We start from the raw sequence: 55,626 nt of genomic DNA, 5'->3' as shown, positions 1-55,626 counted from the left end.
ATGTGGCGAAGAGGGCCGGCGTGTCGCTGAGCACCGTGTCCTATGTGATCAGCGGACGCCGTCCCATCTCCGAGCCGACGAAACGCCGCGTGCTGCGAGCCATGAAGGAACTCCGGTTCACCCCCAACGCGGTTGCGCGCGGCCTGGCCGGCGCACGTCTCGGCATCATCGCGCTGCATTACCCGTACAGCGCGCAAGGGGTGTCGTCGACGGAGAACGAGTACGTGTCCTCCGCGGCCGAACGAGCGCGTGACAAGGGCTTTCATCTCCTCCTCTGGACCCAGGGCGCCGACGACCTCGATGGGTTGCGCAGCCTGGTCGATCAGGGCCTCGTCGACGGCGTGATCCTCATGGAGGTGACGCCGGAGGACGCCCGGATCGCGGCGTTGAAGGAATCGGGCAGGCCGTTCGTTCTAGTGGGCCAGCCGAACGATGCCGAGGGAGTGGCCTTCGTCGACAACGACTACGAAGAGCAGGCGCGGCAAGCGATCGCCTACCTGAAGGAACTCGGGCACACCCGCGCGGTGTTCCTGTGCCAGGACGTCGGCGAGGGCGACCGCGGTTTCGCGCCCAGCCTTCACATGCGCCGCGAGCTGGGTCGTGCCGCGCGACATCAGGGGATCGCTTTGGGGATTCGCTCGGTGCCCCCGACGCCCCGTGGCGGACGAGAGGCCCTCGTCGACCTCCTCGGCCAGCACCCCCGGCCGACGGCGGTGTTGGCCTTCAATGAGGTCGCCGTGGCCGGGCTGGCGAACAGTGCCGCGTCGATGGGGGTGACGGTGCCGAACGACCTGACGATCGTCGCGCTCAGCATGGGCGCCGTGCACGCCGAAGTGATGATGCCCCCATGACGACGATCTCGCCATCGCCCGCCGACTTGATGTGCCGGGCGACTGACGCCCTGGTCGCGCAGATCGAGAGTGGTAGTCGCGACTGTCTCCAGGAGGTGGTCGCGCCCGTTCTGACCGTGCGGGAAAGCTCAGCTCCTCGCCTGCACCTCGGCTAGCCGGTGCTGGAACTCCACCGTCTGCGGGTGGAGATCGCGATAGATGGCATAGAGCTCGTCGTAGATCCGCGTGGCTTCAGGATCGGGTTCGACAGTGTGCACCGCGGATGTCCGTCGAGTTCATCGAAGCGTTTCGATGAGTTTTCGGATAGACTGCGCTGCGTCGCGCAAGCGCTTCGACGATACCTTTGCGTTGCTTCCTGCAAACGCTCCCATTCGAGTGCTACTTTGAGCGAAACGGGTTCTGACTGGCAGCGACGCCCGGTCGGCCCGGAGAACGATCCGCGTCGTGTTTCACACATGAACAGGAGCAGAGCGTGAGTGCAACGAGTGCCGCGCCGGGTGGCGCGAGAGTAGTCATCCAGAAATTCGGAACCTTCCTCTCCGGCATGATCATGCCGAACATCCCCGCGCTGATCGCGTGGGGCCTGCTGACGGCCTTCTTCATCCCTGTGGGTTGGGTGCCGAATGAAGCGCTTTCCACGATGGTCGGACCCACCATCCACTACCTCTTGCCGCTGATCATCGCCAATACCGGCGGTCGCATGGTCTACGACTTCCGCGGTGGCGTCGTCGGCACCGTCGCCACAATGGGCGCCATCATCGGCTCCGATCATCTGATCGCGCAGTTCAACGCCGCCCTCCCTGAAGGGGCGTCGCAGCTCGGTCAGATCCACATGTTCATCGGTGCCATGATCATGGGCCCGCTGGGCGCATGGGTGATGAAGAAGCTCGACTCCCTCTGGGCGGGCAAGGTGCGCGCCGGCTTCGAGATGCTGGTCGACATGTTCTCCGCCGGCATCACGGCCTTCCTGCTGATGATCTTCGGCTTCACGGTCATCGCCCGTCTGGTCAACGCCCTCATGGACGTGCTCGGCTCGGCGGTGGGCTGGCTGATCGAGACGGGCCTGCTTCCGCTGGCGAGCGTCCTCATCGAGCCCGCCAAGGTGTTCTTCTTAAACAATGCCATCAACCACGGCGTGCTCACGCCGCTCGGCACCGCCCAGTCCGATGCGACGGGTCAGTCGATCCTCTACCTGCTCGAGGCCAATCCCGGCCCTGGCCTCGGCCTGTTGCTGGCCTTCACCTTCTTCGGCCTGGGTGCGGCGAAGGCCTCGGCTCCGGGCGCGGCCATCATCCACTTCTTCGGCGGCATCCACGAGATCTACTTCCCGTATGTGCTGATGAAGCCGGCACTGCTGCTCGCCGTGATCGGCGGCGGGGCGACCGGCGTGGCCACCAACATGATCTTCGGCTCCGGTCTGCGTGCCCCTGCCGCGCCGGGCTCCTTCATCGCGGTGATGATCCAGACCGCGCAAGGTTCCTACTTCGGTGTGATCCTGTCGGTGGTCCTTTCCGCGACGGTCAGCTTCCTGATCGCGGCCTTCATCCTGCGGCTCTCCCGTAAGCGCGACCTGGCGAAGGGCGATGCCGGCGACCTGTCGGCGGCGATCGCCAAGACCCAGGAGAACAAGGGCAAGAAGTCCGACGCGCTGTCCGCCTTGGGTGGCGCCGGCGGTGCCACCGCTGTCACGGGGCCGATCACCTCGATCGTGTTCGCCTGCGACGCGGGCATGGGTTCCAGCGCCATGGGCGCCAGCGTGCTGCGCAAGAAGGTCAAGGAAGCCGGCTTCGACAACGTCACCGTCGTGAACAAGGCCGTGCGCAATCTCCAGGACAACATCGACGTGCTGGTGACCCAGCGCGAGCTCGCCGATCGTGCCGTCCAGCTGGCACCGAGTGCGGTGCTGGTCACGGTCGACAACTTCATGGGCTCCCCGCGTTACGACGAGGTCGTCGAGATGGTGAAGGCGTCGCACGCTGGTGGGGCGGCCCCGGCCAGCCCGGCACCTGCTCCGGCAGCCCCTGCAGCAGCGCCGGTGGAGGAGCCCGCGGCTCCCGCTGATGAGGTATTGGCCCCCGCGTCGGTGGTGCTGTCCGGCAGCGCGACCGACCCCGCATCGGCGATCTCCGAGGCCGGCAACCTGCTGGTCGCGGCGGGCGGCGTCGATTCGTCGTACGTCGACGCGATGCATGAGCGCGAGAAGCTGGTGTCCACCTACATGGGCAACTTCCTCGCCATCCCGCACGGCACCAACGAGGCCAAGGACTCGGTGCACCGGTCGGCCATGTCGTTCGTGCGCTACCCGGAGGGCATCGACTGGAACGGCAAGCCGGTGAAGTTCGTGGTCGGCATCGCCGGCGCCAACAACACCCACATGGACATCCTGCAGAAGGTGGCGATCACCTTCAGCAACATGGCCCAGGTGAAGAAGCTGGAAGAGGCAAGTTCGGTCCAGGAGATCATCGACATCCTCGGGGAGGTCTGACACGTGCATGCCGTTCACTTCGGCGCCGGCAACATCGGACGGGGCTTCGTCGGCCTGCTGCTGGCGGAGGCGGGCTACCAGCTCACCTTCGCCGACGTGGCGGATCAGCTGATCGCACAGCTGAAGGCCGCCGACTCCTACCAGGTCCACGAGGTGGGCGACGAGCTGCGCACCCATGAGGTGCGCGGCTTCGCCGCCATCAACTCGGCCAAGGAGCCGGAGGCGCTCACCGCCGCGCTGGCGTCCGCAGACGTGATCACCACCGCGGTGGGGGTCTCGATCCTGAAATTCGTGGCACCGGCCATCGCGGCCGGCATCGCGGCCCGCCCGGCCGGCGCGCCCAAGGTGGCGGTGATGGCGTGTGAGAACGCCATCGGCGGCACCGACATCCTGCAGGCCGAGATCCGCGCCCGTTACGAGGGCGACGACCTCGACGAACGCGCCATCTTCGCCAACACGGCGGTGGACCGCATCGTTCCCGCGCAGGATCCGGGCCTCGACGTCACGGTGGAGAACTACTACGAGTGGGCGATCGAGACGGGGCCCTTCGGGGACAACCGCCCCGACATTCCCGGGGCCACCTGGGTGCCCGACCTTGCTCCCTACATCGAGCGCAAGCTGTTCACCGTCAACACTGGGCACGCCACCACGGCGTACTTCGGCTACGCGGCCGGGATCAGCAAGATCTCCGACGCCCTCGCCGCCGGTGACACCGCCGACAGGGTGGCGGCGGTGCTGGGGGAGACCCGGTCGCTGCTGGTGGCCAAGTACGGGTTCGACGAAGCGGAGCTTGAGGCCTACGCGGCCAAGATCATGCGCCGCTTCGCCAACCCCTACCTGCCCGACACGGTGGAGCGGGTCGGTCGCTCGCCGCTGCGCAAGCTGTCGCGCAACGACCGCTTCGTCGGCCCGGCCGCACAGCTCGCCGAGCGCGGGTTGTCCGCCGATGCCCTGCTGGCGGCGATGGGGGCGGTGCTGCGTTTCGACGTTGCCGAAGACCCCGAAGCCGTCGAGCTGCAGCGCCTGCTGCAGGACGAGGCCGCTGAGGTCGTCGTCGGCGCCGTCACCGGCCTCGATCCCGACCATCCGCTCTACGCGGGCGTCCTGGAACAGGTGAAGGCCGCCAAGGGATAGCCTTCCAGCCCGCTCTACTCGGGAGAGTGAGACAAATCGACCGTAACTGCCTCTTATTGGTAGAGCTGTACCAATAAGAGGCAGTTACGGTCGTTTTATCTCATTTCGCTCAGTAGCGGTTCCAAGGGGCGGCTCAGCCAGCGGCGACCTCATCGAGCAGGGAGTCGAGTTCGGGGGCTCCGAGGAGTGTCCCGACCTCCCGGACCTCCTTTTCGGTGGGCCGCTCGTCGCCTGAGATCGCATCGACGTGGAGGGTGATGGCTGCGTCGTCGTCCCGGACGAGGTACCAGTCGTGCTGACCCTGCTTGTCGCCCAAGCCTGCGGCATACCCGACAGACGCTTCCTCGGAGCCGTCCTCCTGCTCGATGCCGATTCGTTCCTCGGGCAGCACAGCCTCGCCCGGCGCGAACACCTGCACCTTTCCGGTGGCCTTGCCGTCGGCCATCGAGAACGTCACCGTCGCCGCGCAGCCGGTGGTGTCGCCCTCATCGGCCGGAGACACCGTGGCGTCGGGCAGTAGCTTCTCGAGGATCGCCGTCAGTTCCTGAGCGGGGCACGGGGCATCGGTGGACTGTTTCTCGTCGGCGGGAGACTCCGCAGGAACCTGGGGCGTCTGGGTGGCGGCGGGCATCACGGGCGGTGCGTCGGGGCGATTGAGCGAGATCAGCGAGAACGTCGAGACGCCGAGGGCGCCGACGATGGCGAGCGCGGCGAGGCCGCTGGCGGCCCGTCGCACGGTGTTGGTTCGGCGTCCCTTGGTGATTCCGCGACGAACGATCTCGCGGGTCTGGGAGTCGGTCAGTTCGGTGAGCTGCGTGTGGGGCATGGGAGTCCTTCAGGTGAGTGCGGCCAGCGGGGCCAGCAACGGGTTGACGCGGAGCCGCGCCAAGGCGCGGGACGAGGTGGTGCGCACCCACCCCTCGGATCGGTCGAGAAGCGCGGCCACGGAGGCGACGGGGCGGTCGTCGAGGTACCGGGCGACCACCACCGCGCGTTCGAGTGGCTTGAGCGTGGCGAGGGCCCTCGCCAGGTCGTGCCGTGTCTCGACGTCGATCGTCGCGCCGTCGAAGGTCTCCGGGATGAGATCGGTCGCGATCTCCCCGGACGACCTCAGTCGACGGCGGGAGACGAAGAGATGAAACAGGGTGCGCAGCGCGTAGCCGTCCGGGCTCAGGTCGCGATCGACCCGCGCCCAGTGCACGTACATCTTCGCGATGGTGTCCTGCACGAGGTCTTCGGCCAAGTGCCAATCACCGACGAGCAGTCGGGCCTGCCGAAACAGCTTCGGCGTGGCCCGGAGGGCCCAGGCCTCGAACTCGGCGGTATCGCGCATGTGTGTCACCCTTCGTCACCCATGAATACGCGCTCGTGGCGCGCTCGCGTTACAGGCGACGACGAAAACGCCCACCGCCGGTGTGGCGGTGGGCGTTCGTCGGATCTCTGTCAGGCCAGGCGAGCGGCGATCCGGTCGCCGGTCTCGACGGTGCCGAACTTACTCGCGCCGCGCTCGGCGATGTCGGCGGAGACGGCGTCATCGATCTTCTTCGCCAGTTCCGGCTTGCCCAGGTGATCGAGCAGCAACGCCATCGATGAGATGGCGGCGGTGGGATCGGCGATGCCCTTTCCGGCGATGTCGGGGGCCGAGCCGTGCACGGGCTCGAACATCGACGGGTACTCGCCGCTGGGGTTGATGTTGGCCGACGCTGCCAGGCCGATGCCGCCGGTGACGGCAGCGGCGAGATCGGTGACGATGTCGCCGAACAGGTTGTCGGTGACGATCACGTCGAACTGGCTGGGATCCACCACCAGGGCGATCATGGCCGCGTCGATGTGCAGGTAACGCTGCTCTACGTCGGGGAACTCCTCGCCGATCTGCTGGAACGCGCGGTTCCACAGCGATCCGGCGTTGACCAGCACGTTGTGCTTGTGCAGCAGCGTGAGCTTGCCCCGGCGGGCGCGGGCCCGCTGGTAGGCGTCGCGCACGACGCGCTCCACGCCGAAGTAGGTGTTGACGGAGACCTCGGTGGCCAGCTCCTGCGAGGTGCCGACGCGCACCGCACCGCCGTTGCCGCAGTACAAGCCCTCGGTGCCTTCGCGCACGACGACGAAGTCGACATTCTTGCCCTCGACGACGCTCGGCGCCAGCGGGGTGGGCACGCCCGGGTACAGCTTGGAGGGGCGAAGGTTGACGGCGTGATCGAAGGCGAAGCGCAGCTTCAACAGCAGGCCGCGCTCGAGCAGACCACTGGGGATGGCCTTCGAGCCGGGGGCAGCGCCCACCGCGCCCAGCACGATCGCGTCGACGCCCTTCAGCTCCTCCAACACGGAATCGGGCAGCACCTCCCCGGTGCGCTGCCAGCGCTCGGCGCCCAGGTCGTAGTCGACGAAGGAGAAGGCGTTCTCGCCCGCCACGGCCTTGAGGGACTTGATGGCTTCGGCGGTCACCTCGGGACCGATGCCGTCGCCGCCGATCACTGCGATTGTCTGTGCGCTCATGGTTTCAAACCCTACTGGCCTTCGCCGCACGGACGACGACCGTGTCCGTGGGGGCGTCCACCCTGTGAGATTAGGGCGCCCTAACCTGCTTGAAACCCGCACCCTAGTCTTCGTGCCAGATTTGCCAATGAAGCCAGCCGAGTTCCACGTCTTCGATACCAGCCTGCGCGACGGCGCGCAGCAGGAGGGCATTCGCCTGTCCGTCATCGACAAGCTCAAGATCGCCGGCTACCTGGACGAATTGGGCATCGGCTTCATCGAGGGCGGCTGGCCGGGTGCCAACCCCGCCGACACCGAGTTCTTCCAGCGCGCCAAGGAACTGTCGCTGAAGCGCTCGAAGCTGGTGGCCTTCGGTGCCACCCGTAAGGCCGGCGGAGTCGCCGCCGAGGATGCGCTGACCCGCGCCCTCGTCGACGCCGACACCGACTACGTGTGCATTGTTGCCAAGAGCCACGACGAGCACGTGACCCGCGCGCTGCGCACGACGCTCGAGGAGAACCTTGAGATGGTGCGCGACACCGTCGAGTACCTGCGGTCCGAGGGCAAGCACGTCTTCGTCGACTGCGAGCACTTCTTCGACGGCTACCGCGCCAACCCCGACTACGCCATCCAGGTGGTGCGCACCGCTCATGAGGCCGGCGCCGAGGTGGTCGTGCTCTGCGACACCAATGGCGGCATGCTGCCCAGCTGGATGGGCGACGTGGTCCGAGCGGCCGCCGCCACGGGCGCCAACCTCGGCATCCACTGCCACAACGACACCGCCTGCGCCGTGGCCAACACCATGGCCGCCGTCGAAGCGGGAGTGATGCACGTTCAGGGCACCTTCAACGGCTACGGCGAGCGCACCGGAAACGCCGACCTGTCCGCCGTCATCCCCAACCTCGAGATCAAGTACGGCTGGAAGGTGCTGCCCGAGGGCAAGCTCACCGAGCTCACCCACATCGCGCATGCCATCGCTCTGGTGGCGCACCAGCCCCTGCTGGGCCGCCAGCCCTACGTCGGGGCGTCGAGCTTCGCGCACAAGGCGGGGCTGCACGCCTCCGCGATCAAGGTGGACGAGAACCTCTACCAGCACATCGATCCCTCGCTCGTGGGCAACGACATGCGCATGCTGATCTCCGACATGGCCGGTCGCGCCAACATCCAGATCAAGGGCGAGCAGCTGGGCTTCGATCTCACCGACCGCGAGCTGGCCGCCAAGATCACCAACACGCTGAAGGAGAAGGAGGCCGAGGGCTACTCCTACGAGTCGGCCGACGCTAGCTTCGAGATGCTGTTGCGCGACCAGCTGGGCGTCTTGGAGCTGCCCTTCGAGGTGCAGTCGTGGCGCGTGTTCACCGAGGAGCAGGCCGGCGTCAACATCTCCGAGGCCACCGTGAAGCTGCTGGCCAAGGGAGCGCGTCAGATCGTCGTGGGCGAGGGCAACGGCCCCGTCAACGCTCTCGACGCGGCCCTGCGCGCGGCTCTCGTGCCGGCCTTCCCGGAGGTGGCTGAGTTCGAGCTGACCGACTACCGGGTCCGCATTCTCGACGAGGGCCACGGCACCGACGCGTCGGTGCGCACCCTCATCGACACCGCGTACAACGGCTACTCCTGGACCACCGTCGGCGTGGGCACCAACGTCATCGAGGCCTCGTGGGAGGCCCTCAGCGACGCGCTCGCCTACGGCATCATGAGCTACCTGACGCACTGAGCAGGCGACGCATGGGCCAGCCCGACTAGGCTGGCCCTCATGCGCATTGCACGTTTCGCGAAGGCCGGCCAGGATCCGGCCTACGGCATCATCGAACTGGCCGTCGACGGCGGCGACCACCCGGACACCATCGCCACGCTGACCTCCGACCCGCTCGCGGGCGTGAAGGTCAACTACACCGGCGAGCGGCTGCCGCTGGAGGAAGTGCGCCTGCTGGCGCCCGTGATCCCGCGCAGCAAGGTGGTGGGCGTCGGCCGCAACTACGCGGAGCACGCCGCCGAGCTGGGCAACGCGGTGCCCGAGGCGCCGCTGCTGTTCCTCAAGCCCAACACCTCGGTGATCGGCCCCGGCGACGCGATCGTGCGCCCGGCCGGCTGCGAGGAGCTGCACTTCGAGGGAGAACTGGCCGTGGTGATCGGCCGGATCTGCAAGGAGGTGCCCGTCGAGCGGGCTTCCGAGGTGATCTTCGGCTACACCGCCGCCAACGACGTGACCGCTCGTGACTGGCAGAAGAGCGACGGTCAGTGGGCGCGCGCCAAGGGCTCGGACACCTTCTGCCCGATCGGCCCGTGGATCAACACGCACTGGAGCATCGAGGAGGCCGAGCACCTCGGCATCGAGACCCGCGTGAACGACGAGGTCCGCCAGTCGGGCCAGACGTCGCAGATGGTGCGCGGCATCGCCGAGCTGGTGAGCTACGTCTCCGGCTTCACGACGCTGCTTCCCGGCGACCTGATCCTCACCGGAACCCCGGCGGGTGTCGGAGCGATGGCCGACGGCGACACCGTCGAGGTCTCGATCGACGGCCTGGGCACGCTGAGCAACCGCGTGGTGGGGGAGTGAGCCTCTCCCTCGTCCACCTGGGCGGGGCCAAGGTGCCGCGGTCCGGCGTCGAATATCCGCTGGTGATGCGCGACGACGATCTGCCGTCGCTGCGCGCAGTGACCGGAATCATGCTGGCGTTGGTCGGCTACGCCCTGATCGTTCCGCTGGTCGCTCAGGGGGTCATCCGGATCGGGTACCTGTTCCGCGGCGGGGAGTTCGATGTCTACCGGAGCGCCGCGCGGGGGTACGAGTATCCCGAGGGACTGCTCGCCTCTCATCTGGCCTTGGCGACGCTGATCCCGATCGCGCTCCTGCTCGCGCGCTACATCAACGGCTATCAGCCGCGCTGGGTCGCGTCGGTGCAGCCCGGATTGCGGGGACGGTACCTCCTGATCAGCGCCCTCGTCGCCCTCGTGGTGCTGAATGCCGTGCTGTGGCTCGGACTCATAGTCCGGGACGAGGTGCCTGCCTTCCATAGCGGGCAGGACGGGTGGGGCTGGTTCCTCCTCGCAATCGTGGTCGGTGCGCCGCTGCAAGCGGCGGCGGAAGAGGTGTTCTTCCGGGGCTATTTGCTGCAGGCGCTGGGAGCGGCGTCGGGTAACAAGTGGGTCGCCCTGGTCGCGTCCTCGCTGCTGTTCGCCCTCTTCCATGGCGTGCAGAATCCGGCGTTGTTCGCCCACCGGCTGGCCTTCGGGCTGGTGGCCGGGGGACTCGTGCTCGCGGTGGGCGGCCTGGAGGCGGGGATCGCCGCCCACGTGGTCAACAATCTCGGCGCCTATGGCTACGCCATGTTCACCGGATCCATCGCCGATCTGCGCGTTGTCAGCGAGATCACCTGGGAGAAGGCCGGCTGGGACATCGCCGGCTTCGCGCTGTTCGCCGGGGCTGCCTGGTGGGTCGGACGACGGCTGAGAGTGGCCACGGCGACCCCCTGACCGGTCGATTTGCGGCCTCTGAAATTCCTGGTGTAGAGTTTCTTCTCGTGCTCGGGTGACCGAGTGCTAGGGGTATGGGGTAATTGGCAGCCCGACTGATTCTGGTTCAGTTAGTCTTGGTTCGAGTCCAGGTACCCCTGCGGAGATCCTCTCTCCAATGCTAGGGCCCCGTTGTGTAGCGGCCTAGCACGCCGCCCTCTCAAGGCGGTAGCGCGGGTTCGAATCCCGTCGGGGCTACAACGGCAAGCGGCTCGGTCAGATCTGACCGAGCCGCTTCGCTTTTACCCAACCGTGAGTCGCCGGCTGAGCGCGTCCGTTCGACCTGTTACTGTATGCCCACGGAATCGTTCGATTCCGCACAGGATTGTTACTCACCGAGTGAGGCAAGACCTGGGGCTGATCTGTTGCCCCGTCCGGTCCTGCCGCTGTGGTTTCGGGCCTGGGGCGCGTGTTCCGCCTCAGGCTTTTTGCGTCCCCCGGGGAGAACCAGGTCGAGGAGGATCTTGCATGGCGGTCGATTTTGACCAGCTTGCCGACACCATCGTGAACAAGGTCGGTGGTGCCGGGAACATCAAGCGGGCACAGCATTGTGCGACGCGGTTGCGCTTGGAACTGCGTGAGGACGCGAAGGCCGATACCGACGGGATCAAGGCGCTGGACGGCGTCGTCACCGTCGTTCAGGCCGGTGGCCAGTACCAGGTGGTGATCGGCGACGAGGTGCCCAAGGTGCACGCCGGCATCATGCGTCACCTGGGCGGCGCCCCGGCGACCGAAGAGGAGGACGAGGGTCCGCAGGGCAACATCCTCGATCGCTTCATCAAGATGGTCAGCTCCATCTTCCATCCCATCCTGTGGCCGCTGGCCGGTGCGGGTCTGTTCAAGGCCTTCCTTGCCATGTTCGCCACCTTCGGGTGGGTTGACACCGCCAGCACCACCTACACGGTGCTGAACGCGGCCTCGGATGCGCTGATCTACTTCCTGCCGATCTTCCTCGCGGTCACGTCGGCCAAGCGTTTCAAGGCCAACCAGTTCACCGCCATGGCCATCGCCGGCGCGCTGGTGTATCCGAGCATCGCGGCCCTGACTGCGGCCGAGGGGCCGCTCACCATCTTCGGCATCCCGCTCGTCATCATGGGCTACTCCAGCTCGGTGGTCCCGATCATCGTGGGCGTCTGGGTGCAGGGCTACCTTGAGCGCTTCCTCGCCAAGACGCTGCCTGCGGCCATCCGTAACTTCTCGGTGCCCCTGGTCTCGATGCTGGTGATGGTGCCCCTGATCCTGCTCACCATCGGCCCGGCCACCACCTTCCTCGCGAACGGTTTGGCGAGCGGCCTCTCCTTCCTGTTCAGCTCTCTTCCTTGGCTTGGCGGCGCCATCATGGGCGGCTTCTGGCAGGTCTTCGTGATGTTCGGCATCCACTGGGGCTTGGTACCCATCATTCTCCAGCAGCTCACTCCAGGGGCTGACGGTACCCCGGGCTTCACCCTGCTGCTCGGCCCCGTGCTGCCCGCCGTACTCGCCCAGGCCTCCGCGACGCTGGCCGTCATGCTGCGCACCAAGGACAAGGCGACCAAGCAGCTCGCCGGCCCCTCTGCGCTGTCGGGCCTGCTCTCGGGCATCACCGAGCCCGCCATCTACGGCGTAAACCTGCCCCGCAAGTTCCCGTTCTACTTCGGTATCGCCGGTGGCGTCGTCGGCGGCCTGATCGCCGGCATCGCCGGCGGTGGGGCGAACACCTTCGTGTTCCCGTCGCTGATCGGTATCCCGGCCTTCCTTGATTCCGCCAACGTGCCGCTGTTCTTCATCGGCTGCGCGGTGGCCGTCGTGATCGCGTTCGTGCTCACCTTCCTGTGGGGCGTGAAGGACGATGTCCCTGCGGCTGAAGCCGCTGCTCCGGCGGCCGCTCCCGCCCCGGCTCGTGCGGCTGCTCCGGCAGCTGCTACCGCTCCTGTTGCGTCCGCGCCTGCGGTCGAGGTGATCGTCGCGTCGCCGATGAACGGGCGTGTGGTTGCGCTCGAGGAGGTGCCGGATCCGGTGTTCTCCAGCGGTGCCATGGGCAAGGGCGTGGGTATCGTCCCCACCGACGGCGCGGTTTACGCCCCCATCTCGGGCAAGATCGCGGTGGCGATGTCCTCGGGTCACGCCTACGGCATCAAGAACGACCAGGGCGTCGAGGTGCTGGTGCACGTCGGCATCGACACGGTGAACATGAAGGGCGAAGGCTTCACCCCGCATGTGGCCAAGGGCGACGAGGTCACGGCCGGTCAGAAGCTGGCTGACGTCGACCTGGCTGCGATCGAGGCAGCCGGCTACTCCACCACCACGGTGATGCTGGTCACCAACACGAAGGCACAGAAGAGCGTCGAGACCGTCGCGGCGGATACGGTGACTGTGAACCAGCCGACCCTGCGCGTCGTGCGCTGAAAGGAGACACTGTGACGATCCGATTTCCCGAGGGCTTCCTCTGGGGCGGCGCCGTGGCGGCCAACCAGTTGGAGGGCGCGTATCTGACGGACGGCAAGCTGCCGTCCATCCAGGACGTCCTCCCGAACGGCGGCCTGAGCGCTCCGACCGATGAGCCGACGCCGGACAACCTGAAGTTGGAGGGCATCGACTTCTACCACCGCTACGCCGAGGACATCGCGCTGTTCGCCGAGATGGGCTTCACGGTCTTCCGCTTCTCCATCGCATGGAGCCGGATCTTCCCGCTCGGCGACGAAGAGACGCCCAACGAGGAGGGGCTGGCCTTCTACGACCGAGTGCTCGACGAGTTGGAGAAGCACGGCATCGAGCCGTTGGTGACGATCAGCCACTACGAGACCCCGCTGCACCTGGCCAAGACCTACGACGGGTGGGCCGACCGGCGCCTGATCGGCTTCTACGAGCGCTACGCTCGCACGCTGTTCGAGCGCTATGGCTCGCGGGTGAAGTACTGGTTGACCTTCAACGAGATCAACTCGATCGTGCATGCGCCCCTCATGTCGGGCGGCATCTGGACGCCACTGGAGCAGTTGTCGAAGAAGGATCTCTACCAGGCGATCCATCACGAACTGGTGGCCTCGGCCTCCGTGACGCGGATGGCGCACGAGATGAATCCGGATCTCAAGATCGGCTGCATGGTGCTGTCGATGCCCGTCTACCCGCTGTCGCCGGCCCCGGCCGACGTGTGGGAGGCGAAGCAGACCGAGCACGAGAATCTCGCGTTCGGCGACGTGCACTGCCGTGGTGCCTATCCGGGCTACTACCTGCGCATGCTGCGCGAGCAGGGCGTCGAACTGGACATCACCGACGAGGACCGCGAGACGCTGGCTCACACCGTCGACTTCGTCTCGTTCAGCTACTACATGAGCGTGTGCGCCACGGCCGATCCGGCCAAGCAGATCCGTGGTGAGGGCAACATCCTCGGCGGTGTGCCCAACCCGACGCTCGAGGCGTCGGAGTGGGGCTGGCAGATCGATCCGCTGGGCCTGCGCATGGTGCTGAACGACTTCTGGGAGCGGTGGGGCAAGCCGCTGTTCATCGTCGAGAACGGGCTGGGGGCGAAGGATCAGCTGGTGGAGGTCGACGGCGTGCCGACCGTCGACGACGGCTACCGCATCGACTACCTTCGCAGCCATCTGGCCGCGGTGGGGGAGGCCGTCGATGACGGCGTCGAGCTGTGGGGCTACACCTGGTGGGGTCCGATCGACGTGGTGAGCGCCAGCTCGGCCCAGCTGTCGAAGCGCTACGGCTTCATCTACGTCGACCGCAACGACGATGGCTCGGGCACGCTCGCGCGGTACAAGAAGAAGTCCTTCGACGCATACCGCGAGATCATCGCCACCAACGGTGCGTCGTTGACGCAGTAACAACCACCCCGGTCGACCGGGGCCGGCGCTCGTGCGCCCGTCCCGGTTGACCGGGTTCTCACGCGGAGTTCATGACAGGGAAGGAGGAGGCGTGAAGGTTCTACAGGTTTTCAACAACAACGTCGTCCTCGCTCTCGACGAACTCGGGCGCGACGTCGTCCTCACCGGGCGCGGCCTGGGGTACCAGGCACGTCGCGGCGACGAGGTGGACGAGTCCAAGATCGGCCGTCGGTTCGTGCCCGCCGACAACCCCGGTGCCGTCGCTCGGGTGCTGGCCGATATTCCGCCCGATCTATTCGGCCTCGTCGCGGAGCTGTTCGCCGACGCGGTGCGCTCGTTGAACGCCCACCTGCCGCCGCTGGCGCTGGTGGCGGTCGCCGATCACGTGCATCAGGCGATGGAGCGGGTTCGCGCGGGGCACCGCATGGAGTATCCCCTCCGCGCGGAGGTCGCCCACCTGCATCCCGAGGAACTCGGCGTGGCCGAGGAACTCCTGTCCCGCTTGAACGAGCACGTCGATGTGGATCTGCCAAGGGGCGAGGCCACCGCGCTGGCGATGCATCTGTTCCACGCCGTGACGGGCAGCCCGAGCATGGAGCAGACCTTCGTGCAGTCGGCGCTCATCCGGCAGATCTTCGACCTGGTGGCCGAGGCCCACGGGGGCGCCTTCGACCCCGACTCGATCGACGCTGCACGGTTCGCGGCCCACCTTCGCTATTTCTTCGCCCGCGCACGCAGCGGGCACCAGCTACACGGTGAGGCCTCCGCGGTGGGCGACGTGCTCAAGGTCGCAAACCCCGCCGCGTACCGGCTGGCTCAGCGCATCGCCGCGCTCCTGGAGCTGCGTCTCGACCAGCGCGTCTCCGACGACGAAACGGTCTATCTCACGCTGCACATCGCCCGCCTGGAGCAGGCCATGAGCTCTGGCAGCGGACGTCAGGGACATCCCTAGCTCCGCTGTTGCCGGACATTGGTAACCTGTCAGCACTCGGTGGCGTACTCTTCGGAGACACGGAAGCGAGATCTCCCGGGGCGGCCCGCGCTGCGTCATTGCCGAACCCTCAGGTGCATCGGGGAACCGAAAGATATGCGGAAGAGAGGCGAATCCAGTGCTGAGCAAAGTAGCAAAACTGACGTTCATGACGAAGACAGCGGCGCTCGCGGGTGCCGCCGCCCTGCTGCTGACGGCGTGCTCGCCCGATGACCCGATCGACATCGACGGCGACGTCGCCCCTCCTGAGGACGGCTGCGTCTCGGTCGTCGTGGCGACTTCGTCGGAGAAGGTCAACCTCATGGAGAGGTTGGGAGAGCTCTTCAGGGAATCGGCCGAGCACGAGGCTCTCGAGGGGTGTGCGGCTGTCCGCCCGGTCAACGTCGCCTCGGGCAAAGCCGCCGAATATCTGGCGAGCTCGACCACGTCGTGGGCACTCGGCGACGCTGCGGCACCGTCGGTATGGTCGCCGGCCTCTACCGTGTGGGTCGACCGTGTCGCCTCCCTCTCGGGCGATCAGGTTGTCGCGAATGCGGAGAGCTTCGCCAAGACCCCGATCGTGTTCGGCATGCCGGAATCGATGGCGCAGGCGCTCGGCTACCCGAAGACGCCGTTGTCGTTGTCGCAGATCCACGACTTGATCCAGAACCCTGAGGGATGGGGATCGATCGGCAAGCCGCTGTGGGGCTCGTTCAAGATCGCCAAGACCAATCCGAACAGCTCCACCACGGGCTTGTCCATGCTGCTGATGCAGGCCTACGAGGCCTCGGGCAAGGACGCCGACTTGACCTCCGCCGATGTGGCGGGCGCGCAGGAGTTCTCCCGGGTCCTGGAATCGGGGGCGATCCACTACGGCGACACCACGGGCAAGGTGCTGCAGAACCTCGTCGACAAGGCCTCCGGCGGCGGCTCGTCGTACGTGAGCGCGATCGCCCTGGAGGAGACCTCGCTCTACAACTACAACCTCGGCAACCCCGATTCGCACACCGTGCAGCCCGGCGAGGTGCTCACCCCGCCGCAGGAGAAGCTCATCGCGATCTACCCGAGTGGGGGGTCGATGTGGAGTGACAATCCGGTGGTCGCTCTGAACACCGCTTGGGTCACCCCGGAGCAGAAGACCGCGGCGGAGGCATTCGTGGCGTTCCTGCACACGAAGCAGGCTCAAGAGGTGCTGCCGGAGTTCGGTTTCCGGCCCGTGGACGACAGCATCGACGTCAGTCAGTATCTGAACAGCGACGTGGGCATCGATCCGGCTCAGCCGGCCGTGACCTTGCCGCAGCCGGCGCCAGAGGTGGTCTCGGCCGCGATCGATCAGTGGGCGCAGATCCGTAAGCCTTCGGCGGTGCTGCAGCTGATCGACATCTCTGGATCCATGGACGAGGAGATCGGCGACGGCAAGACTCGGCTGGACGGTGCCATCGAGGGGGCCAGCGGGACGCTCGGCGCGGTGCGCCCGACCGACGAGATCGGAGTGTGGGCCTTCACCACGGGTCTCACCGCCGAGGTCGATAGCGAGACGCTCGACGGTATCGGCCTGGTGCGGCCATTCGGCCCGCTCGGCGATGACAAGGAGGCGCTGCAGCGCGACATCGCGGCCCTCGCCAACGCGCGACGGGGGGGAACCCCGCTCTACGACGCGGTCGACGTGGCTTACGACTACCTGAAGTCCCAGGCCGACAGTGGGCGGATCAACGCGATCGTCGTGCTCTCCGACGGAGAGGACGCCGATTCCGTCACCCGACTGGACACCCTCGTCCAGAAGATCAACGCCGACCAGAAGGAAGGCGGCAACGACAAGCCCGTGCGTATCTTCGCGATCGCCTACTCGAACACGGCCGACATCGACGTGCTCGAAAGGCTCGCTCGGGCATCAGGGGGACAGGTCTTCGACGCGACGGATCCGAGGAAGATCGCAGAGACCTTCCAGTCGGTCATGAACAACTTCTAGGCAGAGCGCGATGCGTTCTTTCAAGACCCTCTCCGTCGCCGCCGTCCTGGTGGGCATGGGGAGCGTCCTCGTGGGAGCGTCGGTGGCCTTCGCTGCCACCGAGGCGGAGCAGATCATGGAGAGCTGCGCCTCCCAGGTGGTGTGCGAGTTCGACGGCGCCTCGATCTCGGACGCCGACGCCCTCGCTGACGTGCTGCCTCAGGGGGTGTTCGTCGTGGTGATCCCGCAGCCCGATCAAGCCCAGAGCACGCCTTCGGGGACGCTCGCGTCGGAGCTTCGCGACGCCACCGGTGCCGACACCGTCATCGTGATCGAGGACCGCGCGACGGATCGTTTCGCGGTGTCCTCCGCTCACGATGCGGTCGCCATCACCGAGTCCCTGTATACGCAGCGGCAGACCGACGGCGGGGCAGCCGTCGCAACGATCGCGCAGAGCCTCGCCCCCACGAGTCCCCCCGCCACGCCCGACGATGTGGCCGGTGGCTGGGGTGTCTGGGGCGTCTGGGGTCTGATCGTTCCCGCCGCTGTCGTCCTCGCCGCGGCCGGCGGCGCTGTGCGTCTTCTCCGGGCGCGCCGCGAGGCCAAGGCGAAGCGGAAGGTCGCTTGGGCGGGCGAGGCCGAGCGGGAGCTCGCAGAGGCGCTCACTGGGGAGAACGGCGAGTTCGTGAAGCAGGCGATGCGCCGCCTTGACGAGCGCGCGGACGCGCTGCCTGGTATCGGTCCGCGCATCGCAGGGCTGTCGAACCATGTGGCAGAGCTGTTCATCCGCGTGCGCAAGCGCGGCAGCGATCAGCAGGTCCGCCTGCTGCAGGTCGAATACAAGGACGTGCTCAGCAAGCTGCTCGGCGCTCTCGACGACGACTATTACGGCGACATCCGAGCCAATCCGCAGTACTGGAGCACTCCAGAGGCGCGCCTGGCCGAGGTGGAGCGTGCCGTCGACTCGGTGGACCAGCAAGCGGTCGAGAACATCAGGCAGATCAATGAGTCGCGCGACCTGGACTTCAAGGTCGCCCTCGATTCCCTTATCAAGACCGTCAACGAGGCGAAGCTGTCGGACGTCTACCGCGATCATGAGAACCGCCCCACGAACCCCCGTGCCCAAGGCTAAGCCCTCCAGGAGGAGAGATCGATGTCAGAAGAACAGACCGTAGCCGTCGACTTCGCGGCGCTGCTGGATGTCGGCGATACCCAGGCTGAGGAGGTGCAGGGCACTCCGCTTGAGGCAGCGATCGCGGAGGCACCGGCCGATGAGGCCCAGGTCGCCACGCTCAAGGAGGCCACCTTCCAGTTCCGCAGCCTGCTCACCGAGAAGCAGCTGTCCGACCTGACGCGGGGCGCCCCCATGCTGGCGAAGAAGTTCGTCGCCGACGTCAACCAGATCGTGGCCTTCGGCGGGCCCGTGATGAAGAAAATGAATGACGCCTCCCGGCAGCTCCTCGATGCCCAGCGCCACATCAGGGTTCCCGAGGCGGACGCCGTCGTCAACGACATGCTGCGCGAGATGGATGGCTTCGAGAAGAAGTGGCGCTTCGTCGAACTCGAGAACGCGGCGAAGTCGGTCGTCGGCTGGTTCCGGAAGAGCAAGTACACCCTGACCACCATGGTGCGCGAGATGAAACCCATGGTGGACAAGATCGACCTCGCCGAGGTGAAGCTGCAGGAGATGGAGACCGCGCTCGCCGACAACATCGCCCGGGGTCAGCTGCTGCACAAGCAGACCCTGGAGAACATGGATGACGTCGTTGCCGTTCTCGCGGCGCTCGAACAGGTGATCGAGGAGATCCGTTCGGAGTTCGAGGAGGCGGATCGGGCGCTGACCGAGGCGTCGAGCACGGAAGTCGTCACCTACAAGGGCGAGCTCACCAGCGTGAGCAAACTCCGCGAGGTGCACAGCGCCTTGTCGTTTGCGTTGTCGGAGACGGAGAAGACGTGGTCTGACTGGCGTTCGCAGTTCTTCCTCGGGTTCGCGCATGCACCGGCCACGCGCAACCTCGTTGTGACCACCTTCGCGCTGCGGCGTCGCCTCGCGGCATTCCGAACCATGGGCCTGCCCTCCGCGCGGCAGTCGCTGGCCATGTGGCAGCAGGCGGCCTTTGCCAAGGAAGGCGCGGCCTTGGGTACCGCGGTGCAGGAGGGCACGAACAAGCTGATCAGGGGCGCCTTTGCGGAGACGGCGCAAGCGATCGACAAGGTTGCGCAGGCCTCACAGGCCCCGGTGATCACCGAGGAGACCATCTGGTCGGTGATCGACTCGGTGAAGGCGCAGTGCAGCTCGATCGTCGCCGCCGACAAGGCGGGCCGGGCGCTGAGGGCGCGCAATCTCGAGGCCCTCGAGAGGGGCGAAGCGATGATCGAGGATGCGGTGATCACCTCTCACCGCGCTCTCGCCGATGCGAGCAAGCGCTCGGGAGCCGCATCTCCCGCGGCGGGAACCCCGGTGGACGGCGGAGACGCTGGTGACGAGTTGCTCGGACGGCTGACGAACTGATCTGCGGACCACAGGGACGTCGACGGGGTGGTGCCAGGTAGGGCGCGGCAGGAGTGAGGCCATCTACTCCGCGGTGCCGTTGCGGCGCAGCACCTCGCTGAGTCGCTCGGCGGCTGCCATCACAGCGGGCGCATGCAGGCGGCCCGGGTTGCGGGTGAGGCGCTCGATCGGTCCCGACGCCGAAACGGCAGCGATCATCCGGCCCGACGGCGCCAGCACGGGAGCCGACACCGATGCGACACCGGACTCGCGCTCGGACACCGACTGAGCCCAGCCGCGTCGGCGCACCGTCGCCAAGGTGGCCAGGGTGAAGGAGGCGCCCTCCAGCGCTTTGTCCAGTCGCTCCGGATCCTCCCACGCCAGCAGCACCTGAGCGCCCGAGCCCGCCTTCATGGAGAGCTGGGCGCCCACGGGCACGGTGTCGCGCAGCCCGGAGGGGCGCTCCACCGCGGCGACGCAGATCCGCGTATCGCCCTGGCGGCGGAAGAGCTGGGCCGACTCGCCCGTGATGTCGCGCAGCCTCGTCAGAATCGGACCTGCCGTCGCGAGGAGCGGATCCTCGCCCGCGCTCTCGGCCAGCTCGATCAGCCTGGGGCCGAGCACGAAGCGCCCTTGCAGATCGCGCCCGACAAAGCGATGATGCTCCAGTGCCACCGCCAGCCGATGCGCGGTCGGGCGCGCGAGGCCCGTCGCATTGACCAGCCCGGCCAGCGTGAGCGGATTGCGTTCCAGCGCAGCCAGCACCGCTGCTGCCTTGTCGAGAACTCCAACGCCACTTGTTTCGTCCATATGCTGAGATTAACAAGTCCGCATTGTGGACACAAAACCAGCGGCGAGTATCTTTGGTAACTGCTAGACAAACTTTGCTGGGAGGCGAATCGCAATTATGGGCAAGACCCTGAGTGAGAAGGTGTGGGACGCGCATGTCGTCCGCTCGGCCGAGGGGGAGCCGGACCTGCTCTACATCGATCTTCATCTCGTGCATGAAGTGACCAGCCCCCAGGCGTTCGAGGGACTCCGCCTGGCCGGCCGGACGGTGCGTCGCACCGACCTGACGATGGCCACCGAGGACCACAACACGCCCACCCTGAACATCCTGGCGCCGATCGCCGACCCCGTTTCCAAGAAGCAGGTCGACACGCTGCGCCAGAACGCCAAGGACTTCGGCGTGCGCATCCACTCCCTTGGTGACAAGGACCAGGGTGTCGTGCACATCATCGGCCCCCAGCTGGGCGTCACCCAGCCGGGCATGACCATCGTGTGCGGCGACTCGCACACGTCCACCCATGGCGCCTTCGGCGCGCTGGCCTTCGGCATCGGCACCTCCGAGGTGGAGCACGTGCTGGCCACCCAGACGCTGCCGCAGACCACGCCCAAGACGATGGCCGTCAACATCAACGGCGAGCTGCCCGACGGCGTCACCGCCAAGGACGTCGTCCTCGCGCTGATCGCAAAGGTCGGCACCGGCGGTGGCCAGGGCTACGTCGTAGAGTACCGCGGCACCACCATCGAGAACCTGTCGATGGAAGGTCGCATGACGATCTGCAACATGTCCATCGAATGGGGCGCCAAGGCGGGCATGATGGCCCCCGATGAGACCACCTTCGCTTACCTCAAGGGGCGTCCGCACGCGCCTGAGGGCGAGGATTGGGACGCCGCCGTCGAGTATTGGAAGACGCTGAAGAGCGACGACGACGCCACCTTCGACGTGGAGGTGGACATCGACGCCACCAAGCTGACGCCGTTCGTCACCTGGGGCACCAATCCGGGGCACGGCGTTCCGCTGGGCGCCGTCGTCCCCGCCCCGGAGGATTTCGACTCCGAGGTCGAGCAGGCCACCGCCAAGCGCGCGCTGGAGTACATGGATCTGACCCCCGGCACCCCGATGCGCGACATCAAGGTGGACACCGTCTTCCTCGGCTCCTGCACCAACGGCCGCATCGAGGACCTGCGCCTCGCCGCGTCCGTGTTGAAGGGCAAGAAGAAGGCCGACACCGTCCGCATGCTGGTCGTTCCCGGCTCCGCGCGGGTGCGCATCCAGGCCGAGCTCGAGGGCTTGGACAAGGTCTTCCTCGACTTCGGCGCCGAATGGCGCGCGGCCGGCTGCTCGATGTGCCTTGGCATGAACCCCGACCAGTTGGCACCGGGGGAGCGCTCGGCGTCCACCTCGAACCGCAACTTCGAAGGCCGTCAGGGCAAGGGCGGGCGCACGCACCTGGTCTCGCCCGCCGTCGCCGCTGCCACCGCCATCGTCGGCCATCTGGCCGCGCCGGCCGATCTCTGATCGCGAGGAGTCTAAAAAATGGAACCCTTCATCAATCACACCGGCATCGCCGTCCCGCTGCAGCGCAGCAACGTCGACACCGACCAGATCATCCCCGCGGTCTACCTGAAGCGGATCACCCGCACCGGCTTCGAGGACGGCCTGTTCTCCGCGTGGCGCAACGACCCCGAGTTCGTGCTGAATAAGGAGCCCTTCGTCACCGGCTCGATCCTGGTTCCCGGCCCCGACTTCGGCACCGGCTCGTCCCGCGAGCACGCCGTGTGGGCGCTGCAGAACTATGGCTTCAAGGTGATCGTCGGCACCCGGTTCGGCGACATCTTCCGCTCGAACTCGGGCAAGGCCGGCCTGGTGGTCGCGCTCATCTCGGAGGCCGACCGCGATCGTCTGTGGGCGGCCATCGACGCCGATCCGAACGCGCCGACCACGGTGGACCTGCCGTCGCAGACGATCACCCGTGGCGACCTGGAGATCTCCTTCCAGATCGACGACTACACGAAGAACCGCCTGCTGAACGGCCTCGACGACATCTCGATGACCCTGCAGCACGAGGCCGACATCGCGGCCTACGAGGCGAGTCGCCCGTCGTTCAAGCCGAAGACGTTGCCCGCTCGCACCGCTGGCTGACGCCGTAGAAGACCCCGCCCGTCGTGGCGGGGTCTTTCTTTTCTCCGGAAACCCCTTGACCGCGGGTCGAATGCTCGTTAATCTACAACCAAATGGTTGTAGATAGTGTTTTTCAGAACGAACTCACCGACGACGAGGTGAACCGGATCTTCCGGGCCCTCGCCGACGCGACGAGGCGCGACATTCTGCGTCGCACCCTCGTCGGGGAGGTGACGGTGTCGAACCTGGCAGCCGACTACGACATGAGTTTCGCGGCGGTGCAGAAGCACGTCGCTGTTCTGGAAGGAGCGGGTCTTGTGACGAAACTCCCTTCCGGCCGCGAGCGCCTGGTGCGGGCCAACCCCGACACGATCAGCAAGGCGCAGGCGCTGCTCGCCCACTTCGAGCGGCTATGGACGAGCCGCATCAATCGCCTCGACGAACTGTTCGCCGAGGACTCCTGAAAGGACGTATGCCATGCCCGTTACTTCCATCACCCAGGATCCGGAAGCCCTGACCCTCACGATCGTGGCCGACTTCCCCGTGTCGGTGCGCCGGCTCTGGGACGCCTATGCCGACCCGCGGCAGCTCGAGCGCTTCTGGGGCCCACCCGGCTGGCCCGCGACGTTCACCCGGCACGATATGGCCGTCGGGGGACGGTCCCACTACTTCATGACCGGACCCGATGGCGATAAGGCCGGTGGCTTCTGGGAGTTTCTGGCCGTCGAGGAGGGGGTATGTTTCGAGGTGCGTGACGGGTTCGCCGATGCCGACGGCGTCGCCAACGCCGAGATGCCCACCATGCGGATGGTGATGAACTTCGAGTCCACCGACACTGGTTCTCGGCTGTGCACAGTGACCCACTTCGACAGCTTGGAGCAGCTCGAACAGCTGGTCGAGATGGGCATGGTGGAGGGCACCCGCCTTGCCATGGGTCAGATCGACGAGGTGCTGGCCGACCTCGCGTCGTTCGCCGCCGGCATCGGCACTCAGGTGCAGCTGCTCGGCGAGAACCAGGCCCGGATCTCGCGGGTCATCCGCGGCAGCGTCGACCAGGTGTGGCGCGCTCATCACGAGCCCGAGCTGCTGAAGCGCTGGCAGCTCGGCCCGGACGGCTGGAGCATGCCGGTGTGCGAGGTGGGCCTCGCCGTCGGCGAGACCTACCGCTACGAGTGGGAGAACGACGAGACGGGCGATCGTTTCGGCTTCAGCGGTGTCGTGAAGGAGATCAACCCTCCGGTGCGCGCGGTCACCACGGAGGCGATGATCGGGATGGACGGGCCGGTCGTCGTGAACGAGCTGAACCTCACCCCGGTCGAGGGCGGCACGCTGCTGACCATGGTGGGCAACTACCCCGACGCCGAGACCCGCGAGATGATCCTCGCCACCGGCATGGCCGACGGCATGGAGACCAGCTACGCCCGCCTGGAGCGCGAGATCCTGGGCGTCGCCTGAATAACGCTGGCTATGCGGCTCGGCCTGTGCATATGCACAGGCCGAGCCGCATTCGCATTCTTGTGGCGGAGTGTGGTCGCAGAGGTACCCTATTAGTAGGGAAAGTAGGAGGCTGATGTGTCTGCTCCGATCGTTGAAGGCGCGAAGGTGATGTCCAAAGGGCAGATCACCCTGCCGAAGGACATCAGGGAGAAGCTGGGCGTCGAGGCGGGAGACCGCTTGGTGCTGATCTGGGACAACGGTCAGGTTGTGCTGATGAACGCAGCCGTGTTCGCGCTCAAGAAGGTTCAAGACGCCATGAAGGGTGCGGCCGAGGAAGCCGGGTTTGAGTCGGAGGAGGATGTGGCCGCCTACATCAGTGATCTACGGGCTGAGTCTCGGAACCAATGAGAGTCTTCCTCGACAGCAACGTTCTGCTCTCCGCCGCGCTATGGCCTCATGGTGCGACGGCGGAGTGCTTTCACGCAGTCGTTGTGAACGACCATGCTCTCGTCGTCTCTGACTATGTCCTCGACGAGGTTCGGCGCGTTACGCAGAGGAAGTTCCCGGCGCGTATCGGCGTGGTCGATGAGTTCCTCGCCGCCGTCGTCGAGTTCTCCGTTGTGGTCACTACCCCGGAGTTCCCGACAGCGGATGAGGAGGCTGTCCGTGATGACAAGGATCGCCCCGTGCTCAGAGGGGCCAGGGTGGCGCAGTGCGACATCCTCGTGACCGGCGATAGGGATCTTCTAGAGGCTGGAGTCAGCGATCCCATGATTATCCCGCCTGCCGAGTATCTCCGCCGATATCCAGCAGGCTGACCTGATGGACAAGGTCATGGCCGTTTCGTCAACGATCTCCACCAGGGATGCCTGTGTGTCGCCCAAGTGGGCAGGCGCCTGCCGGGTGCGCTAACTGCTGGCGCTGTCGTAGCGGCGCAGGGCCAGGTGCCAATGAGCGGCGGTCACGGCAGAGCCGACGGCGGTGATGAGGCCGCAGAGCAGCCACGTCGTTCCGAGCGGCTCGCCCAGGAGCGATGCGGACGGTATCGCGCCGAGCAGAGTGGCCGGGATCGCCGCTGTGAACACCACCGAGGCGGACCCTCGGAAAGCCGCCTTCGGGTACTGGCCGGCGTCGCGCAGGCCGCCGACGATGTTCTGAACCGGGTCCGCCGAGCTCCACCAGAACGACAGCAGGCTCGCGTTGATCCAGAACAAAGCCCAGCACAGGACTCCGATCAGGAGCAGTGCACCGCAGGAGGCGGCCGCCCCGAAGGAGACCGTCCGTTCGTCGAAGGAGAGGGCCGCCAGGACGAGTCCCGCGCCGGGCAGGATGCGGGTCAGTTCGGCAGGTCGGATCCAGCGCGAGGTGGCCGCGATGAAGGCGGGGATCGGCCGGACTAACAGCAGATCCAGATCGCCCTCGCGCACAGCCGAGTCGAGTCGTGCCAGGTTGGGTGCGAGCGTCGCGTCGAGCAGGGCTGTGGCGATCGTGAACAGCCCCACGACGACCATGGCCCCGCTCGTGTCCCAGCCCGTCGTGTCGCGCGCGACGTGGGCCACCACCAGCGCCGGCACGAGCGCCACGCCCACCTCGGCCAACGAACCGACCGCGACGAGCACCGTCTGGGTGCGGAACTGGAGATCCCTGGCTATCGCCTGCCGCCAGCAAGACAGGTACCACGCGATGATGCGGCGACATGTCGAGAAGACCCCGAGACGTGGGGTTCGACGGCCGGTCATGCGCCCGCCGCCTCGTAGCGTCGAATCCCTCGTCGCCACACCAGAGCCAGCAGGAGTGCTCCGCCGATCGTCCACGCGATCATCGCCGCGAGGTCGGCGCCGTGCGCTGAGGCGGCCCCGGTCAGCAGCTCCAGGGGGAAGGCCAACGTGAAGCGGAATGGCTGGAAACGCAGCGCCGGTTGAACGGTGGCTGGGAGGAGCATGAGCGGCACCACCGCGCCTGAGAGCAGCCGCGACACTAGCGAGACGATCCGCTGGATGCCATCGACGTCCTCGAACCAGAACCCCAAGCAGCCGATGAAAACGTCCAGGGCGAAGGCCAGGACGGCGGCGCAGCCGAGCGCGACGAGCGCCGTCGCCCACACCAGGGGATCATTAGGAAGGCGTACATCGTCGCGGAGAAGCAGGGCCAGGACTGCCACCATCGGAACCAGGAACAGGAGCTTGACCGCCTTCTCGGCGACGTTGTTCGCCGCCAACGAGAGCAGCGCCGGGCAGGGGCGAACGAGCCAGATGGACAGCCGCCCGGTGCGGATGTCGTCGGCAAGGAAGGTGGCCGTCCAACTCGAGGTCACCATCGAGATGACGGCGACCAGCACGAACCAGGTGAGGAGCCGGTCGGGCGGGACGGGTGGCGTCGCGCCTGCTGAGATCGCGCCGGTCCACACCACCAGCGACACGATGGGCGGGGTGATCGCGCCCAGCTGCAGCAGGAACACCCAGCCGCGGTTGGTGAGGGTGATGCCCACCTCGCGGGCGACGAGTTGCCCGGCGGTCGCCACGAGCACGACCGTCCGTCGCGCGCTCATCGGGAACCTCCCTGGTAGAGGCGGGCCATCACCGCGTCGAGGTCAGCCTCGGAGACACTGAGGTCGGTGAGGCCGCCCGCGGCGATGATCGATGCGACAACCGTCTCCAGTTCGTCCTCGTGCACGTCGAGCGAAACGGTGCATGCGTCGTCGGTCCAGGTGCCATCCGGGAGCGAGCCTGGCGGCGGGGGATCGGCGAACACCGCGCGGATCTCCCGGGTGGGGGCGATCAGTCGACGCAGACCGTCGATGTCGCCGTCGAACTCCAAGGCGCCAGAGCGCATCAGCAGCACCCGCCGGCAGAGCGCCTCCACGTCGTCCATGTCGTGGCTGGTCAGCACGACGGTGGTGCCGAGCGCCTCGTTCGCCCGCGCGAGCATGGCCCGCAGGGCGCGCTTCGCGACAGCGTCCAGGCCGATGGTCGGCTCGTCGGCGAACAACAGGCGAGGGGAGTGCAGCAGGGCCAGGGCCAGCTCGCAGCGCATTCGTTCCCCGAGACTGAGACGTCTGACGGGGACGTCGAGCAGTCCGTGCAGATCGAGCACCTCGGTCAGTTCGCCGAGCCGCGACGCGTAGGTGGCGGCATCCAGGTCGTACATCGCCTTGTGCACCAGCATCGAGTCGAGGGTGGGTACGTCCCACCACAGCATCGATTTCTGGCCGAGCACCACCGCGATTTCGCGGAGGAAGGAGGCCCGTCGCCTGCCGGGCTCGTGGCCGAGAACCTGGAGCGTTCCCGAAGTGGGGCGGATCAGCCCGCAGCACAGCTTGACGAGAGTGGTCTTGCCGGCGCCGTTGGGGCCGAGCAGGCCGACGAACTCCCCGTCGGCGATCTGGAGGTCGAGCGGAGCCAGGGCCTGGTGCTCTTCGACGGTGCGTCGCACGAAGGCTGCCAGGGCTCCGCGGATGCCGGGTTGCTGGCGGTGACGACGGTAGGTCTTCGTCAGGCCGTCGGCGCGGATGACGAGGGAAGGTGAGTCGGTGGTCGGTGACATGGGCGATGTGCCTTTTCTCTGGGCGCAGCAAAGCTGCGGGTGTCGGGAGAAATACCGGTGTTGCCGCCGGTCGGCACATCACGAGGTCCACCACGTCTCCTGTGGGGTGGTTCCTCCGACTGCGCGCGAGGGAAGCGCTGATCGATGAGGCACCTGCTGCGGCGCACCAGGCGGGCGATCTACGCCACCCAAATCTTGGGCGAGTATGTCCAATACACACCCAAGATCTAGGCGACGTATCTCATCCCGCCTGGTACGTCCTCGCTAGGCACCCCATCAATCAGCACTTCCCTACCGGCGCACGTTAGGTCGTGTCGTCTGATGCACGCTCGTAGCCTACCTCGTCACGTTTCCGGGCGACCAGGGCCTTTGCTAGCGTCGCGGGATGGACACGCCCGAGATGTTGCAGGACAAGCCGCACCGCAACGTGGTTCGCATCGGTGACACGGTGCGTCGGCCGCTGCAGCCGTGGTCGGCCAGCGTGCATGAGCTGCTGAACTACTTGGAGTCCATCGGGTTCCCGTACAGCCCTCGGGTCAAGGGGGTCGATGACGAGGGACGCGAGGTGCTCACCTTCATCGACGGCGAGTCGGGCACCGATGGATGGGCCAAGGTGGTCGACGAGCGTGGCCTGGCGGCCATGGCCCGGCTGCTGCGCGAGTATCACGACGCGGTGCGCGGTTTCCGTCCCGCCGCGGAGGCTGGCTGGGCCGGCTACTCGGGCGAGGGTGAGCTGGTTCTGCATGGCGACTTCGGGCCGTGGAACCTGGTGTGGCGCGGCACTCAGCCGATCGGGATCATCGATTGGGACTATGCGTGGCCGGGTCGGCCGCTCCACGACGTCGCTTACACGCTGGAGTACGTGGCTCCCTTCCGTGATGACGAGACGTGCCTGCGGTGGTTCGCCTACCCGAGCCCGCCGGACCGGCGTCGTCGACTGGAATTCTTTGCGGAGGCCTATGGGTTGGAGTCGACGGTGGGACTGGTGGACGAGGTGCTCACCCAGCAGCATGCCGTCTGGGACCGGGCCCGCCGCCTGGCCGCGCAGGGAATGCAGCCGCAGGCCGAATGGCAGCAAACCGGCTTTCTCGACACCACCGCCGACCGGATTCGGTGGACGAACCAGCATCGCGCGCTCTTCGAGTAAGGCAGTTCGTTCGATGGCGTACATAAAGATGGCTGAGCGGGGGTGATCTGTACGTATTGCACAGATCACCCCAGCTCAGCCACTTTTATTTTTGGCACCGCATGGAATGGGGTTCCCAAACGGCCGGTTCGACGCCGATCAGTCGATCTTCAGCTCGCCCATCTCGTCCCAGCCGGAGCCCTCGACCTTGCGGGAGACGATCTTCGGGGTGGCGACGAGCAGCGGGCGCATCGCGTCGAGTCCCTTCGCGAAGTGCGGGGCGTTGACGTGAGCGCTGGCGGCCTCGTCGTCGGCGAAGGCCTCCACGAGGACGAACTCGTGGGGATCCTCTGCCGAGGTGTACCAGTCGAACCAGAGGTTTCCTTGTTCGGCTCGGGTGGCGGCGGTGAACTCGGCCGTGCGCTCGAGAAAGACGTCGGAGTACTCAGGCTTTACGGCGTATTTGACCACGATGAAGTACATGACGTGAGCCTACCCGGGACGGCTCTAGGGTGGGGGAGACGAAGGAGGCCAAGTGGACGAAGCGACCGACCCGTACTTGTGGCTGGAGGAGATCGAAGGCGAGGAGGCGCTCGACTGGGTGCGCGCCCGGAACGCCGAGGCTGAGGCCGAGCTGGCGGAGACCCCGGAGTTTGCCAGGCTTGAGGACGATCTTGCGGCGATCTACGACTCGAACGAGAAGATCCCGTATCTGACTAGGCGCGGCGACTGGTACTACAACTTCTGGCGCGACGGCGAACACCCGCGAGGCATCTGGCGGCGCACCACGTTGGACGAGTACCGCAGCGGCGACCCGGCCTGGGATGTGCTGCTCGACGTCGACGAGCTGAATCGCGCAGAGGGCGAGAACTGGGTGTGGCACGGCGCCGATTTCCTGCGCCCCGAGCACCCGCGCTGCCTCGTCGCGCTGTCGCGGGGCGGTTCGGATGCCGACGTGACCCGCGAGTTCGACGTCGAGACGCGAACCTTCGTCGAGGGCGGTTTCGAGCGGCCGGAGGCGAAAGGGCATCTGAGCTGGATCGACGCGGACACCGTCTACCTGGTCACCGACCTGGGTGAAGGCAGCACCAACCGCGCCGGCTACGCCCGGATCGCGCGTCGGTGGCGGCGCGGTGTGCCGATGGCCGCAGCCGACGTGGTGTTCGAGGGTCCAGAGGACAACGCCGGCTACGGCATCTACCCCTACCGCGACCGTACCCCCGGCTTCGAGCGCGACCTCCTCCTGCATTTCCTGGACAGTCGCGACACCGCGCTCTACCTGGCCGACGCAGACGGCGTCTTCCAGCGCATCGACGCTCCCGACTCGGCGGGCAAGAATGTGCATCTCGAGTGGCTGCTGCTGGAACTGCGCGAGCCATGGGAGGTGGGTGGCGTCGCCTATGCGGCCGGTAGCCTGCTGGTCGCCCGGCTCGACGACTACCTGGCCGGCTCCCGTGACCTCACCGTGCTGTTCGCGCCCACCGACACCTCCGCGCTGTCCGGCGTCACGCCTACCCGCCATCACATCGTGCTGACGGTGCTCGACGATGTGAAGAGCGTCATCACCGTGCTCACCCCAGGCGACGACGGATGGGAGCGCCGGCCACTCGCCGGGCTTCCTGAGCTGGGCACCGTCGACGTGGCCGCCGTCGACGACGAGACTTCCGACCAGTTGTGGGCGATCGCCACCGACTTCCTGACCCCCACGACGCTGCTGCTCGCCGATGCCTCGCCTGAGGTCGCAGCCCCCGAGGCACTCAAGGCCGAACCGGCCTTCTTCGACGCCGCCTCGCACGTCACCGAGCAGCACTTCGCGACCTCCGACGACGGTACGCGGGTGCCGTACTTCCTGGTGCGGCCCCGCGGCCAAGAACCCACTGGCGCACACCCGACGCTGCTCTATGGTTACGGCGGCTTCGAGATCTCACTGACTCCGGCCTACGCGCCCGGCGTCGGCCGAGGCTGGCTGGAGCGCGGCGGGACCTACGTCGTCGCCAATATCCGAGGCGGGGGAGAGTATGGCCCGCGCTGGCACCAGGCGGCGCTGCGCGAGAACCGGCATCGGGCCTACGAGGACTTCGCCGCCGTCGCCCGCGACCTGATCGCCCGCGGCATCACTTCACCCGAACGCCTGGCCGTGCGGGGCGGCAGCAACGGCGGTCTCCTCACGGGCAACATGCTCACCCAGTACCCGGAGCTGTTCGGCGCCGTCGTGATCCAGGTGCCGCTGCTGGACATGCAGCGCTACAGCCACCTCTTGGCCGGCGCCTCGTGGATGGCCGAGTACGGCGACCCCGACACCGACGACTGGAGCTTCATCCAGACCTTCTCGCCCTACCACCTGTTCGACCCGTCAAAGGACTACCCGCCCACGCTGCTGCTCACCTCGACGCGCGACGACCGGGTGCACCCCGGCCACGCGCGCAAGATGATGGCCAAGCTGCGCGACGCGGACAAGCCGGCTTGGTACTACGAGAACATCGAGGGCGGCCACGGTGGTGCCGCAGACAACCGTCAACGCGCCCACATGGACGCCCTCTACCTGGAGTTCCTCTGGCGGCATCTGGGGTAACCTATCTAGGTATAAATAGTACCTAGATAGGCGGCTGTGGTGTCTGACGAAGAAGAGTGGCCGGAGCGTGACGATGCCTGGTTGTTCGCGTACCTGTGGCATGTCTCCCAGCCGGCGGTCCCGGAGGAGGCGATCCGGGCCAGGGTCGAAGAGCTGCGCGTCGCCGTGCTTGAGGCCGGCGAGCCGGCTTACGTCGTCTTCGGTGAGCCCTGGGTGGTCGCGGCCTCGGACGTTGAGGATCTGTCAACGGTAGACGAGGAACTGCGTGCTGCTGGTGCTGCGGGGTGGCGGGGCATGCTGACAGGGCTTGCGAGCAGTCTGATCTTGGTCGCCCTGCTCCCGCCCATCTCCCTGCTCATCGATGAGGGGTGGAGAGCCGACCTGCGCCCGGGACTGGTGGCGATGGCGATCGGTTTCTTGACCTTTGCGACCGGGGTCACCTTTACGCGGCTGTTTTATGAGGCGGCCCGGCCGTTGGCGATGCTCGTCTCGTTGCTGCTCGGGCTCGCGTGCTTCGTGTCGGCGGTGGTGATCGTTGCGACCCACTCGGGTGCGGAGCCGCTCGTGAGGGATGTGCCGGTGCTGCTGTTTGCGGCAGCCATGCTGCTGCCGGGAATAGTGGCGCTCCTCGTCGCACGTCGGATCCCTGAGTCCCCGCCGCAGACCCAGTGGGACGACGCCGTGTGGCTGCGCCGGTTTCGTGGTGCTCTCGTGCTGAAGGGGGTGTCTCGCTCGCGCATCCGGGAGCAGGAACTAGAGGTGCGTCAGATGATGTCGGAGGCCGGGGCAACGAGCCTGTACGACGAATGCGGCCATCCCATCGGCTTCGCCCGCCAGCTGGCCACCCATGATCGCAGCGCGAAGGGTCGACGGTGGCGGTGGGGCAGCGTCGCGCAGGCCATCATGCCAATGCTCATCGCGATCGCAGCGCTTCCCGACGACGGCCGAAGTTGGACCTGGTGGCGCATCGCGATCTTCGGGAGCGCTGTGCTGCTCTTCGCTGCAACGGTGATCAGCCAATGGCGATCGCGTCCGTGGAAGGTGGCGGCGTGAACGTCGCCGCCTGGCAACGCGCCATCCTGCCGCTGCTCATCCTGAGGACGCTCGACGCTGCGCCGCGCCACGGATATGGCATCTCGCAAGCGCTCGAAGAGACCGGCCTGAACCCCATCAGGGGGGCCCAGCTCTACCCGGCGCTGGTGAAGCTCGAGGCCGACGGCGTCGTCGTCGCCTCGTGGGAGCCAGGCGACGCTGGACCGGCTCGCAAGGTCTATGCCTTGACCGACGCCGGACGAGAACAGTTGCTGGCGCTCGAGACCGAGTGGCAAGACTTCCTCGAGGCAGTCAGCCGTCTTCGATAGTTCGTCGCGTGCCGGAGTGATGGGCGGTGACTCGTGATCGAAGCATCCGACTATCAAGGAAAATCGGCCAGTGGTCGATTTTCCTGTGTCTGATGCCGAGAATCGGCCACTGCCTAGATATGGAGGTTGGTGCTGGGGTCTAGCGAGCCTCTCGGGAGTCCGGTGATCCCGACCTGTTCTTTCAAGCGTCGATGATGAGCGCCACGACGCCTCGGATCTGCTGAAGCGCGGCCGGGCCCACGTTGCCAACGTGCGCGCTCACCCGTGACACGGCCACGGATCGGATGTGTTGGCACTGTGCCGCGGAGGTGGCAGTGAGGCCGTTGTGTACATCTGGCTCTACGACGATCTCAGAGCCGCTGTCGCGAATGGTGCTGGTCAGGGGAACGACCTGGACGACGTTGGGGCCGCCGCGGAGGATCTGAGCGGCCGTGATGATGATGGCAAGTCGACGGAGACCTGCCTCGGAGCCGGAAGGAACGCCGAGGTCGAGTTCGACGACGTCACCCGGCGTCAGCATCGAGCCAGGCTCGTTCGTCGTCGTGCAGAGGCTCGGAGAGCTCTTGCCCGATGGCGTCTTGTTCGAGCAGTCTGACAGCTCGGGTGATCGTGTCGGTGAGGGTCTCGCCGCGCCTGGCGGCTAGGTCATTGAGTGCGTCGCGTGCGGGGCGAGTGACGCGGATCGTTGTCGTGGTGCTCATATCCCCAGGGTACGACTGGTAGACGAATTTATCTACACCCGCCAGTCGCCTTCTTCGGGGGAGCCGTGGCAGCGCCAGGTGACCGGGTTGCCGGTGTGCGTGATGTCGGTGAACCAGTAGGTGGCGTCGGGGTTCCAGCCGGCGATCAGGCTGGCGGTCTCGTCGTCGACGGGGATGGGCACGCCGGCGGCGGAGAGGTAGCCGGTGTAGCTGAGGCGGACGGCGTCGTAGTGTTCGGCGACGCGTGCCCAGTCGGGCACCACCCAGCGACCGGCGCGTCCGGTGGTCTCGCGCCAGTCGTGCTGTTTCTGGAGGGTCACCTCGAGCGGATGGTTCCGGCAGAGGCGCGCCCAGTCCTCCGCTCCGTGGATTTCGTAGATTCTCACCGACGACGGCACCTCGACGCGCCTCGCGTCCGCCTTCTTCCAGCCGACGGTGTCCTCTACGAACCACAGACCCGACGGGGCTCCAATGGGAAGCGAGCCGCAGCTCACGGGCAGGCCATGCGGCGGCGTTGACCACCAAGCGCCCGAGCATTCGCCGTCGGCCGATGCCTCACGGAGCGTGGCGTTGGCGCGCCAATCCTTCAGCACGGCGGGTGCGGAGTGCGGCTCGTGATTGTGGGCGTCGTGCCAGTGCAGCTCCCATTGGTTTTCGCGGTCGATGGGGGTCGACAACCAGGAGGCCGAAGCCGACGACGCGACCCATTCCGCCACTCGGCCCAGGGCTTCGCGGACGGACGGAATTGTGGTGAGCAGGTCGTCACCGTCGGGTTCCTGCCAATACATGGCCGCATCCACCGACTGCGCCAGGCAGAAGCGCAGCACCTCCATGCCCGGCTTGATCAACGGCACCGCTCCGAGTGCTCGGGCGACGTCGCCTGGAAAGACGTCGGGAATGCGGTCGGGATCATTGGCCCCGGGGCCCCACCCGAAGCGGGCGACGGCATGGCCGTTCAGCTTGGCGAGCCGATAGCTCGCATCGAAGATGCTGCTCCCGAGCGGTCCGCCACCGTCGGGAGATGTCTCCCGCTCGGACTCGACGGCGAACTGCAGCAGCATTCGACGGCCTCGCGGACCGGCGAGGAGCTGCTCGGGCGAGAGACCGGAGGCGGTGGCAGACATGCGTCCACGGTAGTTGATGGTGGGTCACGCTGCTCACAGCAGAACGACGCCGGCGTGCACCACCTGGCGACTACCGTGGCATTCATGGGAGAGCTGCGAGCCATCACCAATACAGACGACATCGAGCCGCTATGGCGCGAACTGGTCGGCGAGGCCCTGCGCCGTCGACGAACGGAGGACGGGCAGCGTCTGGTCGACGTGGCCCGGCGGGCGGGCGTCTCGCCGCAGTACCTCTCCGAGATCGAACGCGGGCGCAAGGACGCCTCGTCGGAGGTGCTGGCCGCTGTGGCCGGAGCCCTCGACCTCACCGTGCTGGACCTGGTGAGCCTCGCCACCGCGAGCCCGAGCGCCGCGGTGAGCGCCCGGGCTTGGACCGGTCCGGTCTGCCTGGCTGCCTGAGGTTCAGGCTCACTCTGCCGCGGAGCGGTAGGCCAGGACGGCGTCGACGATGCCGTAGTCGACGGCGCCCTGGGCCGTGAGCACGAGGTCGCGGTCAGTGTCGGTCCTGATCCGCTCCGCCGTGTGGCCTGTGTGCCGCGCCAGCACCTCCTCCAGCAGGCTGCGCGTGCGCTCCACCTCGTCGGCCTCGAGGATCAGGTCAGGGATGGTGCCCCGGCCCTCCGCCGCCGGCTGGTGCAGCACGACGCGCCCATGCGGCAGGATCTGCCGATGCCCCGGCGCGCCCGCCGCGAGCAAGACGGCCGCGTTGGCCACCGCTTGGCCGACGCAGGTCGTCTCGACGCGCGGTCGCACGAACTGCATGGCGTCGTAGATGGCCAGCATCGCCGTCGTCGATCCGCCGGGGGAATTCAGATACAGCTGGACCGGGGCATCGGGGTTCTCCGACTCCAGGTGGATCAGCTGGGCGATCACCGCGTTGGCGACCCCGTCGTCGATGGGCGTGCCCAAGTAGAGGATCCGGTCGGCCAGGAGGCGCGAGTAGATGTCGGAGGTGCGCTCGCCGTTGGTGGTGCGGGTCGAGACGTACGGGATGGGATAGCTGCTCACGACGCCACCCCCAGCCCGATGCCGGCTCGTGGCCGTGGACGGATCTCGTCGATGCTCTCGACGATGTGGTCGAGGAAGCCGTACGCCTTCGCCTCCTCGGCATCGAACCAACGATCGCGCCGCGAGTCGCGCTCCACCGTGACGACGTCCTGGCCGGTGTCGGCGGCGATCAGGCCGAGCACGGTGTCGCGGGTGCGACGCAGGTCGTCGGCCTGGATGGCGATGTCCCCGGCCGTGCCGCCGAACCCCGCCGACCCCTGGTGCAGCAGCACCTTGGCGTGCGGGAGGCTGTAGCGGTGACCGGGCTCGCCGGCGCTGAGCAGGAACTGCCCGGCGCTGGCCGCGAGCCCCAGATTGACCGTGCGCACTCTGTTGGGGATGGCCCGCATGGTGTCGCGGATGGCCAGCATCGCGCTGACCGAGCCGCCGGGGGAGTTGATCCACAGCGAGATGTCGGTGGCGGGGTCGTCGACGGAGAGCAGGATCAGCCCGGTGCAGATGCGATTGCCGATCGTCTCGTCCAAGGCCGTGCCGAGCAGCAGGACGCGCTGCTCCAGCAGACGCCCGGCGAGTTGCTCGTCGAGGGCGGAAGGAGGCTTGTCGTTCATGACGCCAGCCTGCTCCCGCCCCTCGACCCGCAAAAGGGCGATCCGCCGACAGCAGCGCTGCCGACAGCAGAAGAGCGTGGCAGGGTCAGTCGGCGGCGTCTGCCTTGGCGAACTGCTCCTCCATCGCCTCGACGTCGATGGCGTCGGCCTCGACGGTCTTGGTGCCGTAGTAGACCTCGCGATCCAGCTCGCCCATCTTGTTGCCGACCAGCATCGCGACGAAGGTGTCGCCGTTCACGTTGAGGAAGGTGCGGAAGATACCGGTGAACCAGTCGACGGCGATCAGCAGACCCACGGCCTCGAGCGGCAGGCCCAGCGAGGTGCCGAGGAACATGGCGACGACGGGGAAGCCGCCCGGTACGGTGATGGTGCCCATGTTGAGCAGGATCGCCAGCGCCATGCCCATCGCGATCTGGCCGAAGGTCAGCTCCACGGAGCCGGTCTGCGCCAGGAACATCACGACGATCATGTAGTTGAGCACCGCACCGTAGGAGCCCATCGTGAGGCCCACCGACAACGTGAAGTTGGAGATGCGCTGGCTCACGCCGACCTTCTCGATGGCCGTGCGCAACACCGTCGGGAAGGTGACGGCGGAGCTGGTGGTGGTGATCGCGATCAGGGTCTGGTCGCCCAGCTTGCCGGGCAGCAGGGCCGGGTTGACGCGGGTGACCAGGGTCACCACGACGACGAACAGGGCAGTGACGATCAGCACGCCGAGCAGCGTGGTGCCGAGGTACGCCAGCCCGCTGGTCACGACGCCGAAACCGACGGTGCCCGCCAGCGGCGCGAGGAGGCAGAAGATGCCGATCGGAGCGATGCGCATCACGATCCGGATCATGGTGATCACCACCTGCTGCACCTGATCCAGCACGTCGACCACCAGCCGGTTGCCCGTCGAGGTCACGTACGCGTTCAGGGCGACGCCGAACAGCAGCGAGAAGACGATGATCGGCACCATCGTCGCCGTGGACATGGCGGAGAAGATGTTGGTGGAGACGAAGCTGAGCAGCGTGTCCTGCCAGCCGGTGGCCGCGCCGGCCTGCTCGGAGAGCGTGGGATCGATCTCGCCGGAGAAGACGATGCCCGCGCCCGGCTGGATGGCGGAGCTGAGCAGCCAAGCCACGACGGCGGCGACCACCGAGAAGCCGAGCATCCACTTGAACGTGTGGAAGGCCATCTTGCCCATGCCCGAGCCGCTCATCGAGCCGGTCGCGACGATGACCGATGTCATCACCAGGGGAACGATCGCCATCTGGATCAGCCGGATGAAGATGTCGCCGACGAACTTGAGGTTGCCGGCCCATTCGCCGGCGATCAGGCCGAAGACGATGCCGAGGACGGCGGCCGCGCCGATCTGGGCTGCGGGGTGTTTGAGGACTTTCATCGCTGCCTCCGAGGGGGAGAGGGAAGGAGGGCCGGCTGGGGGTCGCCGGATGCGAATGACGCTATGACGCGCGGATTCGATGCAAGGAACAGTGGCGTTTCGATTTACTCGTTGTGCTGTATCAATCTCGTGACAGGCCGTCCGAGGCGTCGTGGGCGGCCGTCGGGAACCCTCGGACAATCTCCACGATCGATCTCCATTCCCGTTCGAGGGGGTTCTAGAGTGGAATTCTCAGCCGTCTGCCCTGGGAGGTGAGGCCGTGTACGACCCGCGCCAGGTGGCGATCCTGGTCAAGTTCCGGCAGAGCCCCGCGTTCGAGGACAAGACCGCTGCGTGCCTGGGCTATCGGTTCGACGGGCACGTGTTCCGCGTGACGCTGCCGACAAAGGCGGGCGCGACCGAGTATCGCGTCGCGCCGGACGGCTTCCGCGCGCTTCAGAATCCGGTTCTCGTCGCGACTGCCGACACCCACCTGATCGTCGTCCAGGGCCTGGTCGAGGAGCACGCGACGGAGGTCTGGCGCTTCGACGACTCGGGCGAGAGCTGGCTGCGCGTGTTCACCGTCGACCCTGACACCGGCACCGAGAGCTACCAGACCCATCCCGCGGAGGACGTCGAACTGCGCGCCTGCGTGGAGCCGGGACGCGGTGCGGACGTCCTTGCCTACCTCCGACGTCTCGTCGCCGCCCTTCCCGACGATGATCCCCTCCGCAGGGCCTATGGGGCCATGCGACGCGTCCACGGGGACAGTGCGCTGGCCCGCTACCTCTCGGGTGAACCGATTGCGCCGCGCGGACTGCCGGCCGATGTCCTGGAGGCGACGCTCTTCCCGTTCTCCTTCAACCCCAGCCAGCGCGACGCCGTGCTCAGCGCGCTGACGCACCCCATCGCGGTCATCGACGGCCCGCCCGGCACCGGTAAGACCCAGACGATCCTCAACCTGATCGCCAACATCGTCGTGGAACCGGGCGCGACGGTGGGGGTGGTCTCGTTCAACAACGCGGCGGTCGACAACGTGCGCGACAGGCTGGACAAGCACGGCGTCGGTTTCATGGCCGCTGCCCTGGGCAACAAGAACCGGATCGGTGCCTTCTGCGAGGGACAGGGGGCGCGGAACCAGGAGGTCGAGCAGTTCCGCTCCCAGCCGCCGCCTGGTGACGTCGATCCCAGGGAGCTCGCCGTTCTCGCCAACCGGTTGGGGTCGCTGCAGCAGCGTGATCGACGCGTCGCCGAGCTCAAGGAGCGGGCCGCCGCCTATCGCGTCGAGCAGCGCCACTTCGAGGAGCGCATCGGTGACGAGGCTCTCCCCGAGTTGGACGATCTTCCTCTGCTCAGCCGCTCGTCCGAGCGCGTCGTGCAGTACCTCGCGGAGTCCGAGCACGTCCATCAGCGGGCCGGCGCCGTCGAGCGCCTGATCGCTCGCGTTCGCGGGTACTTCCGCTATGGGTCGACGCGCTTTCTGGATCCCGACGATACCCAGACCGTGCTGCAACTGCAGCGCGCCTTCTACCGCAAGCGCGTCGAGGAACTCGAACGAGAGATCGCGCAGGGCGAGGCCGACCTGGAAAGCGGACAGTTCACCTCGCTCGCCGCGACCCACCGTCGGCTCTCCGAGCAGGCCCTGCACGCCGCGCTTCACCGTCGCTACGCGGGCACGACGTCGCGGATCTACGACGCGGACGGCTACCGATCACAGTTCTCGGCCTTCACTCAGGACTATCCGGTGATCCTGAGCACCTGTCATTCGCTCAAGAGGAACCTTCCCTCCAACCACCTGCTCGACTACCTCATCATCGACGAGGCGTCGCAGGTCGATCTGCTGGCCGCGGCGCTGGCCCTGTCGTGCTGCCGCACGTTGATCGTCGTGGGCGACGAGCGGCAACTGCCCCAGATCGCCAACCTCGATGCGGCCCGCCGCGCCGGAGAGGCACCGCACCCGGCCTTCGCCTATGACCAGCACAGCATCCTCACCTCGCTGGTGGCGTTGCACGGCGACGCGCTGCCCCGCACCCTGCTGCGCGAGCACTACCGCTGCCACCCGGACATCATCGGGTTCTGCAACAAGAAGTTCTATGGCGATCAGCTCATCCCTTTCACCTGGGGCAGGACCGGCAACGATCCGCTCAGGGTCATCCGCACCCCGCCTGGCGAGCACATGCGGCACCTTCGCCAGGGTGGCAACATCAATCAACGCGAGGCCGAGCTCGTGGCGAAGACGATCTTGCCAGAGCATTTCCACGGCGTGGATCCCCACCGGATCGGCATCGTCACGCCGTATCGGCGGCAGGTGGGCACTATCACCGATGCCCTTGGCCAGGCGGAGGATCTGCTCGACCAGGGCACCGAGGTCGATACGGTGCACAAGTTCCAAGGCAGGGAGAAGGACATCGTGATCATGTCGGCCGTGCTCGACGGAACCCGCCAGGGCGCGATTGCGGCTGGTTTCGCTGATGGCGCGCATCTGATCAACGTCGCCGTGTCGCGCGCGGTCGAGGAGTTCGTTCTCGTCGCCCATCACAAGAACCCGCCCAGAGCCAGGAACCTTCGTGACCTGGCCGACTACATCCGCTACCGGTATCCGAACAACGACCAGATCAACGAGACCGTCATCTCTGTCTTCGACCTGCTCTACCGCGAGTACTCACGCCACCTGAAGCCGCTCGCTCAGCGGCTCCGTGGAGAGATGGATTACAAGTCGGAGGACATCATCTGGACAGTGCTTCACGAGATCTTGGAACGGCCCGAGTATTCGCAGCTGGCCGTTCATGCCCATGTCCGGCTGCGGCACCTCATCGTGAAGCCCCAGCGACTTTCCCCGCCGCAGGTGGCGTTCGTCAACCGGGCCTCGCACGTGGACTTCCTCATTCACAACAAGACGACGAACCGCGCCCTGCTGGCGATCGAGGTGAACGGATTCGCCTTCCACCAGAACGATCCGGTGCAACAGGCCCGGGATCGGCTCAAGGAGGAGATCTGCGCCAGCCAGGGGCTGCGCCTGCTGCCCCTGCCGACCACGGGTAGCGGCGAGGTCGCCCGGATCGTCGCCGCCCTCGACGCGGAACTCGCCGCTCCTACTTACGCAGCGGAGGACGGTACCCCAGAGCGGACTGGGTGAGAGCGTCGATGCCGTACTGCGCGGTGCCGGCGAACTCGTCGTCCATCGCGGCGACGGGGAACGGCCGCCCGCCGACGATCGGCAGCCGCAACAGGGTGAGGTGCGAGAGGAACTCCACCACGTCGTCGGGGAATCCCTTGTCGGGCCGCCACGGGGTCTGGGTGAGAACCAGCCAGATGGGACACCGCTGCTTGGCCAGCTCGCGGACCAGCTCGATCTGCTGATCGTCGAAACGACGATCGGAGGCCTTGAGACACAGCCAGTAGCCGTGGATGGCGTGGTCGGGGCCTTCGGCAGCGCGTTCGTCGGCGATCACCGACAGGTTGCGGACGAAGCGTCGCAGTTCAGTGAACGACTCGGCGCCCTCGAAGTCGTAGAGCCCCAACCGGCCGTCGGGCGTCTCGTAGAACCACAGTCCCTTGGTGACCGGAGCGCCGATCCCTGCGGAGGCCTGCTCGCTGCCCACCACCGCGTTGATCAGCGTGGACTTGCCGACGCCCGTGGCGCCGATCACGGCGACGTTGGTGCGACGGGGCCGTTCGGGTTGTCGACGTCGACCGCGGAACCGGGACCAGAGCGACGCCACTATCGCTTCTTCAAGACGAAGTCGCGGAACAGGCCGAACATCATCCCCGTGAGCTGGTTGTCCTTGATCAGAGTGCCGATCTCGATCTCGCCCTTGGCGTCGCGCTCGCACAGCGTCTGCCAGGCGGCGCCGAGGCCACCGGTGAGGGTGCCCGCGACCGACGCGTTGATCGCGGTGCCCGCCCCCGGCACGAACTTGAGCAGGTTGGTGGCTGCCAACCGCCCGAGCCACTGCGTCAGGAGTTGGCCGAGCAGCGTCGAGACGGCCTCAGGGCCCAACGGGACGTTGTAGATGGTGGTGATCCGGCGCATCATCTCGGTCTGCACCCCGGCCAGTGGGAGGGCGTCGGGGATGGGGATGGGGGCCGCGCCGATGCCGGCTGCGGCGGCGGTGGCCATCGCGATCACGCGTTGGGCGGCCTTGCGCTTCAGCTCGATGTCGATCCGCTGGGCCGCGGCGAAGGCAGCCTGCTGACCCTGCGGCGCGGCCGATTCCGTGGCGCGCACCAACGCGTCCAGGCCGTGGCGGCGGGCGCCGGTGAAGGGGTCGTCGAGCGCCGCGACGGGAACCGGCTGACCGCCCACGATGGGCAGTCGGAGGCCGGTCAAGTAGGACAGGAACTCCTTGGCGTCGCGCGAGTACCCGAGCTCGGGCTTCCATGGCGTCTGGGTGACCACCAGCACCACCGGCAGGCCCATCCCGGTGAGCTGCGCGACGAGCGCCTTCTGCTGATCGTCGAAGCGACGGTCGGAGGCCTTGATGCACAACCACACGCCGTGGATGGCCTGCGACGGGTGGGCCTCGATGCGCTGCCGGTAGACCTTGGCGAAGCCTGCGACGAACTGCCCGAGCGTCGCGAAGCTCTCAGCCCCCTCGAAGTCGTAGAGGCCCAGCGTCGCGTCCTTCGGCGCGTGATATTGCACGCCCTTGGTGACCGGCGAGCCGACGCCGGTGACCGCCAGGTCGACGCCGAAGACCGCGTTGATCAAGGTGGATTTACCGACGCCGGTGCCGCCGAGCACCGCGAGGTTGTAGCGGGAGAGATCGGCCGACTTCCAGGCAGCCAGCAGCTTGTCCTGCGTCGACTTGCCGGCCACCGCTTTGTCCTGGGTCACCGTCGCGTCTCCTTCTCGAGTTGCTTGAGGATGCCCGAGACCGCCTTGATCCGGCCCTTGATCTCCCGGGCCGGTGCCGTGCGCGGATCGTCCACCAGGGAATGGACCGTGAGGTCGTTCTCCAGCCCGGAGCGCAGCTGCCGCAGATACTCGATCTCGGTGACGGGCGTCGCGGGGCGCAGCCTCATCTTGGCCACCGCGACGGCGTGCAACTGCCGGAGCTTCTCGTCGATCTCGCCGGTCCCGACGGCGATCCGCGGCGGCTCGGTGTCTTTGACGGCGGCCAGCGCCGCGTCGGCCCACATCCGGGGCGCGCCCAGATCGGAGGCGAACTGGCGCAGGGCGGCCTCCAAGGTCTCGGGCGGGATCGAGATCTGGAAGGGCGCGAAGGGACCGTCGATCGTCGCCTCGACGAGCAGCGACAGGCACATCGCCTCGGGCAGTCGTCCGCGGAACTGGTCGCGGAGTCGGCCGGGATCGGTGGGACGCGCGGCATCGTCGCCGAGCGGGCGCCACGACCGGGTGGCCAGGTGCGCTCGCGCGGTCAGCATCCGCTGGCGGCGCTTGACGCTGGTGTCCTCGTCGATCAGCAGATCCATCAGGTGCAGTCGCGCGACGGCGCCCAAGCCGGGCAGCTCCTCCAGCGGCGCGAAGCGGGGATTGACCACCCCGCCCGCCGACCAGTCGAGGAGGTCGGGGATCTCCAGCGCGATGTGGGACGCCACGAGCACGGCCCCTCCTTTCGGCGGCGGTCTGTGCTGTGAATAGTAGTGGGGCCGCCCAATCTCTCGAGGCCGAGGGAATGCGGAAGTTGCGGCGACGATGGGCCGCCCAGGATGAAAGAATGCCCGGGATGTCTGGTGAGAATGAGTCGTGGCGCCTGCCCGTGCGGCGGGTGAACAACGAGCGCGTGTCCGTGGTGTACCGAGCGGTGCTGGCCTTCGCCCGCGCCGTCGTGCCGCTGGTGTCGGTGCGGCACTGGCGCAACCAGGAGACGATCCCGAAGGGCGGCGGCGTGCTGGTGGTGTCCAACCACCTCTCCAACTTCGACGCGCTCGCGCTGGGCGAGTACCTCATCTACTCGGGCCGGTGGCCGCGCTTCCTCGGCAAGTCCGACATCTTCCGCATCCCGGTGCTCGGCTGGATCGCACGCAAGTGCCGCCAGATCCCCGTCTACCGCAACACAGATCGCGCCAGGGACGCCCTGATCGCGGCGGAGCAGGCGCTGGAGGCCGGCGACCTGGTGGCGATGTTCCCCGAGGGCACCATCACCGCCGACCCCGACGGCTGGCCCATGACCGCGCGTCTCGGCGCCGCCCACCTCGCGCTGACGACGGGCGTGCCGCTGATCCCGGTGGCGCAGTCGGGCACCAACCTGGTGCTGGGGCAGAAGAAGCTGGAGTTCCGTCGGCTCTTCGGCAAACGCAAGGACGTCTACATCGAGGCCGGCGACCCCATCGACCTGTCTCCCTGGGCCGGTCGCACCGACAAAGAGGCCCAGCTCGAGGTCACCGAGGTGATCCTCGACACCCTGACCGCGATGGTCTCCGAGATCCGCGGCTTCCCTGCGCCCGAGGGCCGCTACGACGCGCGGGTGGGGGCCCGCGTGACGCGACCTTAATACTCTTCTTATAGGCTGTCCGGCGGACATCTGAGGGAGGACCACATGGGCCAGCGCATCCGCGTCGCATTGATCTTCGGCGGCCAGTCGCCAGAGCACGGCGTGTCGTGTCTGACGGCCGCCAGCGTGCTGCGGGCGATCGATCAGGACCGCTACGACGTGGTGGGCGTCGGCATCGCCAAGTCCGGCCGTTGGTGCCAGGTGTCGCTGGAGGACATCGCGGATTACCGCATCGTCGACGGTGCCCCGCCGGAGGTGACCGAGCCCGACCATGACGCGGTCTGGATGGTCGGCCCCGACGGCTGCCAGGTGGCCACCCGCAACGGTGAACGGTTGGTCGACATCCACGGCGTCGATGTGGCGTTCGCGCTGCTGCACGGGCCGTACGGCGAGGACGGCACCATCCAGGGGCTGTTCGAGATGATGGGCATCCGCTACGTCGGCAGCGGCGTGGCCGCGTCGGCGATCGGCATGGACAAGCACTTCATGAAGGTCGCCTTCGAGGCGGCCGGGCTGCCGGTGTGGCCCTACGTCGCGGCGTCCGCGCATCGTCTGCGGCATCATCGCGACGAGGTGCTGGCCGAGATCAACCAGCTCACCTACCCGCTCTTCGTGAAGCCCTCCCGCGGCGGCTCCTCGATCGGCATCAGCCGCGTCGCCGATCCCTCGGAGCTGGACGCTGCCATCGCCGAGGCCCAGCGCTTCGACCCGAAGGTGGTGGTGGAGCAGGGCTTCGTCGGCGCGCGCGAGCTGGAGTGCGCCGTGCTGGGCGCGCCCGAGAATCCCGACGGCTGCGTCGCGTCCGTGATCGGCGAGATCCGGGTGCAGGCGGATGACGGCTTCTACGACTACGAGGCCAAGTACTTCGACGAGAACGGCGCCGCCCTGGATGCGCCCGCCGTGCTGGACGAGGCGCTCTCGACGAGGCTTCAGGAGCTGGCAAAGCAGGCCTATCTTGCGGTCGACGCCGAGGGCCTGGTGCGCGCCGATTTCTTCGTCTCCGGCGACGAGATCTTCATCAACGAGGTCAACACCATGCCGGGCTTCACCCAGATCTCGATGTTCCCGACGCTCTGGCAGGTCTCCGGCATGACCTACCCCGACCTGGTGGCCGCGCTGATCGACCTGGCGCTGGAGCGCCCCGTCGGCCTGCGCTGATCCAGGGAAGGACGAGACCGAGATGGGCGAGTTCGACCTGATCGACGAGATCACCCACGAGCTGCCGCAAGGCGACGACGTGGTGCTGGGCCCCGGCGACGACTGCGCGGTGCTGCGCCTGAGCGGCGACGTGGCGATCACCACCGACGCCCTGATCGAGGGCGTGCACTTCAAGCAGCAATGGTCGTCGGCCGAGGCCGTGGGCCGCAAGACGGTGGCGGTGAACGTCTCCGACGTGGAGGCGATGGGCGCCAAGCCGTCGTCGATCGTCGTCACCCTGGCGTTTCCCAAGAGTCAGGATCCGCGCTGGGTGAGCGAGTTCACCAAGGGCGTACGCGCCGAATGCGAGCGCGCCGGGGTGAGCCTGGTGGGCGGTGACATGAGTTCGTCGTCGATCGTCTGCATCTCGGGCACCGCCGTCGGCGATCTCCAAGGGCGCGCGCCGCTGACCCGCACCGGTGCCAAAGCCGGCGACGTGGTGGCCTACTGCGGCACGCTCGGCATGGCCGGCGCCGGCCTGGCGACGCTGATGCGCGGCTTCCGCTCGCCTAAGGACGCCGTCGCGGAGCAGCTGTGCCCGAGCGTGCCCTACGGCCAGGGGGTCGTCGCGGCGGAGGCCGGCGCCACCGCGCTGATGGACGTCTCCGACGGCCTGCTGCAGGATCTCGGCCACATCGCGCGCGGCTCAGGCGTGGCCATCGACGTCGACACCTCCACTCTGGAGCTGCCCGATCCGGTGGTCCGGGTGGCGGCTGCGACGGGCCGCTCCGCGCTCAGCTTCGTGCTCACCGGGGGAGAGGACCACGCGCTCGTCGGCACCTTCCCGGCCGAGGCCGCGGTGCCGCAGGGATGGCGCCTGATCGGCCGCGTGGTCGAGGGCGACGGGGTGCTCGTCGACGGTGCGAGCTTCGATGGCGCAGCGGGTTGGGATCACTTTTCTTAGGAATCTCGGCTAACGTGGCGCTCATGGCGTCCCGCTCTTCTTCCCCAGCGCGGAACACCGGCACTAAGGCGCGCTCCTCGAGCGGGTCAGGCGCTGCACGTTCCACGGCCAAGAAGCCGGCCCCCAAAGGGGCTGGCAAATCGACCACGCGTGCGTCCTCCGCGCGCCCCCCGGCAAAGAAGCCCAAGCAGGGGCCTGGCGTCGGAACCAGCATCCTGAAGGGCATCGCCGCGATCTTCCGCGGCCTCGCCTCGGGCGTGGGCTGGATCGCGCGCAGCATCGGCGGCTCGGCCAACAGCGTCGAGCCCGCCCTGCGTCGCGACGGTTGGGGCCTGCTGCTGCTGGCGCTGGCCATCGTCGCCTCGGGTGGCGTGTGGTCCAACCTCGACGGCGCCGCCGAGTGGGTGCGCATCGCGCTGACCACCATCTTCGGCACCCTCGCCGTGGCGGTGCCCGCCGTCCTGTACTACGGCTCCTGGCGCGTGCTGCGCCACCCCGCCGACGTCGACCGCGCCCCCAGCACGGGCATGGGATGGGTGCTGCTCACACTCGGCGTGCTGGGCCTGGTGAGCATCGCCCACGGCGTGCCCCGTCCCGACCAGATGGACCTGGTGCGGGAGGCCGGCGGCATCCTCGGCTTCGTCTCCTCCAGCATGCTGGTGGATCTGGGGACGATCTGGCTGGCCATCCCGCTGCTGACCATCGTCGCGCTGTACGGCGTCGTGATGGTGATCGGACGCCCGGTGCGCGACATCGTCGCCGGTATCGGCGGCCTGCTGGGCGCGCTGGTCGAGAAGCCGGCGGTGGAGAAGGAGAAGCTCACCCTCGGCGTCGACGTGCCCTACGACACCCCGCTGGTGTCCGACCCCGACGAGAAGTCCTGGGACGACCGGTGGGCCGAGCTCGAATCCGAGCCCGAGCCTCAGCCCAAGCCCGTCACGGCGGGACGGCGTCGCGGCGCCAAGGCCGAGCCCGCCCCTGTCGAGCCGGTCACCTTCGCGGCGCCCGAGCCCGAGCCGTTGCAGCCCCCGGCACCGCCCATCGACGTGCCGCGAGGCGAGCAGCTGCAGCTCGACGGCGACGTGCTGTACCAGCTGCCTGACGAGCGGCTGCTCGTGCCCGGCTCCAAGCCCAAGGCGCGCAGCGAGGCGTCCGACAAGGTGGTGCGTCAGCTCGCCGAGGTGCTGCGCGAGTTCGAGATCGACGCCCGCGTCACCGGCTACACGCGGGGCCCGACGGTCACCCGCTACGAGGTGGAGCTCGGCCCCGCCGTCAAGGTGAGCAAGGTCACCGGCCTGGCCGACAACATCGCTTACGCGGTGGGCAGCAACGAGATCCGCATTCTCACGCCCATTCCGGGCAAGTCCGCGATCGGCGTCGAGATCCCCAACCTCGATAAGGAAGTGGTCTCGCTCGGCGACGTGCTGCGCTCGAACAAGGCCCGCAACGACCATCATCCGCTCACGGTGGGCCTGGGCAAGGACGTCGACGGCGGCTTCGTCGTGGCGAACATGGCCAAGATGCCGCACCTGCTGGTGGCGGGCGCCACCGGCTCCGGCAAGTCGAGCTTCATCAACTCGCTGATCACCTCGATCATGATGCGCTCCACGCCCGAAGAGGTGCGGATGCTGCTGGTCGACCCGAAGCGCGTCGAGCTGAACCAGTACGAGGGCATTCCGCACCTTGTCACGCCCATCATCACCAACCCGAAGAAGGCCGCCGAGGCGCTGGCCTGGGTGGTGCGCGAGATGGACATGCGCTACGACGACCTGGCCGCCTTCGGGTTCCGGCACGTCGACGACTTCAACAAGGCGGTGCGCGCCGGCCAGGTGGTGCTGCCGCCTGGTTCCGAGCGCAAGCTGGCGCCGTATCCCTACCTGCTGGTGGTGGTCGACGAGCTGGCCGACCTGATGATGGTGGCCCCGCGCGACGTCGAGGAGTCGGTGGTGCGCATCACCCAGCTCGCCCGCGCCGCCGGCATCCACCTGGTGCTGGCCACCCAGCGTCCGTCGACCGACGTGGTCACGGGCCTGATCAAGGCCAACGTGCCATCCCGGCTGGCCTTCGCCACGTCGTCGATGACGGATTCTCGCGTCATCCTGGACCAGCCGGGCGCCGAGCGCCTGGTGGGCAAGGGCGACGGGCTTTTCCTGCCGATGGGCTCCGGCAAGCCCATCCGCGTGCAAGGCGCGTGGGTGAACGAGTCGGAGATCCGCGAGGTGGTGAGCTTCATCTCCGGACAGCTCCAGCCCACCTACCGCGAGGACGTCACCGCTCCCGGCGCGTCGGAGAAGAAGGTGGTCGACGACATCGGCGACGACCTGGAGCTGGTGCTCGACGCCTGCGGCCTGGTGGTGGAGCTCCAGCTGGGCTCCACGTCGATGCTGCAGCGCAAGCTGCGCGTCGGCTTCGCCAAGGCCGGCCGCCTGATGGACATCCTGGAGTCCCGCGGCGTCGTCGGTCCGTCCGAGGGCTCCAAGGCCCGCGACGTGCTGGTCAAACCCGAGGATCTCGACGAGGTTCTCGCGAACCTGGCGAACGGTTAGTCCCCGGCGGGATAATTGGTATCTGATGACCGCAACCAGCCTCCGATCCGTCCACATCGCGACGCTCGGTTGCGCACGCAATGACGTGGACTCGGAGGAGCTGGCCGCCAGGCTCGAGGATGGCGGCTTCCAGATCGTAGAAGTGGAGGCACCATGACCAGCGAGGCCACCAAGCCGAGCAACTTCAACCTGCCCAATGCGCTGACCGTGCTGCGCATCATCTTGGTGCCGGTGTTCCTGATCATCTTGTTCCTGCGACCGGACGATCCCACCTGGCGGATCTGGTCGTCGGTGGCGTTCACGGTGGCCATCCTCACGGACATGGCCGACGGCAACATCGCCCGCAAGTACAACCTGGTGACCGACTTCGGGAAGCTCTGGGATCCCGTCGCCGACAAGGCGTTGACCGGCGCCGCATTCATCTCGCTCAGCATCCTCGGCGAGTTGCCGTGGTACTTCACCATCATCATCCTGGTGCGGGAATGGGGCATCACCTGGCTGCGCGCGGCCATCGCCAAGTACGGCATCATGGCGGCCAACCGCGGCGGCAAGCTGAAGACGGTCACCCAGTCGGTCGCGCTGATCCTGTACCTGGTGGGGCTGTCGAATCTTCCGGTCTGGCTGAGCTACATCGCTCAGGGCATCATGTGGGCCGCGCTGGTGCTCACCGTGCTCACCGGCCTCGACTACCTGCGCGAGGCGCAGCGCATCCGTACCGAGGGCAAGAGCAGGGCCTGAGCGCAACCCCTGAGTGAAACCGCTGAGAGCCCGCCTCTAGACTTGGCGCCATGGCGATGAGTGGAAGCGTGGAGTTGGCCCGTCAGGTGATCGAGATGATGCGGCAGCGCACCCTGACCCTCGCCACCTGCGAGTCCATCACCGGCGGAGGGATCGGCTCGGCGCTGACCTCCGTGCCCGGCGCGTCGGCGGTCTACCGCGGCGGCTTCATCACCTACGCCAGCGACCTCAAGAACACTCTCGCAGGCGTCGATCTCGAGCTGATCACCGAGAAGGGCGTGGTCAACGAGCTCACCGCGCTGCAGATGGCCAAGGGTGCGCTGCGTCGCTGCGACGCCGACTGGGGAGTCGCTACGACGGGCGTGGCGGGCCCCACCGCGATCGAGGGTCACCCGGTCGGCACCGTGTGGTTCGCCGTCGTCGGGCAGAAGAGGGGCATGTCGGGCCGGCCGCGGTTCACGGAACTCGTGCATTTCGACGGCGACCGCGAGGCCATCCGTCAGGCGTCCATCGAACACGCCTTCCGGATGCTGCTCAGAGTTTTTTGATCGCTGTGGGAATAAACCGGGATGCGTCCTGGTTGGATCCATCAGACGCGGGCAACGGGCTCGCCGATGGGTTAGGCAAGTAACCATGAAGACCATTCTCATTCGTAAGGTGATGGGCCAGACGCTCCGGGAGACCCGGGTCGCCGCCGGCATGACCCTGCGAGAGGTCTCCATGTGCTCCATGGTGTCGCTCGGCTATCTGTCGGAGATCGAGCGCGGCCACAAGGAGGCCTCCAGCGAGGTGCTGTTCGCCATCGCGTCCGCCCTCAACGTCTCCCTGTCCGACCTGATGGCGAAGATCAGCGTCAAGATCGCAGAGCTCGAGTCGCTCAGCGTGCCGCGCGTCGCCGTCGCGGCCTGACGTCGTCGACGGTCAGGACACCTCCACGAGACGCACATCGACGCCGAGCGCGCGGATCCTGTCCAACTCGACGGGATCCGCGTCGGCGTCGGTGACCAGCACCTGCACCTCGGAGCAGTCCGCCATCTTGGCCAGAGTGCGATTGCCGATCTTGCTGGAGTCGGTGACGACGATCACCTGCTGCGCCCGCTCGATCATCAGATAGTTGGTGCGCGCCTCGGTCTCGTCGTGCGTGGTGAGTCCGCCGTCGGCGCTGATGCCGTCGACGCCGATGATGGCGGTGCCCACGTTGACCAGCTTCATGGTGGATTCGGCGAGCGAGCCGACCAGTTCCAGCGAGTTGCTGCGCAGCACGCCGCCCGCGATCAGGACGCGCGCCTGCCCCAGCTCGGCGGCCTCCAGTCCGATGCTCAGCGAGTTGGTGATGATGGTGAGGTCGCTGCGGCCTTGCAGCGCACGCAATACCTCGGCGGTGGTGGTGCCCCCGCTCAGGCTGATCGCGTGGCGGCCCTTCGGAATCAGGGAGGCGACGAGCTGCGCGATCCGGCGCTTCGCCTCGTGGTGATGGCTGCCGCGGAAACGCACGGGGAGTTCCTGTGTGTCGCGCGCCGGCCGTGCGCCGCCGTGAGTGCGCTCGATCAGGCCTTGTTCTGCCAGCAGCGCGACGTCGCGCCGGATGGTGGCGGCGGAGGTGCCCAGCTCTTCCGCCAACGTGGACAGCTGGACGTGTCCGCGCTCGGACAGCAGCGCGAGCAGCGCCACCATGCGATCCGATCGCTTGCGCGAGGGGGCCCCGGCGGTGTTCATATGGGCGGCTCCAAAAGCATGGATGTTGTGGGTCGTGCGTCGCGGCACCGGTTTCGTGATCGCAAGCATAGTCGTCCCGTCTTCTGGCGCGCAGGTAGGTTGTCCTGCATGCGCGAAGCGGAGATGTGGGCCCGGATGGCCGAGGTGCTGCCCGGAGGGTACAGCGAGGTCTGGGCCGATCAGGTCGTGCTCGCGGATCTGGGCGGTCGCACGGTGCGCGAGGCGTTGACCGCCGGGCTGCCGTGCAAGCGGATCTGGCGCGCCGTCTGGGCGCAACTGGAGCTGCCCGAGACGCTTCGATGACACGCGGAGACGTGTTATTCCTCAATGAAACAAATGTTCGGTATAGTGTGCCACGCGTGAAGTTGTCCACAGCTCAGTAGATCCGACGGCAAAATGTCAGACCCGGTTTCTACAGTGAGACACAGTTCCGTGAGAGACGGCCGCACGCGGTCGACAGAGAAGAGGATGACATGGCAGTGGCAGACCGCAGCAAGGCCCTCGAGGCCGCACTGGCGCAGATCGAGAAGGCCCATGGCAAGGGTTCCGTCATGCGGTTGGGCGAAGACAACCGGCAGGCGATCGACGTTATTCCCACCGGATCCGTAGCGCTCGACGTGGCGCTCGGCATCGGCGGGCTTCCCCGTGGCCGGGTGGTCGAGATCTACGGCCCGGAGTCCAGTGGCAAGACCACGGTCGCGCTGCACGCGATCGCCAATGCGCAGAAGGACGGCGGCATCTGCGCCTTCATCGACGCCGAGCACGCGCTCGATCCCGATTACGCCCAGAAGCTGGGTGTGAACACCGACGAGCTGCTCGTCTCCCAGCCCGACAACGGCGAGCAGGCGCTCGAGATCGCCGACACCCTGGTGCGCTCCGGCGCGCTCACCCTGATCGTGATCGACTCGGTGGCCGCGCTGACGCCTCGCGCCGAGATCGAGGGCGAGATGGGCGATTCGCACGTCGGCCTGCAGGCGCGCCTGATGAGCCAGGCGCTGCGCAAGATGACCGGTGCGCTCAAGGGCTCCAACACCACCGCCATCTTCATCAACCAGCTGCGCGAGAAGATCGGCGTCATGTTCGGCAGCCCCGAGACCACCACGGGTGGCCGGGCGCTCAAGTTCTACTCCTCGGTCCGGCTCGACGTGCGTCGCATCGAGACGCTGAAGGACGGCACCGAGATGGTGGGCAACCGCACCCGCGTCAAGGTGGTCAAGAACAAGGTGGCCCCGCCCTTCAAGCAGGCCGAGTTCGACATCATCTACGGGCAGGGCATCTCCCGCGAGGGGTCGCTGATCGACATGGGCGTCACCGCGGGCATCATCCGCAAGGCGGGCGCCTGGTTCACCTACGAGAGCGACCAGCTGGGGCAGGGCAAGGAGAAGGCGCGCGAGTTCCTGCGCTCCAATCCCGACATCGCCGCAGAGATCGAGCGCCGCATCCGGCTGCATCTCGGCATCGACCAGGAGGACGTGCCGGAGGGCGTGAACCCGGAGACCGGTGAAGTTGAGTTCTGAGCCTTCGTCCGCGCGCGACGCACAGCCCGCGTCGCGCGCGGCTCAGGTGGAGGCGGCGCGCACGGTCGCTCTCAATCAGCTGTCCACCCGGGATCGATCCATGGCTGAACTGCGGCGGGCCGTGGCCCGTCGTGGCGTCCCCCAGGATGTCGCCGACGAGGTGCTCGGTCGTTTGGCCGAGGTCGGACTGATCGATGATGCAGCATTCGCGGAGGGGTTGGCCTCTTCGCGGATGACGCACAGCCTGCGCGGTCGGCACCGAATCCGGCAGGAACTGACGGAGAAGGGCGTCTCTCGGGAGCAGGCGGCAGAAGTGCTCGCGCAGCTCGACCCTCAGGACGAGGTGGACGCAGCGCGTCGGTTCGCCGAGAAGCGGGCCCGGTCGATGGCCGGGCTGGAGCGGCACGTCGCCTACCGCAGACTGGGCGGTGCGCTGGCTCGTCGAGGCTTCCCGGGGCACGTCGTCGAACAGGTACTGGCCGAGGTTTTCGCCGAGTGGGGGAGTGCTAACCTCTAGGGCAAGGCTCGACGACCATGACACGTCGCCGAACCCCGCATGAACCGGCCCGAGTCTTCGGGCCACACGATGAACATCAACCTCGTTCGTCTTCGGGCGCTCGAGCATATTCGTGACAGATCCTGCTGGCCCGGCTATGCCGGTTCGCAGGTGCTTAGCCGACTCTTCGGTCGGTCGCGTCCTTTGATGCTCCTCGCGTGCATGCGCTTTGGCTGGAACGAGTGAGGAGGCACGTGTCATGCCGGGATCCGTGTGGGGCGTCGTGGCTGGCCTCTTGGTCGGTTTGGTCGTCGCGCTCGTCGTGGCCGTGCTCATGCAGCGTCGTCAACGGACCGAGCGGGAGCGGTGGGACAAGCAGTCCCAGGCCGACATGGAGTCGGTGCGCGCCAGTGCGCAGGAGACCGCCAGTCTCATCCGCGAGGATGCCCAGCGTCTGCTCGACTCCGCGGAGGACCGGGCCCGGGAGTCCTTGGCCGACACCGATCGGCATCGTCAAGAAGTGGAGAAGTCGTTGGCGAGCCAGCGACGGGAACTTCGGGAAGCCCGTGCCACGATTGAGCGCAGGGAGTCGCGGCTGAGCGAACGCGAAGACCGGCTGGCCGCCGAGATGGAAGGTCACGAGGCCAGGGCTGCCAAGCTGGCCGACTACAAGCAGGAGCTGAAGGCGCAGCGCCTCGCTTTACGCGCGGAGCAGGAGAAGGCCGCGGCAGAACTGGAACGGGTGGCCAACCTGACCGTCGAGGAGGCTCGCAACGAGGTGATCGCGGAGGCGGAGCGCCAGGCCAGGCTGTCCGCCGCCACTTTGGTGCGCGAGATCGAGTCGAGCGCCCGTCGTGATGCCGATAAGCGGGCTCGGCAGATCGTCGTCAGCGCGATGCAGCGCTGCGCGTCGGAGCTCACCAGCGAGTCGGTGGTCACCTCCATTCATCTGCCCAGCGACGACATGAAGGGCCGGATCATCGGCCGCGAGGGCCGCAACATCCGTGCATTCGAGCAGATCACCGGGGTCAACGTCCTCATCGACGACACCCCCGAGTCGGTGCTGCTCAGCTGCTTCGACCCAGTGCGACGCGAGACCGCGCGCATGGCGCTGGCCAGCCTGGTTGCGGACGGCCGGATTCATCCTGCGCGGATCGAAGAGGTCTACGAGATCAGCAAGCGCGACATCGCCAAGCGGATCGAGCGTGAGGCCGAGGACGCGCTGGCTGAGGTGGGCATCGTCGACCTGCATCCCGATCTCATTCCCATCGTCGGCTCGCTGGCGTTCCGCACCTCCTATGGCCAGAACGTGCTGCGTCACCTCGTCGAGTGCGCGCATCTGGCCGGCGTGATGGCCGCCGAGCTGGGCCTGGACATCGCCACCTGCAAGCGGGCGGCCTTCCTGCACGACATCGGCAAGGCGTTGACCCACGAGGTGGAGGGTCCGCACGCCCTGATCGGCGCCGAACTGCTGCGCAAGCACGGCGAACATCCCGACATCGTGCACGCCGTCGAGGCGCACCACAACGAGGTCGAGCCCGAGACCGTCGAGGCGATCCTCGTTCAGGCCGCCGATGCGATCTCAGGTTCCCGCCCTGGCGCTCGCCGTGAGTCGCTGGAGGCCTACGTCGAGCGGATGAGCACTCTCGAGTCGATCGCCACGTCCAAGAAGGGCGTCACCCGCGCCTACGCCATGCAGGCCGGCCGCGAGGTGCGCGTCATGGTGGCGCCCGACCGCGTCGACGACTCCGGCGCCCACGCCCTCGCGCGCGAGATCGCCCAGGAAGTGGAGAAGAACTTGAGCTTCCCGGGCCAGATCAAGATCACCGTGGTCCGCGAATCCCGCGCCACTGCCACCGCCCACTAGAAGCACGGTCCTGGCCGGGCGACGATTGTCGCGGTTGAGATCCCGCTTGTCGTTCCCCCGAGTGCGCGGGCGCGGTGTCGCATAATGATGCTATTGCATATTCTCATTAAAACAATGAGAATAAGGCACATGGAGAACTCTTCTTCGAGTCGAGAACGAGTGCGTGCCCCGCAGGCAGCGGACTGGGCGCTGTCGCGAGGGATCAGCGCGCTCACCACTACGGAGGTAGCGGAGCTTCTTGGGGCTCCTGCCACGCAAGTGTCACAGCGGCTGGCCAGCGCGATGCGCCGTGTCGAGTGGGTGACTCCCGCTCGCGGCCTGTGGGTTCCGGTGTCGCCCGAGTATCGGGGGTGGGGAGGCCCGCCGGCGCTTGAGTTTCTCGGAACACTCATGCGCCACCTTGGAGCTGACTACTACCTGGGTTGGCTCAGCGGGGCGGCCCTGTTCGGCGCGGCGCACCATGCCCCCCAGGTGACGCAAGTCGCCACGTCGCGCCTGGTGCGCGATCGCGAGGTGGGGCGTGTGTCGCTCCGGTTCTACCACCGTTCCCAGGCGGGACAGCTGCCGACAACCTCGCACATGGCTCGCTCCGGGCCAGTGAGAGTGTCGACGCCAGAGTTGACCGTGTTCGATCTCGCAGCAGACCTTACTGTCGGTGGCGGGTTGGACAATGTTGCCACCGTGATAGTCGAGCTGGCGGAGGACGCCAGGCTGGAGGTGGATCAGATGGTGGCGCTGGTGCCTCATTTCCCATCGACGG

The 55,626-nt window shown here is 67.2% G+C and carries 56 protein-coding genes and 2 tRNA genes (2 of these 58 cut by a window edge); 39 read left to right on the top strand and 19 right to left on the bottom strand.

All coding sequences use genetic code 11. The features are described from left to right. Positions 1 to 851, top strand: partial view of a LacI family DNA-binding transcriptional regulator gene (locus tag P0D62_RS06530; RefSeq protein ID WP_275701819.1) — the 3' portion only. It extends 16 nt beyond the left edge of the window; 851 of the gene's 867 nt are visible here — the last part of the coding sequence; its start codon lies off the left edge, out of view; its stop codon occupies positions 849 to 851. Between the two features lie 128 nt (positions 852 to 979). Here P0D62_RS06530 and P0D62_RS06525 read toward each other — a convergent pair whose 3' ends face one another. Further along, positions 980 to 1,108 (bottom strand): hypothetical protein, encoded by a 129-nt coding sequence (locus P0D62_RS06525; protein ID WP_275701818.1) that lies wholly within the window; start codon positions 1,106 to 1,108, stop codon positions 980 to 982. Positions 1,109 to 1,323: 215 nt separating this feature from the next. Here P0D62_RS06525 and P0D62_RS06520 point away from each other — a divergent pair, with 215 nt between their 5' ends. Both P0D62_RS06520 and P0D62_RS06515 read left to right on the top strand, forming a co-directional pair. Next, the gene (locus P0D62_RS06520; protein ID WP_275701817.1) at positions 1,324 to 3,336 is read left to right on the top strand and encodes a PTS mannitol transporter subunit IICBA; all 2,013 of its coding nucleotides are present in this window, start codon (positions 1,324 to 1,326) and stop codon (positions 3,334 to 3,336) included. 3 nt (positions 3,337 to 3,339) lie between these two features. Beyond that, positions 3,340 to 4,470 carry a mannitol-1-phosphate 5-dehydrogenase gene (locus P0D62_RS06515; protein WP_275701816.1) on the top strand — a complete coding sequence of 377 codons (1,131 nt, stop codon included), beginning with the start codon at positions 3,340 to 3,342 and terminating at the stop codon, positions 4,468 to 4,470. Between the two features lie 133 nt (positions 4,471 to 4,603). Here P0D62_RS06515 and P0D62_RS06510 read toward each other — a convergent pair whose 3' ends face one another. From P0D62_RS06510 to P0D62_RS06500, 3 genes are all read right to left on the bottom strand, one after another. Then, positions 4,604 to 5,296 (bottom strand): hypothetical protein, encoded by a 693-nt coding sequence (locus P0D62_RS06510; protein WP_275701815.1) that lies wholly within the window; start codon positions 5,294 to 5,296, stop codon positions 4,604 to 4,606. A gap of 9 nt (positions 5,297 to 5,305) precedes the next feature. Beyond that, the gene (locus P0D62_RS06505) at positions 5,306 to 5,803 is read right to left on the bottom strand and encodes a SigE family RNA polymerase sigma factor (protein ID WP_275701814.1); all 498 of its coding nucleotides are present in this window, start codon (positions 5,801 to 5,803) and stop codon (positions 5,306 to 5,308) included. Positions 5,804 to 5,913: 110 nt separating this feature from the next. After that, positions 5,914 to 6,966 carry a 3-isopropylmalate dehydrogenase gene (locus P0D62_RS06500; RefSeq protein ID WP_275701813.1) on the bottom strand — a complete coding sequence of 351 codons (1,053 nt, stop codon included), beginning with the start codon at positions 6,964 to 6,966 and terminating at the stop codon, positions 5,914 to 5,916. Between the two features lie 127 nt (positions 6,967 to 7,093). On the opposite strand from P0D62_RS06500, the gene cimA reads away from it, so the two are divergent. The 11 genes from cimA to P0D62_RS06445 all read left to right on the top strand — a co-directional run bounded on the left by cimA (position 7,094) and on the right by P0D62_RS06445 (position 19,697). Further along, the gene (cimA, locus tag P0D62_RS06495; RefSeq protein ID WP_275701860.1) at positions 7,094 to 8,659 is read left to right on the top strand and encodes a citramalate synthase; all 1,566 of its coding nucleotides are present in this window, start codon (positions 7,094 to 7,096) and stop codon (positions 8,657 to 8,659) included. Between the two features lie 39 nt (positions 8,660 to 8,698). After that, on the top strand, positions 8,699 to 9,502 hold the full coding sequence (locus tag P0D62_RS06490; RefSeq protein WP_275701812.1) for a fumarylacetoacetate hydrolase family protein: 804 nt from the start codon (positions 8,699 to 8,701) through the stop codon (positions 9,500 to 9,502). After that, the gene (locus P0D62_RS06485) at positions 9,499 to 10,419 is read left to right on the top strand and encodes a CPBP family intramembrane glutamic endopeptidase (RefSeq protein WP_275701811.1); all 921 of its coding nucleotides are present in this window, start codon (positions 9,499 to 9,501) and stop codon (positions 10,417 to 10,419) included. The genes P0D62_RS06490 and P0D62_RS06485 overlap by 4 nt, the downstream gene beginning before the upstream one ends. A gap of 68 nt (positions 10,420 to 10,487) precedes the next feature. Then, positions 10,488 to 10,559, top strand: a tRNA-Gln gene (locus P0D62_RS06480). Between the two features lie 24 nt (positions 10,560 to 10,583). Continuing rightward, positions 10,584 to 10,656: transfer RNA gene (locus P0D62_RS06475), tRNA-Glu, on the top strand. Between the two features lie 270 nt (positions 10,657 to 10,926). Beyond that, positions 10,927 to 12,843 (top strand): beta-glucoside-specific PTS transporter subunit IIABC, encoded by a 1,917-nt coding sequence (locus P0D62_RS06470; protein WP_275701810.1) that lies wholly within the window; start codon positions 10,927 to 10,929, stop codon positions 12,841 to 12,843. An 11-nt stretch (positions 12,844 to 12,854) separates the two neighbouring features. Then, positions 12,855 to 14,267, top strand: coding sequence for a glycoside hydrolase family 1 protein (locus tag P0D62_RS06465; RefSeq protein WP_275701809.1), 1,413 nt, complete (start codon positions 12,855 to 12,857; stop codon positions 14,265 to 14,267). A 91-nt stretch (positions 14,268 to 14,358) separates the two neighbouring features. Further along, entirely contained in the window at positions 14,359 to 15,219 is an 861-nt protein-coding gene (locus tag P0D62_RS06460; protein ID WP_275701808.1) for a PRD domain-containing protein, read from the top strand. 187 nt (positions 15,220 to 15,406) lie between these two features. Then, positions 15,407 to 17,206, top strand: coding sequence for a substrate-binding and vWA domain-containing protein (locus P0D62_RS06455; protein WP_275701807.1), 1,800 nt, complete (start codon positions 15,407 to 15,409; stop codon positions 17,204 to 17,206). A 10-nt stretch (positions 17,207 to 17,216) separates the two neighbouring features. After that, entirely contained in the window at positions 17,217 to 18,317 is a 1,101-nt protein-coding gene (locus tag P0D62_RS06450) for a hypothetical protein (RefSeq protein WP_275701806.1), read from the top strand. Positions 18,318 to 18,338: 21 nt separating this feature from the next. Next, positions 18,339 to 19,697, top strand: a complete 1,359-nt coding sequence (locus P0D62_RS06445; RefSeq protein ID WP_275701805.1) for a toxic anion resistance protein — start codon at positions 18,339 to 18,341, stop codon at positions 19,695 to 19,697. A gap of 63 nt (positions 19,698 to 19,760) precedes the next feature. Here P0D62_RS06445 and P0D62_RS06440 read toward each other — a convergent pair whose 3' ends face one another. Next, complete coding sequence (locus tag P0D62_RS06440; RefSeq protein WP_275701804.1) at positions 19,761 to 20,486, bottom strand: IclR family transcriptional regulator; 726 nt, start codon at positions 20,484 to 20,486, stop codon at positions 19,761 to 19,763. Positions 20,487 to 20,583: 97 nt separating this feature from the next. Between P0D62_RS06440 and leuC the strand changes: the two genes are divergently transcribed. The 6 genes from leuC (at position 20,584) to P0D62_RS06410 (ending at position 24,839) form a co-directional block, all read left to right on the top strand. Further along, on the top strand, positions 20,584 to 21,981 hold the full coding sequence (gene leuC, locus P0D62_RS06435) for a 3-isopropylmalate dehydratase large subunit (RefSeq protein ID WP_275701803.1): 1,398 nt from the start codon (positions 20,584 to 20,586) through the stop codon (positions 21,979 to 21,981). Positions 21,982 to 21,999: 18 nt separating this feature from the next. Then, entirely contained in the window at positions 22,000 to 22,605 is a 606-nt protein-coding gene (gene leuD, locus P0D62_RS06430) for a 3-isopropylmalate dehydratase small subunit (RefSeq protein WP_275701802.1), read from the top strand. 92 nt (positions 22,606 to 22,697) lie between these two features. Continuing rightward, positions 22,698 to 23,048 (top strand): ArsR/SmtB family transcription factor, encoded by a 351-nt coding sequence (locus P0D62_RS06425; protein WP_275701801.1) that lies wholly within the window; start codon positions 22,698 to 22,700, stop codon positions 23,046 to 23,048. Between the two features lie 13 nt (positions 23,049 to 23,061). Further along, on the top strand, positions 23,062 to 24,039 hold the full coding sequence (locus P0D62_RS06420; protein ID WP_275701800.1) for an SRPBCC family protein: 978 nt from the start codon (positions 23,062 to 23,064) through the stop codon (positions 24,037 to 24,039). A 117-nt stretch (positions 24,040 to 24,156) separates the two neighbouring features. Beyond that, positions 24,157 to 24,429 (top strand): AbrB/MazE/SpoVT family DNA-binding domain-containing protein, encoded by a 273-nt coding sequence (locus P0D62_RS06415; protein WP_275701799.1) that lies wholly within the window; start codon positions 24,157 to 24,159, stop codon positions 24,427 to 24,429. Continuing rightward, a complete protein-coding gene (locus P0D62_RS06410; protein WP_275701798.1) occupies positions 24,426 to 24,839 on the top strand; it encodes a putative toxin-antitoxin system toxin component, PIN family in 414 nt (137 codons plus the stop codon). The genes P0D62_RS06415 and P0D62_RS06410 overlap by 4 nt, the downstream gene beginning before the upstream one ends. Positions 24,840 to 24,929: 90 nt before the next feature. Here P0D62_RS06410 and P0D62_RS06405 read toward each other — a convergent pair whose 3' ends face one another. Genes P0D62_RS06405 through P0D62_RS06395 form a run of 3 tightly spaced genes read right to left on the bottom strand, consistent with a single transcriptional unit; the run spans position 24,930 to position 27,564 of the window. Next, positions 24,930 to 25,760, bottom strand: a complete 831-nt coding sequence (locus tag P0D62_RS06405; RefSeq protein ID WP_275701797.1) for an ABC transporter permease — start codon at positions 25,758 to 25,760, stop codon at positions 24,930 to 24,932. After that, positions 25,757 to 26,569 (bottom strand): ABC transporter permease, encoded by an 813-nt coding sequence (locus tag P0D62_RS06400; RefSeq protein ID WP_275701796.1) that lies wholly within the window; start codon positions 26,567 to 26,569, stop codon positions 25,757 to 25,759. Before P0D62_RS06400 ends, P0D62_RS06405 begins: the two co-directional genes overlap by 4 nt. Further along, entirely contained in the window at positions 26,566 to 27,564 is a 999-nt protein-coding gene (locus tag P0D62_RS06395; RefSeq protein ID WP_275701795.1) for an ABC transporter ATP-binding protein, read from the bottom strand. Before P0D62_RS06395 ends, P0D62_RS06400 begins: the two co-directional genes overlap by 4 nt. A 385-nt stretch (positions 27,565 to 27,949) precedes the next feature. Between P0D62_RS06395 and P0D62_RS06390 the strand changes: the two genes are divergently transcribed. Then, positions 27,950 to 28,711 (top strand): aminoglycoside phosphotransferase family protein, encoded by a 762-nt coding sequence (locus tag P0D62_RS06390; protein WP_275701794.1) that lies wholly within the window; start codon positions 27,950 to 27,952, stop codon positions 28,709 to 28,711. Positions 28,712 to 28,849: 138 nt separating this feature from the next. Here the strand turns inward: P0D62_RS06390 and P0D62_RS06385 are convergent, their stop codons facing one another. Next, positions 28,850 to 29,173, bottom strand: a complete 324-nt coding sequence (locus tag P0D62_RS06385) for a putative quinol monooxygenase (protein WP_275701793.1) — start codon at positions 29,171 to 29,173, stop codon at positions 28,850 to 28,852. 52 nt (positions 29,174 to 29,225) lie between these two features. Here P0D62_RS06385 and P0D62_RS06380 point away from each other — a divergent pair, with 52 nt between their 5' ends. Genes P0D62_RS06380 through P0D62_RS06370 form a run of 3 tightly spaced genes read left to right on the top strand, consistent with a single transcriptional unit; the run spans position 29,226 to position 32,623 of the window. Then, the gene (locus P0D62_RS06380) at positions 29,226 to 31,262 is read left to right on the top strand and encodes a prolyl oligopeptidase family serine peptidase (RefSeq protein ID WP_275701792.1); all 2,037 of its coding nucleotides are present in this window, start codon (positions 29,226 to 29,228) and stop codon (positions 31,260 to 31,262) included. A gap of 39 nt (positions 31,263 to 31,301) precedes the next feature. Then, positions 31,302 to 32,315, top strand: coding sequence for a hypothetical protein (locus P0D62_RS06375; RefSeq protein WP_275701791.1), 1,014 nt, complete (start codon positions 31,302 to 31,304; stop codon positions 32,313 to 32,315). Then, positions 32,312 to 32,623, top strand: a complete 312-nt coding sequence (locus tag P0D62_RS06370) for a PadR family transcriptional regulator (protein ID WP_275701790.1) — start codon at positions 32,312 to 32,314, stop codon at positions 32,621 to 32,623. Before P0D62_RS06375 ends, P0D62_RS06370 begins: the two co-directional genes overlap by 4 nt. A 181-nt stretch (positions 32,624 to 32,804) precedes the next feature. Here P0D62_RS06370 and P0D62_RS06365 read toward each other — a convergent pair whose 3' ends face one another. Genes P0D62_RS06365 through P0D62_RS06355 form a run of 3 tightly spaced genes read right to left on the bottom strand, consistent with a single transcriptional unit; the run spans position 32,805 to position 34,448 of the window. Next, positions 32,805 to 33,143: a type II toxin-antitoxin system PemK/MazF family toxin gene (locus P0D62_RS06365; protein WP_275701789.1), complete on the bottom strand. Its 339-nt coding sequence runs from the start codon at positions 33,141 to 33,143 to the stop codon at positions 32,805 to 32,807. Beyond that, on the bottom strand, positions 33,127 to 33,324 hold the full coding sequence (locus P0D62_RS06360; RefSeq protein ID WP_275701788.1) for a hypothetical protein: 198 nt from the start codon (positions 33,322 to 33,324) through the stop codon (positions 33,127 to 33,129). Before P0D62_RS06360 ends, P0D62_RS06365 begins: the two co-directional genes overlap by 17 nt. Before the next feature lie 32 nt (positions 33,325 to 33,356). Beyond that, positions 33,357 to 34,448, bottom strand: coding sequence for a hypothetical protein (locus P0D62_RS06355; RefSeq protein WP_275701787.1), 1,092 nt, complete (start codon positions 34,446 to 34,448; stop codon positions 33,357 to 33,359). 84 nt (positions 34,449 to 34,532) lie between these two features. Between P0D62_RS06355 and P0D62_RS06350 the strand changes: the two genes are divergently transcribed. Beyond that, complete coding sequence (locus P0D62_RS06350) at positions 34,533 to 34,847, top strand: helix-turn-helix domain-containing protein (RefSeq protein WP_275701786.1); 315 nt, start codon at positions 34,533 to 34,535, stop codon at positions 34,845 to 34,847. Between the two features lie 9 nt (positions 34,848 to 34,856). Here the strand turns inward: P0D62_RS06350 and P0D62_RS06345 are convergent, their stop codons facing one another. The 3 genes from P0D62_RS06345 to P0D62_RS06335 form a co-directional block, all read right to left on the bottom strand. Then, positions 34,857 to 35,456 (bottom strand): ClpP family protease, encoded by a 600-nt coding sequence (locus P0D62_RS06345; protein WP_275701785.1) that lies wholly within the window; start codon positions 35,454 to 35,456, stop codon positions 34,857 to 34,859. Next, entirely contained in the window at positions 35,453 to 36,064 is a 612-nt protein-coding gene (locus P0D62_RS06340) for a ClpP family protease (protein WP_275701784.1), read from the bottom strand. The genes P0D62_RS06345 and P0D62_RS06340 overlap by 4 nt, the downstream gene beginning before the upstream one ends. A gap of 85 nt (positions 36,065 to 36,149) precedes the next feature. Then, positions 36,150 to 37,448: a dicarboxylate/amino acid:cation symporter gene (locus P0D62_RS06335; protein WP_275701783.1), complete on the bottom strand. Its 1,299-nt coding sequence runs from the start codon at positions 37,446 to 37,448 to the stop codon at positions 36,150 to 36,152. Between the two features lie 259 nt (positions 37,449 to 37,707). Between P0D62_RS06335 and P0D62_RS06330 the strand changes: the two genes are divergently transcribed. Then, positions 37,708 to 40,563 (top strand): AAA domain-containing protein, encoded by a 2,856-nt coding sequence (locus P0D62_RS06330; protein ID WP_275701782.1) that lies wholly within the window; start codon positions 37,708 to 37,710, stop codon positions 40,561 to 40,563. On the opposite strand, the gene P0D62_RS06325 is transcribed toward P0D62_RS06330, so the two are convergent. The 3 genes from P0D62_RS06325 to P0D62_RS06315 are packed head-to-tail and all read right to left on the bottom strand — an operon-like array spanning position 40,520 to position 42,995. Next, positions 40,520 to 41,149, bottom strand: coding sequence for a GTPase domain-containing protein (locus P0D62_RS06325; protein ID WP_275701781.1), 630 nt, complete (start codon positions 41,147 to 41,149; stop codon positions 40,520 to 40,522). The genes P0D62_RS06330 and P0D62_RS06325 overlap by 44 nt on opposite strands. Beyond that, entirely contained in the window at positions 41,149 to 42,264 is a 1,116-nt protein-coding gene (locus P0D62_RS06320) for a DUF697 domain-containing protein (protein ID WP_275701780.1), read from the bottom strand. Before P0D62_RS06320 ends, P0D62_RS06325 begins: the two co-directional genes overlap by 1 nt. Next, positions 42,261 to 42,995: a hypothetical protein gene (locus P0D62_RS06315; protein WP_275701779.1), complete on the bottom strand. Its 735-nt coding sequence runs from the start codon at positions 42,993 to 42,995 to the stop codon at positions 42,261 to 42,263. Before P0D62_RS06315 ends, P0D62_RS06320 begins: the two co-directional genes overlap by 4 nt. Before the next feature lie 122 nt (positions 42,996 to 43,117). On the opposite strand from P0D62_RS06315, the gene P0D62_RS06310 reads away from it, so the two are divergent. The 8 genes from P0D62_RS06310 (at position 43,118) to P0D62_RS06275 (ending at position 50,179) form a co-directional block, all read left to right on the top strand. Then, positions 43,118 to 43,885 (top strand): lysophospholipid acyltransferase family protein, encoded by a 768-nt coding sequence (locus P0D62_RS06310; protein ID WP_275701778.1) that lies wholly within the window; start codon positions 43,118 to 43,120, stop codon positions 43,883 to 43,885. A 45-nt stretch (positions 43,886 to 43,930) separates the two neighbouring features. After that, positions 43,931 to 45,043, top strand: coding sequence for a D-alanine--D-alanine ligase family protein (locus P0D62_RS06305; protein WP_275701777.1), 1,113 nt, complete (start codon positions 43,931 to 43,933; stop codon positions 45,041 to 45,043). Positions 45,044 to 45,065: 22 nt separating this feature from the next. Beyond that, complete coding sequence (locus tag P0D62_RS06300; protein ID WP_275701776.1) at positions 45,066 to 45,986, top strand: thiamine-phosphate kinase; 921 nt, start codon at positions 45,066 to 45,068, stop codon at positions 45,984 to 45,986. A 23-nt stretch (positions 45,987 to 46,009) separates the two neighbouring features. Then, positions 46,010 to 48,532 (top strand): DNA translocase FtsK, encoded by a 2,523-nt coding sequence (locus P0D62_RS06295; protein ID WP_275701775.1) that lies wholly within the window; start codon positions 46,010 to 46,012, stop codon positions 48,530 to 48,532. A 25-nt stretch (positions 48,533 to 48,557) separates the two neighbouring features. Then, entirely contained in the window at positions 48,558 to 48,689 is a 132-nt protein-coding gene (locus P0D62_RS06290) for a hypothetical protein (protein WP_406708232.1), read from the top strand. Beyond that, a complete protein-coding gene (gene pgsA / locus P0D62_RS06285; RefSeq protein WP_275701774.1) occupies positions 48,686 to 49,270 on the top strand; it encodes a CDP-diacylglycerol--glycerol-3-phosphate 3-phosphatidyltransferase in 585 nt (194 codons plus the stop codon). Before P0D62_RS06290 ends, pgsA begins: the two co-directional genes overlap by 4 nt. A 50-nt stretch (positions 49,271 to 49,320) precedes the next feature. Further along, entirely contained in the window at positions 49,321 to 49,818 is a 498-nt protein-coding gene (locus tag P0D62_RS06280) for a CinA family protein (RefSeq protein ID WP_275701773.1), read from the top strand. A gap of 85 nt (positions 49,819 to 49,903) precedes the next feature. After that, a complete protein-coding gene (locus P0D62_RS06275; RefSeq protein WP_275701772.1) occupies positions 49,904 to 50,179 on the top strand; it encodes a helix-turn-helix domain-containing protein in 276 nt (91 codons plus the stop codon). Between the two features lie 12 nt (positions 50,180 to 50,191). Here P0D62_RS06275 and P0D62_RS06270 read toward each other — a convergent pair whose 3' ends face one another. Continuing rightward, positions 50,192 to 50,944 carry a DeoR/GlpR family DNA-binding transcription regulator gene (locus P0D62_RS06270; protein WP_275701859.1) on the bottom strand — a complete coding sequence of 251 codons (753 nt, stop codon included), beginning with the start codon at positions 50,942 to 50,944 and terminating at the stop codon, positions 50,192 to 50,194. Between the two features lie 150 nt (positions 50,945 to 51,094). Here P0D62_RS06270 and P0D62_RS06265 point away from each other — a divergent pair, with 150 nt between their 5' ends. The 5 genes from P0D62_RS06265 to P0D62_RS06245 all read left to right on the top strand — a co-directional run. Beyond that, the gene (locus tag P0D62_RS06265) at positions 51,095 to 51,289 is read left to right on the top strand and encodes a DUF3046 domain-containing protein (protein ID WP_275701771.1); all 195 of its coding nucleotides are present in this window, start codon (positions 51,095 to 51,097) and stop codon (positions 51,287 to 51,289) included. 170 nt (positions 51,290 to 51,459) lie between these two features. After that, a complete protein-coding gene (gene recA, locus P0D62_RS06260) occupies positions 51,460 to 52,503 on the top strand; it encodes a recombinase RecA (protein ID WP_275701770.1) in 1,044 nt (347 codons plus the stop codon). Further along, entirely contained in the window at positions 52,487 to 53,020 is a 534-nt protein-coding gene (locus P0D62_RS06255) for a regulatory protein RecX (RefSeq protein WP_406708231.1), read from the top strand. Before recA ends, P0D62_RS06255 begins: the two co-directional genes overlap by 17 nt. 238 nt (positions 53,021 to 53,258) lie before the next feature. Further along, positions 53,259 to 54,866: a ribonuclease Y gene (gene rny / locus P0D62_RS06250; protein ID WP_275701768.1), complete on the top strand. Its 1,608-nt coding sequence runs from the start codon at positions 53,259 to 53,261 to the stop codon at positions 54,864 to 54,866. A gap of 84 nt (positions 54,867 to 54,950) precedes the next feature. Further along, positions 54,951 to 55,626 carry the 5' portion of a type IV toxin-antitoxin system AbiEi family antitoxin domain-containing protein gene (locus tag P0D62_RS06245; RefSeq protein ID WP_319946988.1) on the top strand. 185 nt of this gene lie beyond the right edge of the window, so 676 of the gene's 861 nt are visible here — the first part of the coding sequence; it begins with the start codon at positions 54,951 to 54,953; its stop codon lies beyond the right edge, outside the window.

The sequence above is a fragment of the Tessaracoccus caeni genome (assembly GCF_029211185.1).
Lineage (GTDB): Bacteria > Actinomycetota > Actinomycetes > Propionibacteriales > Propionibacteriaceae > Arachnia > Arachnia caeni.
The sequence above is the reverse complement of the archived record's forward strand: the minus strand, read 5'-3'. Positions and strand labels throughout refer to the sequence as shown.

What these genes read in the sequence shown, in the direction of transcription:
- P0D62_RS06510 (WP_275701815.1), bottom strand. Translation starts at nt 5,296, where the DNA reads ATGCCCCACACGCAGCTCACCGAACTGACCGACTCCCAGACCCGCGAG.
- P0D62_RS06505 (WP_275701814.1), bottom strand. Translation starts at nt 5,803, where the DNA reads ATGCGCGATACCGCCGAGTTCGAGGCCTGGGCCCTCCGGGCCACGCCG.
- P0D62_RS06500 (WP_275701813.1), bottom strand. Translation starts at nt 6,966, where the DNA reads ATGAGCGCACAGACAATCGCAGTGATCGGCGGCGACGGCATCGGTCCC.
- cimA (WP_275701860.1), top strand. Translation starts at nt 7,094, where the DNA reads ATGAAGCCAGCCGAGTTCCACGTCTTCGATACCAGCCTGCGCGACGGC.
- P0D62_RS06490 (WP_275701812.1), top strand. Translation starts at nt 8,699, where the DNA reads ATGCGCATTGCACGTTTCGCGAAGGCCGGCCAGGATCCGGCCTACGGC.
- P0D62_RS06470 (WP_275701810.1), top strand. Translation starts at nt 10,927, where the DNA reads ATGGCGGTCGATTTTGACCAGCTTGCCGACACCATCGTGAACAAGGTC.
- P0D62_RS06455 (WP_275701807.1), top strand. Translation starts at nt 15,407, where the DNA reads ATGACGAAGACAGCGGCGCTCGCGGGTGCCGCCGCCCTGCTGCTGACG.
- P0D62_RS06450 (WP_275701806.1), top strand. Translation starts at nt 17,217, where the DNA reads ATGCGTTCTTTCAAGACCCTCTCCGTCGCCGCCGTCCTGGTGGGCATG.
- P0D62_RS06445 (WP_275701805.1), top strand. Translation starts at nt 18,339, where the DNA reads ATGTCAGAAGAACAGACCGTAGCCGTCGACTTCGCGGCGCTGCTGGAT.
- P0D62_RS06440 (WP_275701804.1), bottom strand. Translation starts at nt 20,486, where the DNA reads ATGGACGAAACAAGTGGCGTTGGAGTTCTCGACAAGGCAGCAGCGGTG.
- leuC (WP_275701803.1), top strand. Translation starts at nt 20,584, where the DNA reads ATGGGCAAGACCCTGAGTGAGAAGGTGTGGGACGCGCATGTCGTCCGC.
- leuD (WP_275701802.1), top strand. Translation starts at nt 22,000, where the DNA reads ATGGAACCCTTCATCAATCACACCGGCATCGCCGTCCCGCTGCAGCGC.
- P0D62_RS06425 (WP_275701801.1), top strand. Translation starts at nt 22,698, where the DNA reads ATGGTTGTAGATAGTGTTTTTCAGAACGAACTCACCGACGACGAGGTG.
- P0D62_RS06420 (WP_275701800.1), top strand. Translation starts at nt 23,062, where the DNA reads ATGCCCGTTACTTCCATCACCCAGGATCCGGAAGCCCTGACCCTCACG.
- P0D62_RS06410 (WP_275701798.1), top strand. Translation starts at nt 24,426, where the DNA reads ATGAGAGTCTTCCTCGACAGCAACGTTCTGCTCTCCGCCGCGCTATGG.
- P0D62_RS06405 (WP_275701797.1), bottom strand. Translation starts at nt 25,760, where the DNA reads ATGACCGGCCGTCGAACCCCACGTCTCGGGGTCTTCTCGACATGTCGC.
- P0D62_RS06400 (WP_275701796.1), bottom strand. Translation starts at nt 26,569, where the DNA reads ATGAGCGCGCGACGGACGGTCGTGCTCGTGGCGACCGCCGGGCAACTC.
- P0D62_RS06395 (WP_275701795.1), bottom strand. Translation starts at nt 27,564, where the DNA reads ATGTCACCGACCACCGACTCACCTTCCCTCGTCATCCGCGCCGACGGC.
- P0D62_RS06390 (WP_275701794.1), top strand. Translation starts at nt 27,950, where the DNA reads ATGGACACGCCCGAGATGTTGCAGGACAAGCCGCACCGCAACGTGGTT.
- P0D62_RS06385 (WP_275701793.1), bottom strand. Translation starts at nt 29,173, where the DNA reads ATGTACTTCATCGTGGTCAAATACGCCGTAAAGCCTGAGTACTCCGAC.
- P0D62_RS06365 (WP_275701789.1), bottom strand. Translation starts at nt 33,143, where the DNA reads ATGCTGACGCCGGGTGACGTCGTCGAACTCGACCTCGGCGTTCCTTCC.
- P0D62_RS06360 (WP_275701788.1), bottom strand. Translation starts at nt 33,324, where the DNA reads ATGAGCACCACGACAACGATCCGCGTCACTCGCCCCGCACGCGACGCA.
- P0D62_RS06355 (WP_275701787.1), bottom strand. Translation starts at nt 34,448, where the DNA reads ATGTCTGCCACCGCCTCCGGTCTCTCGCCCGAGCAGCTCCTCGCCGGT.
- P0D62_RS06350 (WP_275701786.1), top strand. Translation starts at nt 34,533, where the DNA reads ATGGGAGAGCTGCGAGCCATCACCAATACAGACGACATCGAGCCGCTA.
- P0D62_RS06340 (WP_275701784.1), bottom strand. Translation starts at nt 36,064, where the DNA reads ATGAACGACAAGCCTCCTTCCGCCCTCGACGAGCAACTCGCCGGGCGT.
- P0D62_RS06335 (WP_275701783.1), bottom strand. Translation starts at nt 37,448, where the DNA reads ATGAAAGTCCTCAAACACCCCGCAGCCCAGATCGGCGCGGCCGCCGTC.
- P0D62_RS06310 (WP_275701778.1), top strand. Translation starts at nt 43,118, where the DNA reads ATGTCTGGTGAGAATGAGTCGTGGCGCCTGCCCGTGCGGCGGGTGAAC.
- P0D62_RS06305 (WP_275701777.1), top strand. Translation starts at nt 43,931, where the DNA reads ATGGGCCAGCGCATCCGCGTCGCATTGATCTTCGGCGGCCAGTCGCCA.
- P0D62_RS06300 (WP_275701776.1), top strand. Translation starts at nt 45,066, where the DNA reads ATGGGCGAGTTCGACCTGATCGACGAGATCACCCACGAGCTGCCGCAA.
- P0D62_RS06295 (WP_275701775.1), top strand. Translation starts at nt 46,010, where the DNA reads ATGGCGTCCCGCTCTTCTTCCCCAGCGCGGAACACCGGCACTAAGGCG.
- P0D62_RS06290 (WP_406708232.1), top strand. Translation starts at nt 48,558, where the DNA reads ATGACCGCAACCAGCCTCCGATCCGTCCACATCGCGACGCTCGGTTGC.
- pgsA (WP_275701774.1), top strand. Translation starts at nt 48,686, where the DNA reads ATGACCAGCGAGGCCACCAAGCCGAGCAACTTCAACCTGCCCAATGCG.
- P0D62_RS06280 (WP_275701773.1), top strand. Translation starts at nt 49,321, where the DNA reads ATGGCGATGAGTGGAAGCGTGGAGTTGGCCCGTCAGGTGATCGAGATG.
- P0D62_RS06275 (WP_275701772.1), top strand. Translation starts at nt 49,904, where the DNA reads ATGAAGACCATTCTCATTCGTAAGGTGATGGGCCAGACGCTCCGGGAG.
- P0D62_RS06270 (WP_275701859.1), bottom strand. Translation starts at nt 50,944, where the DNA reads ATGGTGGCGCTGCTCGCGCTGCTGTCCGAGCGCGGACACGTCCAGCTG.
- P0D62_RS06265 (WP_275701771.1), top strand. Translation starts at nt 51,095, where the DNA reads ATGCGCGAAGCGGAGATGTGGGCCCGGATGGCCGAGGTGCTGCCCGGA.
- recA (WP_275701770.1), top strand. Translation starts at nt 51,460, where the DNA reads ATGGCAGTGGCAGACCGCAGCAAGGCCCTCGAGGCCGCACTGGCGCAG.
- rny (WP_275701768.1), top strand. Translation starts at nt 53,259, where the DNA reads ATGCCGGGATCCGTGTGGGGCGTCGTGGCTGGCCTCTTGGTCGGTTTG.